The organism is Rhizobium sp. NPDC092011, assembly GCF_044756305.1.
In the GTDB taxonomy this organism is placed as follows: Bacteria; Pseudomonadota; Alphaproteobacteria; order Rhizobiales; family Rhizobiaceae; genus Rhizobium.
This window is the reverse complement of record NZ_JBIVSO010000001.1, coordinates 1,314,185-1,371,065: the sequence shown is the minus strand read 5'-3', so window position 1 is coordinate 1,371,065 and position 56,881 is coordinate 1,314,185. Positions and strand designations below refer to the sequence as shown.

Annotated in this window: 53 protein-coding genes and 1 riboswitch (2 of these 54 cut by a window edge); of the genes, 22 read left to right on the top strand and 31 right to left on the bottom strand. The window is 59.7% G+C overall.

The features are described from left to right. Both ACIQJ2_RS06280 and ACIQJ2_RS06275 read right to left on the bottom strand, forming a co-directional pair. A protein-coding gene (locus ACIQJ2_RS06280) for a Tim44 domain-containing protein (RefSeq protein ID WP_400667899.1) crosses the window boundary here: on the bottom strand, window positions 1–892 show its 5' portion. It extends 113 nt beyond the left edge of the window; only the first 892 of its 1,005 coding nucleotides appear in the window; the start codon lies at window positions 890–892; its stop codon lies beyond the left edge, outside the window. A 197-nt stretch (window positions 893–1,089) separates the two neighbouring features. Then, on the bottom strand, window positions 1,090–1,311 hold the full coding sequence (locus ACIQJ2_RS06275; RefSeq protein WP_184707721.1) for a hypothetical protein: 222 nt from the start codon (window positions 1,309–1,311) through the stop codon (window positions 1,090–1,092). Window positions 1,312–1,732: 421 nt separating this feature from the next. Here ACIQJ2_RS06275 and ACIQJ2_RS06270 point away from each other — a divergent pair, with 421 nt between their 5' ends. Then, window positions 1,733–2,011: an HU family DNA-binding protein gene (locus tag ACIQJ2_RS06270; RefSeq protein ID WP_199089721.1), complete on the top strand. Its 279-nt coding sequence runs from the start codon at window positions 1,733–1,735 to the stop codon at window positions 2,009–2,011. A gap of 118 nt (window positions 2,012–2,129) precedes the next feature. Here ACIQJ2_RS06270 and ACIQJ2_RS06265 read toward each other — a convergent pair whose 3' ends face one another. The 5 genes from ACIQJ2_RS06265 to nrdH all read right to left on the bottom strand — a co-directional run bounded on the left by ACIQJ2_RS06265 (window position 2,130) and on the right by nrdH (window position 6,924). Then, complete coding sequence (locus tag ACIQJ2_RS06265; RefSeq protein ID WP_400667896.1) at window positions 2,130–2,981, bottom strand: glycerophosphodiester phosphodiesterase family protein; 852 nt, start codon at window positions 2,979–2,981, stop codon at window positions 2,130–2,132. Window positions 2,982–3,154: 173 nt separating this feature from the next. Next, the gene (gene nrdF, locus ACIQJ2_RS06260) at window positions 3,155–4,129 is read right to left on the bottom strand and encodes a class 1b ribonucleoside-diphosphate reductase subunit beta (protein WP_199148837.1); all 975 of its coding nucleotides are present in this window, start codon (window positions 4,127–4,129) and stop codon (window positions 3,155–3,157) included. A 25-nt stretch (window positions 4,130–4,154) separates the two neighbouring features. Beyond that, a complete protein-coding gene (nrdE, locus tag ACIQJ2_RS06255) occupies window positions 4,155–6,308 on the bottom strand; it encodes a class 1b ribonucleoside-diphosphate reductase subunit alpha (RefSeq protein WP_400667894.1) in 2,154 nt (717 codons plus the stop codon). Then, the gene (nrdI, locus tag ACIQJ2_RS06250; protein WP_199148839.1) at window positions 6,296–6,691 is read right to left on the bottom strand and encodes a class Ib ribonucleoside-diphosphate reductase assembly flavoprotein NrdI; all 396 of its coding nucleotides are present in this window, start codon (window positions 6,689–6,691) and stop codon (window positions 6,296–6,298) included. The genes nrdE and nrdI overlap by 13 nt, the downstream gene beginning before the upstream one ends. Before the next feature lie 11 nt (window positions 6,692–6,702). Next, the gene (nrdH, locus tag ACIQJ2_RS06245; RefSeq protein WP_199148840.1) at window positions 6,703–6,924 is read right to left on the bottom strand and encodes a glutaredoxin-like protein NrdH; all 222 of its coding nucleotides are present in this window, start codon (window positions 6,922–6,924) and stop codon (window positions 6,703–6,705) included. 251 nt (window positions 6,925–7,175) lie between these two features. Continuing rightward, window positions 7,176–7,396, bottom strand: a riboswitch (cobalamin riboswitch). A gap of 162 nt (window positions 7,397–7,558) precedes the next feature. Between nrdH and ACIQJ2_RS06240 the strand changes: the two genes are divergently transcribed. Then, window positions 7,559–8,797: a hypothetical protein gene (locus ACIQJ2_RS06240; protein ID WP_400667891.1), complete on the top strand. Its 1,239-nt coding sequence runs from the start codon at window positions 7,559–7,561 to the stop codon at window positions 8,795–8,797. Between the two features lie 88 nt (window positions 8,798–8,885). On the opposite strand, the gene ACIQJ2_RS06235 is transcribed toward ACIQJ2_RS06240, so the two are convergent. The 5 genes from ACIQJ2_RS06235 to ACIQJ2_RS06215 form a co-directional block, all read right to left on the bottom strand. Continuing rightward, window positions 8,886–10,031: an acyltransferase family protein gene (locus ACIQJ2_RS06235; RefSeq protein ID WP_400667889.1), complete on the bottom strand. Its 1,146-nt coding sequence runs from the start codon at window positions 10,029–10,031 to the stop codon at window positions 8,886–8,888. Window positions 10,032–10,281: 250 nt separating this feature from the next. Continuing rightward, window positions 10,282–11,397 (bottom strand): FUSC family protein, encoded by a 1,116-nt coding sequence (locus ACIQJ2_RS06230; protein ID WP_400667887.1) that lies wholly within the window; start codon window positions 11,395–11,397, stop codon window positions 10,282–10,284. A gap of 248 nt (window positions 11,398–11,645) precedes the next feature. Next, on the bottom strand, window positions 11,646–12,191 hold the full coding sequence (locus tag ACIQJ2_RS06225) for a DUF1269 domain-containing protein (protein ID WP_199148843.1): 546 nt from the start codon (window positions 12,189–12,191) through the stop codon (window positions 11,646–11,648). 53 nt (window positions 12,192–12,244) lie between these two features. Beyond that, on the bottom strand, window positions 12,245–12,535 hold the full coding sequence (locus tag ACIQJ2_RS06220) for a hypothetical protein (RefSeq protein ID WP_400667885.1): 291 nt from the start codon (window positions 12,533–12,535) through the stop codon (window positions 12,245–12,247). Window positions 12,536–12,666: 131 nt separating this feature from the next. Continuing rightward, window positions 12,667–14,298 (bottom strand): Na+/H+ antiporter, encoded by a 1,632-nt coding sequence (locus ACIQJ2_RS06215; protein ID WP_400667883.1) that lies wholly within the window; start codon window positions 14,296–14,298, stop codon window positions 12,667–12,669. Window positions 14,299–14,961: 663 nt separating this feature from the next. On the opposite strand from ACIQJ2_RS06215, the gene ACIQJ2_RS06210 reads away from it, so the two are divergent. Next, window positions 14,962–15,726, top strand: coding sequence for a nucleotide-diphospho-sugar transferase (locus ACIQJ2_RS06210; RefSeq protein ID WP_400667881.1), 765 nt, complete (start codon window positions 14,962–14,964; stop codon window positions 15,724–15,726). Between the two features lie 56 nt (window positions 15,727–15,782). On the opposite strand, the gene ACIQJ2_RS06205 is transcribed toward ACIQJ2_RS06210, so the two are convergent. Next, the gene (locus ACIQJ2_RS06205; RefSeq protein WP_400667879.1) at window positions 15,783–16,712 is read right to left on the bottom strand and encodes a phytanoyl-CoA dioxygenase family protein; all 930 of its coding nucleotides are present in this window, start codon (window positions 16,710–16,712) and stop codon (window positions 15,783–15,785) included. Between the two features lie 97 nt (window positions 16,713–16,809). On the opposite strand from ACIQJ2_RS06205, the gene ACIQJ2_RS06200 reads away from it, so the two are divergent. Further along, window positions 16,810–17,634, top strand: a complete 825-nt coding sequence (locus ACIQJ2_RS06200) for a helix-turn-helix domain-containing protein (RefSeq protein WP_400667877.1) — start codon at window positions 16,810–16,812, stop codon at window positions 17,632–17,634. 12 nt (window positions 17,635–17,646) lie between these two features. Here ACIQJ2_RS06200 and ACIQJ2_RS06195 read toward each other — a convergent pair whose 3' ends face one another. Beyond that, the gene (locus ACIQJ2_RS06195; RefSeq protein WP_400667875.1) at window positions 17,647–18,543 is read right to left on the bottom strand and encodes a helix-turn-helix domain-containing protein; all 897 of its coding nucleotides are present in this window, start codon (window positions 18,541–18,543) and stop codon (window positions 17,647–17,649) included. A 95-nt stretch (window positions 18,544–18,638) separates the two neighbouring features. On the opposite strand from ACIQJ2_RS06195, the gene ACIQJ2_RS06190 reads away from it, so the two are divergent. Together ACIQJ2_RS06190 and ACIQJ2_RS06185 are read left to right on the top strand one after the other, a co-directional pair. Continuing rightward, window positions 18,639–20,201: a 4-hydroxyphenylacetate 3-hydroxylase N-terminal domain-containing protein gene (locus ACIQJ2_RS06190; RefSeq protein WP_400667873.1), complete on the top strand. Its 1,563-nt coding sequence runs from the start codon at window positions 18,639–18,641 to the stop codon at window positions 20,199–20,201. 10 nt (window positions 20,202–20,211) lie between these two features. Next, entirely contained in the window at window positions 20,212–20,724 is a 513-nt protein-coding gene (locus ACIQJ2_RS06185) for a flavin reductase (protein WP_184705558.1), read from the top strand. Window positions 20,725–21,101: 377 nt separating this feature from the next. On the opposite strand, the gene ACIQJ2_RS06180 is transcribed toward ACIQJ2_RS06185, so the two are convergent. The 9 genes from ACIQJ2_RS06180 to ACIQJ2_RS06140 all read right to left on the bottom strand — a co-directional run bounded on the left by ACIQJ2_RS06180 (window position 21,102) and on the right by ACIQJ2_RS06140 (window position 32,913). Further along, window positions 21,102–22,355, bottom strand: coding sequence for a hypothetical protein (locus tag ACIQJ2_RS06180; RefSeq protein ID WP_400667871.1), 1,254 nt, complete (start codon window positions 22,353–22,355; stop codon window positions 21,102–21,104). 4 nt (window positions 22,356–22,359) lie between these two features. Continuing rightward, window positions 22,360–23,079, bottom strand: coding sequence for a lysozyme (locus tag ACIQJ2_RS06175; RefSeq protein ID WP_400667869.1), 720 nt, complete (start codon window positions 23,077–23,079; stop codon window positions 22,360–22,362). 230 nt (window positions 23,080–23,309) lie between these two features. Next, window positions 23,310–24,011 (bottom strand): ABC transporter ATP-binding protein, encoded by a 702-nt coding sequence (locus tag ACIQJ2_RS06170; RefSeq protein ID WP_400667867.1) that lies wholly within the window; start codon window positions 24,009–24,011, stop codon window positions 23,310–23,312. Continuing rightward, window positions 24,008–25,723: an ATP-binding cassette domain-containing protein gene (locus tag ACIQJ2_RS06165; protein ID WP_400667865.1), complete on the bottom strand. Its 1,716-nt coding sequence runs from the start codon at window positions 25,721–25,723 to the stop codon at window positions 24,008–24,010. Before ACIQJ2_RS06165 ends, ACIQJ2_RS06170 begins: the two co-directional genes overlap by 4 nt. Continuing rightward, window positions 25,710–26,579: a branched-chain amino acid ABC transporter permease gene (locus ACIQJ2_RS06160; RefSeq protein WP_400667863.1), complete on the bottom strand. Its 870-nt coding sequence runs from the start codon at window positions 26,577–26,579 to the stop codon at window positions 25,710–25,712. Before ACIQJ2_RS06160 ends, ACIQJ2_RS06165 begins: the two co-directional genes overlap by 14 nt. 105 nt (window positions 26,580–26,684) lie before the next feature. Then, entirely contained in the window at window positions 26,685–27,866 is a 1,182-nt protein-coding gene (locus tag ACIQJ2_RS06155) for an ABC transporter substrate-binding protein (RefSeq protein ID WP_400667861.1), read from the bottom strand. Window positions 27,867–27,918: 52 nt separating this feature from the next. Then, on the bottom strand, window positions 27,919–29,580 hold the full coding sequence (locus ACIQJ2_RS06150; protein ID WP_400667859.1) for an amidohydrolase: 1,662 nt from the start codon (window positions 29,578–29,580) through the stop codon (window positions 27,919–27,921). A 341-nt stretch (window positions 29,581–29,921) separates the two neighbouring features. Continuing rightward, the gene (locus ACIQJ2_RS06145) at window positions 29,922–31,400 is read right to left on the bottom strand and encodes an aldehyde dehydrogenase (RefSeq protein ID WP_400667857.1); all 1,479 of its coding nucleotides are present in this window, start codon (window positions 31,398–31,400) and stop codon (window positions 29,922–29,924) included. Window positions 31,401–31,458: 58 nt separating this feature from the next. After that, window positions 31,459–32,913 (bottom strand): APC family permease, encoded by a 1,455-nt coding sequence (locus tag ACIQJ2_RS06140; RefSeq protein ID WP_400667855.1) that lies wholly within the window; start codon window positions 32,911–32,913, stop codon window positions 31,459–31,461. Window positions 32,914–33,228: 315 nt separating this feature from the next. Between ACIQJ2_RS06140 and ACIQJ2_RS06135 the strand changes: the two genes are divergently transcribed. From ACIQJ2_RS06135 to ACIQJ2_RS06060, 16 genes are all read left to right on the top strand, one after another. Continuing rightward, a complete protein-coding gene (locus tag ACIQJ2_RS06135; protein ID WP_400667853.1) occupies window positions 33,229–34,014 on the top strand; it encodes an IclR family transcriptional regulator in 786 nt (261 codons plus the stop codon). Beyond that, the gene (locus ACIQJ2_RS06130) at window positions 34,014–35,267 is read left to right on the top strand and encodes a Tm-1-like ATP-binding domain-containing protein (RefSeq protein ID WP_400667851.1); all 1,254 of its coding nucleotides are present in this window, start codon (window positions 34,014–34,016) and stop codon (window positions 35,265–35,267) included. The genes ACIQJ2_RS06135 and ACIQJ2_RS06130 overlap by 1 nt, the downstream gene beginning before the upstream one ends. Then, window positions 35,264–35,914, top strand: coding sequence for an HAD family hydrolase (locus ACIQJ2_RS06125; RefSeq protein ID WP_400667849.1), 651 nt, complete (start codon window positions 35,264–35,266; stop codon window positions 35,912–35,914). The genes ACIQJ2_RS06130 and ACIQJ2_RS06125 overlap by 4 nt, the downstream gene beginning before the upstream one ends. Window positions 35,915–35,931: 17 nt before the next feature. Continuing rightward, a complete protein-coding gene (locus ACIQJ2_RS06120) occupies window positions 35,932–37,287 on the top strand; it encodes an aspartate aminotransferase family protein (RefSeq protein ID WP_400667847.1) in 1,356 nt (451 codons plus the stop codon). Between the two features lie 2 nt (window positions 37,288–37,289). After that, the gene (locus ACIQJ2_RS06115) at window positions 37,290–38,573 is read left to right on the top strand and encodes an aspartate aminotransferase family protein (protein WP_400667845.1); all 1,284 of its coding nucleotides are present in this window, start codon (window positions 37,290–37,292) and stop codon (window positions 38,571–38,573) included. A gap of 7 nt (window positions 38,574–38,580) precedes the next feature. Further along, window positions 38,581–39,600 (top strand): homoserine kinase, encoded by a 1,020-nt coding sequence (locus tag ACIQJ2_RS06110; RefSeq protein ID WP_400667843.1) that lies wholly within the window; start codon window positions 38,581–38,583, stop codon window positions 39,598–39,600. A gap of 53 nt (window positions 39,601–39,653) precedes the next feature. Then, entirely contained in the window at window positions 39,654–40,040 is a 387-nt protein-coding gene (locus ACIQJ2_RS06105) for a 5-carboxymethyl-2-hydroxymuconate Delta-isomerase (protein WP_199151331.1), read from the top strand. Between the two features lie 44 nt (window positions 40,041–40,084). Further along, window positions 40,085–41,602, top strand: coding sequence for a 5-carboxymethyl-2-hydroxymuconate semialdehyde dehydrogenase (hpaE, locus tag ACIQJ2_RS06100; protein ID WP_400667841.1), 1,518 nt, complete (start codon window positions 40,085–40,087; stop codon window positions 41,600–41,602). Window positions 41,603–41,630: 28 nt separating this feature from the next. Next, window positions 41,631–42,611: a 3,4-dihydroxyphenylacetate 2,3-dioxygenase gene (gene hpaD / locus ACIQJ2_RS06095; RefSeq protein ID WP_184705525.1), complete on the top strand. Its 981-nt coding sequence runs from the start codon at window positions 41,631–41,633 to the stop codon at window positions 42,609–42,611. 66 nt (window positions 42,612–42,677) lie between these two features. Further along, complete coding sequence (gabD, locus tag ACIQJ2_RS06090; protein ID WP_184705524.1) at window positions 42,678–44,132, top strand: NADP-dependent succinate-semialdehyde dehydrogenase; 1,455 nt, start codon at window positions 42,678–42,680, stop codon at window positions 44,130–44,132. A gap of 23 nt (window positions 44,133–44,155) precedes the next feature. After that, window positions 44,156–45,028, top strand: a complete 873-nt coding sequence (locus ACIQJ2_RS06085; RefSeq protein ID WP_400667838.1) for a fumarylacetoacetate hydrolase family protein — start codon at window positions 44,156–44,158, stop codon at window positions 45,026–45,028. After that, a complete protein-coding gene (hpaH, locus tag ACIQJ2_RS06080; protein WP_400667836.1) occupies window positions 45,028–45,831 on the top strand; it encodes a 2-oxo-hept-4-ene-1,7-dioate hydratase in 804 nt (267 codons plus the stop codon). The genes ACIQJ2_RS06085 and hpaH overlap by 1 nt, the downstream gene beginning before the upstream one ends. A gap of 11 nt (window positions 45,832–45,842) precedes the next feature. Next, window positions 45,843–46,649, top strand: coding sequence for a 4-hydroxy-2-oxoheptanedioate aldolase (gene hpaI, locus ACIQJ2_RS06075; protein WP_400667834.1), 807 nt, complete (start codon window positions 45,843–45,845; stop codon window positions 46,647–46,649). 170 nt (window positions 46,650–46,819) lie between these two features. Next, complete coding sequence (locus ACIQJ2_RS06070) at window positions 46,820–47,608, top strand: SDR family NAD(P)-dependent oxidoreductase (protein WP_400667832.1); 789 nt, start codon at window positions 46,820–46,822, stop codon at window positions 47,606–47,608. A gap of 17 nt (window positions 47,609–47,625) precedes the next feature. Then, window positions 47,626–48,405 carry a MoaF C-terminal domain-containing protein gene (locus ACIQJ2_RS06065; RefSeq protein ID WP_199148281.1) on the top strand — a complete coding sequence of 260 codons (780 nt, stop codon included), beginning with the start codon at window positions 47,626–47,628 and terminating at the stop codon, window positions 48,403–48,405. Window positions 48,406–48,416: 11 nt separating this feature from the next. Continuing rightward, complete coding sequence (locus ACIQJ2_RS06060; protein ID WP_199148280.1) at window positions 48,417–48,806, top strand: nuclear transport factor 2 family protein; 390 nt, start codon at window positions 48,417–48,419, stop codon at window positions 48,804–48,806. A gap of 37 nt (window positions 48,807–48,843) precedes the next feature. Here ACIQJ2_RS06060 and ACIQJ2_RS06055 read toward each other — a convergent pair whose 3' ends face one another. The 8 genes from ACIQJ2_RS06055 to ACIQJ2_RS06020 form a co-directional block, all read right to left on the bottom strand. Beyond that, the gene (locus ACIQJ2_RS06055) at window positions 48,844–49,788 is read right to left on the bottom strand and encodes a helix-turn-helix domain-containing protein (protein ID WP_400667829.1); all 945 of its coding nucleotides are present in this window, start codon (window positions 49,786–49,788) and stop codon (window positions 48,844–48,846) included. 10 nt (window positions 49,789–49,798) lie between these two features. Next, window positions 49,799–50,515 (bottom strand): SDR family NAD(P)-dependent oxidoreductase, encoded by a 717-nt coding sequence (locus ACIQJ2_RS06050; RefSeq protein WP_400667827.1) that lies wholly within the window; start codon window positions 50,513–50,515, stop codon window positions 49,799–49,801. A 15-nt stretch (window positions 50,516–50,530) separates the two neighbouring features. Next, on the bottom strand, window positions 50,531–51,247 hold the full coding sequence (locus ACIQJ2_RS06045; protein WP_400667825.1) for an ABC transporter ATP-binding protein: 717 nt from the start codon (window positions 51,245–51,247) through the stop codon (window positions 50,531–50,533). A gap of 1 nt (window position 51,248) precedes the next feature. Beyond that, on the bottom strand, window positions 51,249–51,953 hold the full coding sequence (locus tag ACIQJ2_RS06040; protein WP_400667823.1) for an ABC transporter ATP-binding protein: 705 nt from the start codon (window positions 51,951–51,953) through the stop codon (window positions 51,249–51,251). Beyond that, window positions 51,950–52,987, bottom strand: coding sequence for a branched-chain amino acid ABC transporter permease (locus ACIQJ2_RS06035; RefSeq protein ID WP_400667821.1), 1,038 nt, complete (start codon window positions 52,985–52,987; stop codon window positions 51,950–51,952). Before ACIQJ2_RS06035 ends, ACIQJ2_RS06040 begins: the two co-directional genes overlap by 4 nt. After that, window positions 52,984–53,850: a branched-chain amino acid ABC transporter permease gene (locus ACIQJ2_RS06030; RefSeq protein ID WP_199148274.1), complete on the bottom strand. Its 867-nt coding sequence runs from the start codon at window positions 53,848–53,850 to the stop codon at window positions 52,984–52,986. Before ACIQJ2_RS06030 ends, ACIQJ2_RS06035 begins: the two co-directional genes overlap by 4 nt. Before the next feature lie 170 nt (window positions 53,851–54,020). Then, window positions 54,021–55,274: an ABC transporter substrate-binding protein gene (locus ACIQJ2_RS06025; RefSeq protein WP_400667818.1), complete on the bottom strand. Its 1,254-nt coding sequence runs from the start codon at window positions 55,272–55,274 to the stop codon at window positions 54,021–54,023. A 58-nt stretch (window positions 55,275–55,332) separates the two neighbouring features. Next, a protein-coding gene (locus ACIQJ2_RS06020; RefSeq protein WP_400667816.1) for a GMC family oxidoreductase crosses the window boundary here: on the bottom strand, window positions 55,333–56,881 show its 3' portion. It continues 47 nt past the right edge of the window; 1,549 of the gene's 1,596 nt are visible here — the last part of the coding sequence; its start codon lies beyond the right edge, outside the window; its stop codon occupies window positions 55,333–55,335.

Genomic DNA, 56,881 nt, shown 5'->3' with positions numbered 1-56,881 from the left:
CGACGAGCTTGCCTGTCGTGCGATCGAGCATGGCGTCGATGCTGGAATAGCGCATCGCGAGCGTCGCATATTCGGCATTGTCCTCGCGCCAGGATTCCGCAATATCGCCCTGCAGCAACCGAACGTCAGTGACGCTGTTGCGCACGCCGTTGGTGGCATTCTCGCCGAGTTCTTCGGCAAGATACGACATGGCCTCCGGCGTGGTCAGCCGACGCAGGGTCGCATAGTCTTCCTTGCCATAGGCCGACTGGACTTCGGTCAAAAGCTGCTCGAAGCGATCAAGATCGGCTTTCTGCAGCCCGATTTCATCCTCGGACTGCCGGGCCTTCTGCGTGGCGCCCGCCATTCCACCACCGATCGTCGGGATCGAGAAGGACGGACGCGGCGAAGCGCCGGCATTGTTCATTGCGTTCACGTTATAGGATGCTCCCGCTCCCGGCGCCGCATATTGCGTGCGCTGACGGTTTGCGAAAAAGCGCATGGCTAGGCTGATGGCGGCGACGATCAGGCCGATCTGCAGCAACATGCCGAGGAAACCGAAGCCGCCACCGAAACCATGGCCAAGCATCATACCGAGCAGGCCACCGGCGATCAGGCCGCCGATCATCGATCCGCCAAACCCGCCGAAGAAGCCTGGACGCTGCGGCGCGCCGACCGGCTGCTGTGCTGCGGGCTGCTGCGGTCTGGTTGTCATCGTCCGGTCAATCGGAGCGGCCTGAGTCGGCGCCGTTCGCGTGGTGGCGGGCGCGTCGAACGTCCGCGTTCCGCGGCTGCCGAACCCGCTAGAGCCGGCACGGCGTGCGTCGGCAACATCGAAGGTCGCTACGGTGGAAGCCGCAGCGAGCATGACGATGGCTGCGATCTTGGCAAAACGGGGAACTGCACTCAGCATTGGCTCTCCTATAGCGAGGCGGAAAAGAATTCCGGACACATATGGGGATGCCAAATTGCGATTGTAAGTTGGTATCCCATCAAATTTCAAACCGCAGCGCGTTTGAGCCGGAAAGTTCGGCGGATTTTGCTGCGAAAGCTCCGAAAATGTCGGGGCTTCCCGTGCTGGCGCCGATTGGCAATCCAACGGACAGATGCCTAGTTTTCCTCGGCGCCTTCGAGCAAGCCGTCATACACTTCCATCAGCGCGTTGGTGATCGCCTGTCCAAGCGCGTTGCCTGCAGCGCGGACATCGTCATCCGTGCCGTCACGTGCCGCCCTGGCCAACTCGAAGCCCTCGCCGCTGACGATCTGCTTTGCGACCTCGATGGCCCACAGACCGAAGTCGCCACGATTGTCGATCTTCATCGCCTCTTCCATGATCAGTCCTGTTCCTTTGTGTTCACTCGCTGCAATCAGGCTCTACACACTCATGCGGAGCAAGGCCAGTATGATGGCGCCATCGCCTGGGGACCGACCGCGCTGCCAATGACCTAGCCTTTCCTTTTGGGATACGCGGTATCATGGCAAGCCGATCGCTCAAAAGGCCGTCCCATCAGGGCGGCCGATCGCCGCAAAACGGCTTGAGACGGTAGAACCGCGAGGGAATCTGCGCCCTCCGGCCAGGGCAACGAAAACAGGCAATTTCTCGAAATTGGAGCGACAGAAGGCCGTGAGAAGCCTTGCGGACGCTGGAAATTGTGGAAATACGCCCTTTCTCGCCTCTAAAGGCCAACTGGCCTCGTGACAATGAACGGCTGCAATGGAAATGATTCCTCCGTAACCAATGCGGGGAAGTATCATGACCACCACCAATGAAATCGCAGACAAGATTGCCGCTGATCACAAGCTGACCAAGGCTCAGGGCAAGGCAATCGTCGAAGCCGTCTTTGCAGCCATTACCGGAGCAGCCTCCTCCGGCGCGGAGACCTCCATTCCGGGCTTCGGCAAGTTCAAGGTAAAGCATACGCCGGAGCGTGAAGCTCGCAATCCGGGAACTGGCGCGACCATTAAGGTTGCCGCAGCCAACAAGCTCACCTTCACGCCGGCGAAGGCGTTGAAGGACGCGCTCAACAAGTAATGCCAGCTTTGAGCCGTTGAGGCTCGATGCTTCAGACGGCCGGTCCTCGCGGAGTGGGCCGGCCGTCAGCAATTGCGAATTGACGCACCGGACGCGATCTCGCCGGCGCGCGACACAATCAGCTCGGCCTGCCGCGGCCCGACGCCCGGCGATATTCCAGATGGGCTTTCAGGGCTGCGGGCTCGTCGGTCTGTATCGCTGAAACACCGGCGTCGATCAAGCGACCCCAGACTGCGTGCGGATCTTGCAATGCAGCGGTGTCAGTGAAACCGGCACATGAAACCGCATCCAGCGTATTGACCCAGAGCGCAATCCCGGCCTCCTTGAAAATCGTCCCGCGCTCGGCGACCTGCTCCAACCCTTCAAAATAGATTTCGCACAGGAATGGATTGAGTTGAAACAGGAGGTCCAGCTGCCTTGCGGCATCCGGCGCCTCGAGGCGGGTTTTTGCCATGAAGGGAACAGCCTGCGACGACACATTCGCGCGGATCCATGCCAGATCCTCCTCAGTCTTCAGGTTACCCCAGAAATCGACTTGTTGATCCACGCCCATGGCGCGGGCGCATGCAATTACATCTGGGATCGTGTGCCTGTGCTTGACATCGAGATGGACGAAAATTCGGTCTCGGGTGAGATCGAAGACATCCCTCAGGCCCGGCAGCGTCTCCCTCGTCATCGGGTTCGCCTCGCCCCCATCGCGATCGCGCAAGGCAAGGCTCCGCAACTGCCGCCATGTTAGCGCCTCGGGCTGTTTGTTGAGGCCCGTCATTCGTTCGAGCGTATCGTCGTGCAGGAGAACAAGCTCTCCGTCGCTGCTGCGTCTTACGTCGATCTCGACCACATCATAGCCAGCGGAAATCGCCTGCTCTATCGCCAGCAAGCTGTTTTCCGGTGCCGCACGCCATAGCCCGCGATGAACGATGATCGCGCAGTCGCGCGCGGGGTCGGCTATATAATCGATGTAATTCATGACACGTCCTTGGCCTCACGGAAGCCGGGACGTAGCATAGGACTTTGTCAGTGCTGCAAAGCACGCGGCACATGATCGCGTCGTGACGGTGAGCCCAAAGCGACAATCGCAGCCTCACGGCTGCGATCGGAACTCATCTGGCATTCCATGTCCTTGAGCGGCTAGGCCGCCCCTCAGAAATCCCAGTCCTCATCCTCGGTCGCAACAGCCTTCCCGATGACGTAGGACGAACCGGAACCGGAGAAGAAGTCGTGGTTCTCGTCGGCATTCGGCGAGAGCGCCGAAAGGATCGCCGGATTGACCTTGCAGGCCTCGGCGGGGAACAGTGCCTCGTAGCCGAGGTTCATCAACGCCTTGTTGGCGTTGTAATGCAGGAACTTCTTGACGTCTTCGGTGAGGCCAACGCCGTCGTAGAGCGCTTCGGTATATTTCGCCTCGTTGTCGTAAAGTTCGAGCAGCAGGTCGAAGGCAAAATCCTTGATCTCCTGCTTGCGGTCTTCCGAAAGCCGCTCCAGCCCGCGCTGGAATTTGTAGCCGATATAGTAGCCGTGCACGGCTTCATCGCGAATGATAAGGCGGATCATGTCGGCGGTGTTGGTGAGCTTGGCGCGGCTCGACCAGAACATCGGCAGATAGAAGCCCGAATAGAACAGGAAGCTTTCGAGGAAGACGCTGGCGACCTTCTTCTTCAGCGGATCGCCGGATGCATATTGCTCCATGATCAGCGCCGACTTGCGCTGCAGAAACTCATTCTCCTCCGACCAGCGATAGGCGTCATCCACGTCAGGCGTCAGGCACAGCGTCGAAAAAATCGACGAGTAGGAGCGCGCATGTACCGCCTCCATGAAGGAGATGTTCGAAAGAACGGCCTCTTCATGTGGCGTAGCGGCATCGGCCATCAGCTTGACCGAGCCGACGCCGTTCTGGATCGTGTCGAGCAGGGTCAGACCGGTGAAGACGCGGATGGTGAGCTGCTGCTCCTCCGGTTTCAGCGTCGCCCAGGACGGGATGTCGTTCGACAACGGCACTTTTTCAGGCAGCCAGAAATTGCCGGTCAGGCGGTTCCAGACTTCGAGATCCTTGTCGTCGTCGATGCGGTTCCAGTTGATCGCACGGATACGGCTTGCCGGCTTGAATTGCATGTTCACGGGAATGTCCTTCTCAAACCGGAAATCAGAGGGCGCAGGAAACGCAGCCCTGCACCTCGGTGCCGGACAGCGCCATCTGGCGAAGACGGATGTAGTAGATGGTCTTGATACCCTTCTTCCAGGCGTAGATCTGCGCCTTGTTGATATCGCGGGTGGTCGCGGTATCACGGAAGAACAGCGTCAGCGACAGGCCCTGGTCGACATGCTGGGTGGCCGCCGCATAGGTATCGATGATCTTTTCCGGTCCGATCTCGTAGGCGTCCTGGTAGTAGTCAAGATTGTCGTTGGTCATGAAGGCGGCCGGATAATAGACGCGGCCGATCTTGCCTTCCTTGCGGATCTCGATCTTGGAAACGATCGGGTGGATCGAAGAGGTCGAGTGGTTGATGTAGGAGATCGAGCCCGTTGGGGGCACGGCCTGCAGGTTCTGGTTATAAAGGCCAGATGTCATGACCGACGTCTTCAGCTCAAGCCAGTCTTCTTGCGTCGGGATGTGGATACCGGCCTCTTCGAAGAGCTGCTTGACCCGTTCCGTCGCCGGCGCCCATTCCTGCTGCGTATATTTATCGAAGTATTCGCCGGAGGCGTATTTCGAATTCTCGAAGCCCTTGAAGCTCGTTCCCCGCTCGATCGCCAGGAGGTTCGAGGCGCGGACCGCGTGGTAAGTCACCGTATAGAAATACATATTGGTGAAATCGACACCCTCTTCAGAGCCGTAGAAGATGCGTTCGCGGGCGAGATAACCGTGCAGGTTCATCTGGCCAAGGCCGATAGCATGGCTGTCGTCATTGCCCTTTTCGATCGAAGGCACGGAGGAGATATGGCTCATGTCCGAGACGGCCGTCAGCGCCCGAATGGAGGTTTCGATGGTCTTGCCGAAATCGGCGGAATCCATCGCCGCGGCAATATTCAGCGAACCCAGGTTGCAGGAGATGTCCTTGCCCATGTGCTCGTAGGAAAGGTCATCATTATACTTGCTGGCTTCGCTCACCTGCAGAATTTCCGAGCAGAGATTGCTCATGGTGATGCGTCCGGCGATCGGATTGGCCTTGTTCACCGTGTCCTCGAACATGATGTACGGATAGCCGCTCTCGAACTGGATCTCGGCGATGACCTGGAAGAAATCGCGCGCCTTGATCTTCTTCTTCTTGATGCGGCTGTCGGCGACCATTTCGCGATATTTTTCGGTCACCGAAATTTCAGTGAAGGGGACGCCGTAAATGCGCTCCACATCGTAAGGCGAGAACAGGTACATATCGTCATTGTTCTTCGCGAGTTCGAAGGTGATATCCGGAACGACGACACCGAGCGACAGGGTCTTGATACGGATCTTCTCGTCGGCATTTTCGCGCTTGGTATCGAGGAAGCGCATGATGTCGGGATGGTGGGCATTGAGATAGACGGCACCAGCTCCCTGGCGGGCTCCAAGCTGGTTGGCGTAGGAGAAGGAATCCTCGAGCAGCTTCATCACAGGGATGATGCCGGAGGACTGGTTCTCGATCTGCTTGATCGGTGCACCGGCCTCGCGGATGTTGGTCAGCGATAGCGCCACGCCGCCGCCGCGCTTGGAAAGCTGCAGCGCGGAATTGATGCCGCGTGCGATCGATTCCATATTGTCCTCGACCCGCAGCAGGAAGCACGAGACGAGCTCGCCGCGCTGCTTTTTGCCGGCATTGAGGAAGGTCGGCGTCGCCGGCTGAAAGCGGCCAGAGATGATCTCGTCGACCATGTCCTTGGCCAGGGCTTCGTTGCCTTGTGCCAGCGCCAGCGCCACCATGCAGATGCGGTCTTCGTAGCGCTCCAGATAGCGCTTGCCGTCGAAGGTCTTCAGCGTGTAGCTGGTGTAATATTTGAAAGCACCGAGGAACGTCGGAAAACGGAACTTCTTCGCATAGGCGTGATCGAAGAGATCACGCACGAAATTGAACGAATACTGATCCAGCACCTCTTGCTCGTAGTACCCCTCAGTCACCAGGTAATCCAGCTTCTCCCGCAGATTATGGAAGAAGACGGTGTTCTGATTGACGTGCTGAAGGAAATACTGCTTGGCCGCCATGCGGTCCTTGTCGAGCTGGATCATCCCCTGCTCGTCATAGAGATTCAGCATGGCGTTGAGGGCGTGATAGTCCAATGCCGTTTCCGTGGCCTTCGCTGGCCGGTCAAGCGTTAGCGTGTCCAAAATCGTTCCAATCCGTGTCTGACATTGGCGACATCCTCCTCCGTTCCCAAAAGCTCGAACCGATACAGAAACGGCACTTTGCATTTGGTAGAGATAATGTCGCCGGCGATACCGTAGGTCGCCCCGAAGTTGCTGTTGCCCGCGGCGATGACCCCGCGGATGTTCGAACGGTTATCCGCATCGTTGAGGAAACGGATCACCTGCTTGGGCACGGCACCCTTGCCTCCTTCGCCGCAATAGGTCGGCACGATGAGGACATAAGGGCGGGTAGCTCGAAGCTCCTCCCCCGCTGACAGCGGGATACGAGCGGCCGGCAAGGCAAGCTTGGCAACAAAGCGATGAGTGTTCTCGGATCTGCTGGAAAAATAGACGAGCTCACCCACCGCCCAACTCCTCAGGCGAGGGCGCTGATCATGTCAGGACGAAAACCGGCCCAGTGCTGCTCACCGGCGATGACGACCGGTACCTGACGGTAGCCGAGGCCCTGCACCAGCTCGTAGGCGGCGTTATCGGTGGACACGTCAATGATGGTGTAATCGATACCCTGGCGGTCGAGCGCGCGGGTGGTCGCGGTGCATTGAACGCAGGCGGGCTTGCTGTAGACGGTAATGCTCATTGGATGTCCTCGTGTGTCTTATAGGCGTGCGAAAGTGTTCGGGCACCAGACGATGCCCGCATTGCAGGATGAAAATGAAGACGGATGCGGCGCGCGGTCGGTCGCTTAAACGACCGTCATTCACGTAGCCGAATATGGGTACTCAAAAACATGGACTTCACCCCGAAGTAATTCATGCGGGGCATTCGCGGGAGCGAAGACGCCGGCGGTCATGCCGCACAGTTCCCCGCTCGCCACCCGGACACCCCGCCCGTGGACGCTATGCTCGAGGCAGGTCTCCTGGCTCGCGGGTCGCAGCATCCGATCTTGCCTTCCCAAGACACATGTGTCCCAGTGGCCATGTCGAACGAACGCTCGCCGCTCACAGTTGCGGGGGCAGCTCCGGCTTGACGACCATCATGTCCGTCGACCGGATTCCCATCTTCGCCTCCAATCCTTGCGAATCGAAGGAACCTCGAACACTATATATAGTATATGAGGTTAAAATTGCGTCAACTGGTTCCGCGCGCCTGCTCCAATTTCAGTGTTGATAATATGTGGATAGCACCACCAATCCCTGCATCTGCGGGGCTGGACAACTCAGATGTTACTTTATAACAATAGGCATGTAATGTTATTACATAAAGGATCACCCATGTTTTGCTCCCGCTCTGCAACCCTCCTGGCCGCCTCCTCGCTGGCGTGCGCATTGCTATTTCCATTTCCCTCCCTCGCCGAAGAAGAGAACACGGCGGAAAGCTGGAGGTTATTTGTCGCCGATCATAGCCTGCCGATTGTTCGCGCATTCGATGTTCGGAGCGGCCGCGAAATAGGCCGCTTCGACATCGACGGATATGCCGCGCTTTCGCTCACCCAAACCGGCAAAACCGTCTTTGCCGTACAGGGCGACAAGAATGTGGTGCATGCCATCGACACAGGCATATCGCTTTCCGATCATGGCGATCATCGCGATATCAAGCTTTCCGACCCGAAACTGCTTGCAACCGTGGTGAAGGGAGAAAAACCTGGCCATGTGGTGAGCCATGCAAACGATGTAGCGATCTTCTATGATCGCGGCGGCAAGTTCGACCTCCTGTCGGAAACCGATCTTGCCGAGGGCAAAGCCGACATTCGGGCTTTCGGCACCACCGCGGCCCATCATGGTGTCGCCGTGCCAATGGGCAACCATCTGCTCGTGTCGGTGCCCAACATGGACTTAGCCGTGAAAGAAGGCGAGCTGCCGCCGCGTCTCGGTCTGCGGGTACTCGATCGCGCGGGCCAGCAGGTAGGACAAGTCGCGCCCTGCACCGGACTGCATGGCGAAGCGACATCTGCCCGGCTGGTCGCCTTCGGCTGCGAGGAAGGCGTCCTCATCGTACGCCCCGGCGGGATCGACGGTCCGAAGGTCGACATGCTCGCCTACGGCACGGCGATGCCGAAAGGCAAGGTCTCGACCTTGCTCGGCGGCACGTCCATGCAATTCTTCCTTGGCAACTACGGCGAACAGACTATCGTCCTGATCGACCCCGATGATAAAGCCAATCCCTATAGGCTGATCGAGCTACCGACGCGGCGCGTGGACTTCGTGCTGGATCCGGCGAAGCCACGGCATGCCTACGTCCTGACGGAAGAAGGAAAACTGCATCTCATCGACACGGTCGACGGCGTGATCGCAAAGTCCGAGAGCGTGACCGAGCCCTACAGCAAGGATGGCCATTGGCGCGATCCGCGGCCGCGTCTGGCCGTTGCCGGCAATCTCATCGCCATAACCGATCCCCGTCACAGCGAGGTGCGTCTGATCGATGCCGAAACCTTGAAGGAGGTCGGCAATATTCCCGTGGAAGGACAGCCCTTTGCCATTGTCGCCGCCGGAGGATCGGGCGCGACCCACTGAGATCGCGCAACCTCCCCAGCGCAACTGACATCGTCCCAGCCACATGAAGGAAACCGGCCGTCACGGCCGGTTCCATCGCTCGGCTAGCTCAGGCGAAGCGCGTGGAGAACACGGCTTTGCAGGAAGCTTCAAGATGACGCTTCAACTCGTAAAGCAGTGCACAGATCGCAAGGGTGGCAACGACAATGGGGACGAATAGCGAAGCAGACATCAGTCCGAGCTGATCCAATGCGTAGGCGATAAGCAGCATGACGGTCTGATGGAGCACGTAGTAGGTGAGAATGGCTCGATTGAGATAGCGGATTAAGGCATTTTCGACTTTGCACCAGATCTTGGCATAGCCGAGAACGGCGACGATAGCACACCATTGAAAGGTGCCTCCAAGTGCCCTTCCCAAAAGCAGGCGCCATTTTTCAGGCTCGGCGGCCGGCATAACGACAAAGAGCAACGCCAAGACCAATGCGCACGCCGACGCCACGCCCAAGGCCGGTTTCCGCATGTCGACCACGTCATCCCAATAGTCATCGCGCGTCGCCATCGCCGCTCCGATAAAGAAGCATACGATATAGACGGCGTGACTATACCAGTCCCCCAACATGTTGGGCGTCGGCGGGAATGCCGGCCTGAGCACGAGCCGCAACAGCACGAAGAGTATGACGGGCAGTATGAGAAGCCATTTTCCGGTCAGCCAGGAGGCAAGCCTATCGCCCGCATGAACCAAGAGTTGCGGCCGAACCGACACCGCAAGCGTCAGGATGGCTGTATAAATCCAGAGGTAGGCGAGATACCACAAATGCTGCATGCCGGCGAGCTGGGCCAGCTCACCATTCGGCAAGAGTATCGGCGTCCAGGTCGCATAGTGCCAGAACACGTCATAGAAGCTGACGTTCACGTCCAAACCTGCGTTCAACCACACATAGATCTGGGGAGGTATCAGAAATAGGAGCCCTAGCAGCAAAGGTATCAGCAATTGCCTTGTGCGAGCACTTCTTAGCGCATCCGGAGATTGCCGCGTCAGCAAGATACCCGTCACCGTTCCTGAAATAATAAAGAGCAGAGACATCCGCCAAGGATGCGTCCATAAATAAATGAGATCAAAGACGGCAGAGCTGTCCGGCGCCTTCAGCAGAAAGGTTCTTGAGTTGAACATCAAGCTGACATGATAGACGATCAGCAGCATGAAAGCTGCGACCCTGACATAGTCCAGATCATATCGACGCGACACCCTATCCATGATTTAGCATATCGAACTTCAACCTTTAATGGATGGTAAAAGCCGAATTGCCATAATTCACAACGCGCCGCTCCGGAGGCCCAAAACCAGCGGATGTGCCCAGCGGGCCAACGCTATTTCCCGAGCACGACGTCGATATCGACGCGGGAGTTGTCGAGAAAAACTCCCATCGGCGGGCTTATCTCTGCATGGCCCTGCTTTCGGATGGAACCCGATGAAAAGGGAGATTTTCCAAGACCAGCCGGAATGTTCAGGCCGGCCGATCGCCTTCATCGCCTCGGCTCTCGCGGATGCGGTCAGCGAGATCGAGAAAATTTTGTCGTATGCGGCGCACTGTAAAATCGAAACCGAACAAGCGCCCACTGTCACTGAACCCAACCGCTTGGGCAGCTTCTGAATGCTGAAATGCTTCGAAGGCCGCTTCGAAAGCGCCGTTCGCCTCGGACAGACGGCCTGGATCGATATCGCCTCCTTCCCTCAGAGCTTTGCCACAGGCCTCGGCAAAACCGGCCTGTGCACGCAGAACCTGCCCGGCCTGCAAGCCAAGCGCCTCTACGACCTCGGCGGGAAACGGCGCCTCAAACAGATGGCTGACATAGGTCATGTCATTGCGGATGCGCCACAACGAGCGCGGAATAGCATCGGAGATCCCCTGCTTTGCCAACCACAGCGATCGCTCGCGCTGCGCATCGGTCAACAGAGCTTCCGTGGCGACCAGCGATTGCCGCAACCCGATATTGGCCTCTGCCGCCGAGACCGCTTCGCCCTTTTCGGCGGCGGTCGCAAGCGTGCGCATGATCTGCGCCATGACGTCGAGTGCTGATGCGAAACGGTCGAGCACGACCGTTCGCGAACGGGTCGGCAGGATGAAGAGGCTAGCAAGGACGCCGATGACACCTCCCAGCGTGATTTCCGCAATGCGATCAAGCACGAAAATCCCCACCGGGACCGTTTGCGAATGGGTCAGCATCACGATCGCGGCCGTTAGTCCGGCGTTCTTCAGACGCGGCGCTCGCACGGAAACGAAACTGGCGAAGCCGACGACGCTGATCAGTGCAATTCCGATGGGAAGCGGCTCGTGCGGCGTCACGAACACTGCCGCACCGCCAAGCACCGCTCCCGCGACCGTCGCAACCAAGCGGTCAACGGCCATTCCGGCGGTTGCGCCCACCGATGCCTGCATAACGATCAATACGGTGAACACAGCCCAATAGCCCTGCTGAAGATTGAGCAGTTGGGAAAGCGCATAGGTTACTGTGCAGGCAATCATGACCCGCAGCGCCTGTATGGCAGCGCGCCTGGTCTGAAACGATGAGGTTTTCGGCGGGGGCGGAGGTCCGCTTTGACGAGATGCGGGCTCTGTCATTGCGCGACTTTCCAGATGGAAACGTGTGTTGACAATGGCCGTGTGGGTCTTGCCCCTCCCGTTCGAGCAAGGGTGGCGCCAGCGGCCACACCTTTCGTCAACAATGGCAGCAATTCTTCCAGTAGGAAAGAAGGACGGCCCGAGAGAGGGCCAATCTCTGCACGCCTCTATGGTCTCAAACGGAAAAGCCCGAACAACCGGTAATGTCGTTCGGGCTCCAACGCTCTATTGGTCTGGAGAATTTTGGGTCAGGCGGTTGCCGCAGCGGTAGAGGGCGGCGTCAACGTGTCATCGACAAGCGCCTGCCGCAACCGCGTTTCCTGCTCCGGCGAAAGCGAGGTACGAAGCAGCCGTGCGTGATCGCCCTTGAACTCGGCCAGCACTTTCTCGGGTTGGACCTTGCGGATCAACAGGAAAAGCGCGGAGCTTTTTGCGGGAATGGTGTCAGCCAGCTTCTTGATCAGATCGTCGTCGATACCGTAATCCGCCATCGATCCAGCCAGCGCACCGGATCCCGCGCCAAGCGCGCCACCGACAACCAGACCCGCCAAGGGATTGAGAAACAGCAATCCGACCAGGGATCCCCAAAGGGCGCCCGACAGGCCACCGCTCGCCGCGCCCGCGGCAGTCAGGTTGACGCTCTGCTTGAGACGAACCTTGCCGGTATCGTCTCTCACCGCAATGACGGCGTCTTCCAGATCGATCAGATATTCCTTCTCAAGCTGCACGAGACGATTGAGAACGGCATCCGCCTTATCGGCATCATCAAAACCAAGAACCACGAGTTCAGACATCAAAAATCCTCCGGGGTCGTGTCGACGTGACAACACATAGTGCGCCGCAGCAATTAGTGAACAGCCGTGCTGATCAATCTATGCGGATGATTGGCCTTAAAATGAGAAATGACTTCAGCTGCCTGCTGTAGCACCTTGTCGGCGTTCTCCGGATCGTCGCGAGCCAACTCATCCGCATTGATGCGGATAGCTTCAGCCATGTTGTTCGAAAACGCCGCGAACTGCTTGTCGCCTTCGACCAGGGCCTCAAGCGCTGCATCTTCTAATGTCAACGCGGCATCGATCAGTATTTCCTCGCGCTCTTCAACGCTCAATTCTTCGATTATCTTCGTTCTTTCTTCCATTTTGATCACTCCAGATAGACGTGATTGACATCGAGCTCATGAAGCCTCGAATACTAAACAGCTAAGAAGAGAGAAACTTGGTTTCAAGATCCAGGCTGCGTCGAGCCATGATCAAACGACGCTTGGACGGCCTAGCTGGCGTAGCGCGTTTCCAGCATATCCAGCTCGCGCACGAGCTTGGTTGCAATCTCGTTGCCAATCTGTTTGGCCCGCAGCTTACGAAAGATTTCGCTGCGTTCGGCCCGCACGGCTGCGAGCCGCAACTCCAGCTCGATACGGTTCATGCGCTTGGAAAGCTCCAGCTCCTCACCCTCGCCGGATTGATTGCGGATACGTTCGCGATAAAGCTCCATCACCCTCGACGCCACCTCTACATAGAGGTCAGCGTCATCATGGTCCTTGGATAGTGAATGCTGAAGGCGCGCGACTTCCGTGATCGCTGCTCTCGCGGCATCGACCCTGGCGGCGGCTTCATCCTCCTCATGCTTGGTGTCCTTCGGAAGCTCCAGATTCCGGAGCAGCGGCGGCAGGAAGAGCGCTGCCATTATCAACGACACGATGATGACACCCATGGCAAGGCAGATAGCAAGATCGCGCGCCGGGAAAGGCGAACCGTCGTTCATTGCGAGCGGCAAGGTCAACACACCGGCAAGCGTGATCGCACCGCGAACGCCCGCAAACGAGAAAGCTGCCAGGATACGCCAATTCGGCGAAGTCTGGCGCTGGCGCCGCTGCCGAAACAGGGTCAGGTGAAGCGACAGCCAGACCCAGATAAACCGCAGCGCGACGAGACCGAAAGTGAGCCCGACGACATAGGCAGCAAGCCACCAGAACTCGTGATGCCCCGTCACCTGCACCGTCGCCGACGCTCTGGCCGCAATCGAGGGAAGCTGTTCGCCGAGAAGCACGAAGATCGTGCCGTTGGCGGCGAACTGGATCATGTCCCACACGGCACTGCGGCGCACGCGGGTGGTGGCCATCGCGCGCCCCGAACTTTCCGCGACACTCATCGTCGTGCCGGCCGAGACTGCCGCCAGGATGCCGGAGCAATGGGCATGTTCCGCGATCAAATATGCCGCAAACGGGATCAATATGCTGACCAGAATTTGCGAGCCGCTCTCTTCGCCATAGCGCAGCGAAATTCTGGTGCTGAGCCAAGTGATCGTCCACGTGACGCCGACACCGATCGCCAGGCCACCGATCGCCGTCCAAAGAAAAGTCAGCGTCGCGTCATAGAGCGAAAAACTGCCCGTCAGAGCCGCGGCGATTGCAAAACGAAGGCAAACGAGGCCCGACGCATCGTTCAAAAGGGATTCGCCTTCGAGGATATGCATCATCCGGGGCGGGATCGGCACCCTTTGGGCGATTGCCGACACAGCTATGGGATCGGTCGGCGAGATGACCGCAGCAAGCGCAAACGCGACTGGTAGCGGCATGGCCGGGATCATCCAGTGCACGAGCAGGCCGGCACCGAGAACGGTGAAAACCACCAGCCCCAGCGCCAGTTCGACGACGATGTTCATATCCTTCCGCAGCTCGTCGGCCGGGATCCGCCAACCGTCGAGAAAAAGAAGTGGCGGCAGAAACAATAGGAAGAAAATCTCGGGATCCAGCTGCACGCTCAGATTGGCGGACAGACCGATAATGGCCCCGAGCGCGATCTGGATGAGCGGCAGCGGCAGGACGAGCGGTATCGCTCGGGAAATGGCGCCACTCACGACGATTGCCAGCAGAAGGACGAGGGTTGTGGTAATTGTCTCCATTATCCCAACCTTTGCCTGGATTTTCCGATTACGACCGCCGAGCCTGAACTATAGAGGCGCGGCAGCAAAATTCCACCGCCGAAGGCAGGTTTGGCATCCATGTTCCGCATATTGAGAACGTCATCGTGTCGCGACACAGCGATCAGACGCCAAGGCGGATAGTTCAGACAAGGCCGCCCAATTTGCCGTTGCGCGCGAGAAAGCGTCGGCCCGTAACACCCCGGATCATGTGAGAAACGCCTTCGTGGCGTCAGAAAGCCGGCCCCGCCGTCCCGCCTTTCAGCGAGAAGTAAGCAAAGGCCGCTAGGAAGAACGCTATGACGGCGGCGGCGACCAACAGGCGCTTCAACCACGGCGGCGTTTGCCTCGGTGGCTTCGGCTTGGGACGGCGCTCAAATTTGACAATATTATCGGACATGCACACCGATTAGCGAAGATCAAACGGTTTGCCAATCCGATATCAGCACAAGCGAGGTTACGTTCCGACCAACCATCAGCCAAAACCGCTCGAGCGAAGCGAACTCTCGCTCTGACCTGCGACACACCCGGGGGCGTGCAAGCAGGCCGACTGTCAATATCAACAGAAAACCAGATGGGCCTACTCAGATCGCAAATTGCGGACAGCCCATTGAACGAAATAGACACAGCCCGAAAGGTGCCCCCTTGAAACTACTCAATATGGTCCGCCCCTGGACAGCTCAGCAGCGTGCGCTCATCATCCCGTTCCCCGCCCAGCACGACATCGAGAGGCGCAAGTCTGCAGCAACGGATGCCGACGGCTTGGTGGTGGCTTTCTTCACCCCCTGCAGTTTCTACGAACAGGAAAAGGAACGCATGGTCCGCTCGGCCGAGAGGATCGGCCTGACAGTCCACGCGACAGCATTGCCTAGCGCCGGAAGCTGGGTGCTGAATGCAGGCCTGAAACCCGGCTTTCTTGTGCAAGAACGGGCAAGACTGCGTGGGCCGCTGCTTTACGTCGACGTCGACGCCGTCTTCCATCACAATCCCTGGCCGGAACTTGGCAAGCTCGATTGCGATATCGCCGCCTATTACGATGGCGAAGGACGCCTGCTCAGCGGAACAATTTTCATCAACGATACCTCTGCGGCGGCGTGTATCCTGGAGCTCTGGCGGCAAGCCTGTTTGGCAGCTCCGGAGATGTGGGATCAGCTTGTTCTCGAAGAGATTATTGCCAAGGACGAACAGAGCGCCCTTCCAAAATTTCGCATCGCCAAACTGCCTGTCTCCTTCTGCTGGATCTTCGATCGCACCGAAAACGAAGCGGTTGGCGAAATCTTCATCGAGCAATTGCAGGCCAGCCGGGAGGCACGGAAACCCAAACGCTGGTTCGGCCGTATAGGCAAGCGCCTGAAGCGCCGCCGCGACCGGATCGGCGAGATAGAGCGCATTCTACACAGCAACCGATAGCCGCCGGACTGCCTGTCGCTTTTGGTGGACGCCGGCGTCTGACGCCGGCGCCCAGATCAAAGCATGTCGCCAAGAGACCAGTGGTTGTTCCAGCGGGCGTCAATCTCGTCCTCGACATTCTGATAGCGGATGTCCGTGGACAACCGCAGCCGCTGGTGAGCGTCCTGATTGGTCGTCGAGGCATGAATCATGAAGGGTGAGTGGAGCATCACGTCTCCGGCTTCGTAATCGGCAACCAGCCAGCGCGTGTCGAAGCGCTGCGCCATGTCAGGCAGATCCTTCGAGACCCATCCGCCCTCTGTCATGTTGCGATTATAGGCGCTCACGCGCTCCTCGGGGGTGAGGTCACTGTTCTGTTTTGCGAAGTCGCGCTCCATTCGGGCGCCGATTGCGTGCGAGCCTTCGAGATAGGTGAGCCCGCCCATTTCGATCGGAATGTCTCCGATCGGAATCCATGCGGTCACGACCCGGCTTGTGCCCCCACGAAGATAGACGAGATCATAATGCGCGGGCGTTGCCGTCGTCGTTCCAGGACGGACGTGGCGCATGATCTTGCGCTTATGCAGATAGGAAATGCCCGCCAGGAATTCATCCATGAAACGCGCCAAGCGCGGTTGTGCGCAAAAGCCCTCGTAGGCGACCGAACGGACCAACGCCATTAGGCAACGGTCCACCGCTTTGCTATCCGGCGCAACCGCGGATGCGATCCCATCGCGCGGATCCGTGCCCGAGGCGATGAGGCCGGTTGCTGCCAGATGGCCGAACACCCAACCGCGGAACTCGATCACCTCGTTTCGCGGCAGAAAACCCTTCAACCAGACATAACCGTTTTCTTCGTAGAGACGGCGGATCGCCGCAACACCGATATCCGGATCGGTGGGCGTCAGAGAACCCAGCCGATTTGGCGCCGTTGACAGCACCTTCTCATTGGCAACAAGTCTGAGCTGTTCCTCGCCACGCTGCGTCATCTTAGTGGGAATCGACATTTCATTCGCCCGACATCTGAGTTGAAGACCCGTTGAATCTAGCGAAATAAGCTGCTTTCCTACATGGAGGAAAATCATACTGGACTTTTCGCTCATCATGAAAACGACGGAAGCCATCTATCGATCACCGCTTGCGGCCATGGGAGGCCTAGCCGTTATCGGCAGCGGCAAACAGCACGTCGCGCATTGGGTAAAAGCTCGAAAACTGCCGAGCTATGCCGCCGTTCTGGTGGAGCACGGCAGCGGGTTTCTGGAAACCGATGTCGTTGGTCGAAAGAGCATCAAGGGTCCTGCCCTTTTCTGGCTTTTCCCGAACCGGCAGCATTCATATGGCCCGGATGTAGATGGCTGGAGCGAGCGGTGGGTACTTTTCGAAGGCTCGCTCCTGCGCGACTTCCTGCGGCTGCGACTGATAAGCGAGCAGAATCCGATCATGCCGCTTCGCAGCCTCGACCGCGTGCAACGTCTCTTCAACACTCTGCACGCCGATCTGATCGAAGATACGCCGCTTGCCAGTGCTTCGGCCGCTTTAGCCCTCCATCAGGTCGTCATTCTCGCTGCCCAACAGGTGGGGCGGATCAGACCTGTGCCAACTGTGGGTGCTGATATTGCAGAGATCATCGAGGCATTTCGCAAAAGAGCGATGCAGCCTCTCGACATGGCGGCTTTTGCGGCTGAGCACGGCATGTCGCCGGCAACCTTTCGCAGGAAGGTATTGGCGGAAATCGGCCTGCCACCGAAAGGCTTTCAACTTCGGCTGCGCTTGGATCACGCCAAGGAGCTTCTGGCAACGACAGACGACAAGGTCGAAATTGTCGCCTCCAAGGTGGGGATCGACGACGCGTTTTACTTTTCGCGGCTGTTTCATGAACGGGAAAACTGTACCCCGCGCGAGTTCCGCGACCGCTACAGGAGAAGCTGAAGCAGCCTTGGTTTAGACATCGATATCACGGCCAATTGAGCTTCTCTCCAAGTTTCGCCGCCGCCAGGCTGCAGGCGCCTCTCCCATCCGCTTGCGGAAGAAGCGCGAAAAATAGGCCGGATCTTCGAAACCCACTTCCCGACCGACATCTTCGACAGAGCGTATTGTGAACATCAAAAGCCGCTTGGCTTCGAGCAAGCGCCGCTCGAGCAGCAGTTCCTTGATGGTAAGTCCGAAAACCTCTCGTGCAGCCTTGTCGAGCAGATGCGGCGTCGTAGCGAGCAGCTCGACATAGCGGCCGACCGGCCAGTCGCTTCGGTAGTGACGATCGATAGCGCTTCGCAACGCCAGGGCAAGAGCGACGGTCGGTGAAGCTTGCGGCAATGCCGCGCTGCCACCGAGCCTGGCCATCAGCGAGAGCACGACACCGATCAATCCCAGCATGACCTTTTCGCTTTGCCCGCCGCGCTCCCCATATTCGCCGCTCACCATCTCCAGAAGCGGGCCAAGCTTCTGCCAAGCCGGATCCTCGGGACGGCCCGTCAAAAAAGTTGGGGTTTCGAGGCCCAAATCCACCTGCGATGCGAGTGCCTTCAGCGTGTCGTCCGACACCGACACGACGATGGCGTCAGACTGGTCGTCGACTTCGAACCCGTGGATGATGTTGCTCGGCACGAAACTGATGGTGGGGGCGGAAAAATTCCAAGTTTCATCCTCGATACGATAGCGACCGCCGCCCTTAAACCAATAGGTGATCTGCCCCATCGACGGATGCTTATGCGACGCCACGTGCCCGAAATGCAGCGTTTTCCGGTCCATGACCGTCTCCACATGCAGGAACCCAACATCGAGTACGCGGCTTGGCTCGCCATAGACAAAGAAATTTGGAACTTCACTCTTCTGGGACATGCCGGAAAAAGTACCAGCGAATTGCCTCCTTTGTCCATGGCCGAGACCCCGGCGACGGCATAGCATCGGCCATGATCTCAAGGGAGGAATACGAGATGCGAGCTGAAGACTACCGCAGCGACAAGACCCGTCCTTTCACTGGCGCCGAATATCTGGAAAGCCTGCGCGACGGGCGCGAAGTCTATATCAATGGCGAGCGCATCGCCGACGTGACCACCCATCCCTCCATGCGCAACTCCGCCCGCTCGATTGCGCGGATGTATGACGCGCTGCACGACGAAAAATCTAAGGAGCGGCTGACGTCGCCGACCGACACTGGATCAGGTGGCTACACCCACAAATACTTCCGGGTAGCGAAATCCTCTGCTGAGCTTGTCGCCCAGCAGGGCGCCATCGCCGATTGGGCGCGCATGTCCTATGGCTGGATGGGGCGCACCGCCGACTACAAGGCAGCCCTCATGAACACGCTCGGCGCCAATGCCGATTGGTATGGGCCATTCAAGGACAATGCGCTTGCCTGGCACAAGCGCGCGCAGGAGTCCGTGCTCTTCATGAACCACGCGATCGTCAATCCGCCGATCGACCGTCATAAGCCTGCAGATGCCGTCAAGGATGTCTTCGTTCATATCACCAAGGAAACCGACGCCGGTATCTACGTGTCCGGTGCCAAGGTGGTCGCGACCTCTTCGGCGCTGACCCACTACAACTTCCTTGCCCAGAGTTCGGCGACCGTCACTGAAGATCCGTCGCTATCGGTCATGTTCATCGTTCCGATGAACGCTCCTGGGATCAAGATGTTCTGCCGGGTTTCCTATGAGCAGACCGCCAATACGGTGGGGCAACCCTTCGACTATCCGCTGTCGTCGCGCTTCGACGAAAACGACGCGATCCTGGTGCTCGACAATGTCTTCGTGCCCTGGGAAGACGTGCTTGTCTTGCGCGATGCGGCCAAGATCCTGTCCTTCCACCCGGCCTCCGGCTTCATGCATGGCTATTGCTTCCAGGGCTGCACGCGCTTCGCCGTAAAACTCGATTTCATCGCCGGACTACTGGCCAAGGCGCTGCGTGCCACTGGCGGCGACGCCTTCCGCGGCAATCAGGCGGCACTCGGCGAAGTCATCGCACTGCGCCACATGTTCTGGTCCTTCTCCAACGCCATGGCCTACAATCCGCAGCCCTGGGCGAATGGTGCAGTGCTGCCGAACATGGAAGCCGCACTTTCCTACCGCACCTTCATGTCCGAAGCCTATCCGCGCGTCATCGAAACGGTGCGCAAGGTCGTCGCCTCGGGCCTCATCTACCTACCCTCCTCCGCCAAGGATTTTGGCAATCCGGAGATCGATCGCTACCTCGCCCAATATGTGCGCGGGTCCAACGACATGGGCCATATCGAGCGCATCAAGATCATGAAACTTTTGTGGGATGCGACCGGCACCGAGTTCGGCGGGCGTCACGCTCTTTACGAGCTCAACTATGCCGGCGCGCCCGAGGAAGTCCGTCTGCAGGTTCTGAAAGGCGCCGAGCGTGGCGGCCGGCTGAAGGAAATGGAAGCCCTGGTCGACCGCTGCATGAGCGACTACGACGAAAACGGCTGGACCGGAGACACCTGGCTTCCACCGCTTGGGCAAACCTCCCCTATCCGCAACGCCGCCGAGTGAGGTCGTTGCTATGGAGGAGCAACTTTCGAAAACCGAATTTCGCAACGCGATGGCCCGGGTCTGCGCCCCGGTCAACGTGATCACCACCAACGGCCCTGCCGGCCGCGGCGGCTTTACCGCTACGGCCATGTGCAGCGTCACCGACGAGCCGCCAACGCTTTTGGTCTGCATGAACAGCCGCTCGACGCAGACCGCACTCTTCTTCGAAAACCGCCGCTTTTGCGTCAACGTCCTGACGCAGGAGCATAAGGAGCTGGCCGGCTACTTCGCCGGTCAACGCGCCGAGATGGAAGAACGTTATGCCGCGGCAGAATGGGTGGATTTCCGCTCCGGCAGCCAGGCGCTTTCCGACGCGATCGTTTCCTTTGATTGCCGTTTGACAGAAGCACGCCTCGTCGGCACGCATCACATCTTCATAGGCGAGGTGATGGATATCCGCAGCCGCAGGGATGGGCACGCCCTACTCTACTTCGACCGCAACTATGTCCATGTCCCGACCCAGGCCGGCAGCTTCGGCGGCTAAACACTGATATTGTAAGCTCGAGCTTATGCGAAAACGTTGCCCAGTAATCGTTCTACAGCGAAAGTCCGCTTTCTTTTCTTCGATGTGCAAAGCTGCTCAGGATCCCGCCTTAGAAGAAGCAGGCTCGATGAATAATCTGGTCTCGCCGATGTTTGATTGGGTTTCTTAGATGCCGTGCGATCATGCGCGACCAGCACCTCCATTGAACGCCAGCAAAGTTCGAACTTTGTCCACAAAAGCCAAGACGTCCCGTTTGGCCGTCGGGATGCTGAACATTCAGCACATCGGTCCTTCTGCCAAACGCCGTAGCTGACCAATCTCTGAGTTCGTAGCCAGGCGTCCGAATGAATATTTGCCGCGCTGACGAAATAGATCCCTCACTTTCCTGTCGAGTTGGCAAAATCTCGCAGCGAATACGCGTTACCGATCTTGACCGTGACCGCACATTTATCGGTACTCCAATCGCGCCATGTGTTTTCCCAGTTGTATCCTTGAAAAGAGTCTTTTTCATATAGCGACGCTCTATATGATTGTTTCTCGACATGAACCTTTGCGCCGTTTTGGAAGTCGACACCCTCCCTTGAATATTCAGCGTCTTTCGAGCACTCGGTATATTTTTTCTTGTTCCGACAGAAGGATTTATAATAAGACAAAGAAGAAGCTTGGTCCTTTGTTGACGAAAATGGATCTCCGCGCTCTCGAAGAGCTGACTGGAGTGATGAAAGCAGCTTCGGATAGTATTGCCCACATACGGCAACAACCTCTCTTGCATCTCCTTCCAGCTCCTTACCCTTTACAGTTTCTGTGGTGGTAGCTGATGCCGAAGCCTGTAAGGTGACCTCTCCAATTTCATTATCTTGATCCAAGATAAATCTAAGGGTATTGGGTTGATTAGCAACTCTAACCTGGTACTCGTAATACTGCCTCTTGGTATCCGTGAATACCAGAATCTTGCTTGGAAAATTTTGAACGAGATCCGCTTTCGTGCTGCTGATGTCGGGGCCGTCATAGGTCAATAGCAATTTTTTGAGTGTCTGCTCGTCAATATTTCCACCGCACTTTTCAAAGCCGGATCGTGCCAACTCGATACTCTCAGAAGCAGTGGGGTAATCCGGATCGTTACCAAATCTGATGCGGCGAAGCAGCGCTTCCAGATCTCGCCATTTTCCCTTCATCTTGGCAACGGCGCATCCGGCAAACTGGTCGGCCTCGCCTTCTTGCCTTCGCTTTTCGGTATTTACCTGACTCGTAAAGTGACGATTGAAAAGATGACCCAATTCATGTCCAAGTATCGCAACGACTTGCGTCTTATCATCACCGGTGACCTGCCGGACCCAAGTTGGATTAAAGATCAAATAATCGCCTTGAGGAATTTTATCGAGGCCATCCCGCGCATACCACGCACTTGCATTCCTCTCACTTGTGCATGGCACTACAGTCAGGCCGCCGCTTAGACCAATTGATTGAGCGACAGAATAAACTAAATTCTCTGCATCACTTCTGGTGATAGCCTTTGCATCCAGCTTGGCACGATCTTTCAGATAGACGACAACACAGCTTTTTGCGTCTGCTTTCGCCAGGCTTGGGGACAATATTGCTAGTAGCAAAACGAAAAAGAGAGCAACTCGCACTGGCTTACTCTCCAACGAGTATGTCGATAGGCTCACCCTCTTCCGGGGTGAGGTTCAGTGACTTGCACTGAGACACGTCAAATCGTCCCTTTATTAATTGAATACCACCAGAAAAAAGTTCTCTTTCGCAGGCCCGACGTTGGACGAGACCTGGCAGGACAACGCCATTCGCTTTCCGCCAACGGCCAAATTGTGCCGCTGCCGCTTCCAAATCTCCAGAATTTAGCAATACCAGCATCGTTGAAGTTGCAAACTTGGATTTTCCAACGTTGAAGACAAAAGCCGCGACCGCACTAAATTGGTTTTCATCGAGAGATACCGTGACGAGATCTTCAACTACGGAGCGAGCCGAGCGAGTGTCCTGTTCTAGAAGCTCTATACCTCCCTTCATGGTTAAGGGGGCTTTTTTGAAATCGGATTCGACGAGTTCACATTTCTTTAACGCGATCAGATGCCCAAAGCCAATTGTGCAATATCCTGCCGGATCGTCGTAATGTTTCGGCTCCCATCCTTCAAAATATTGAATTAAGGCCATTCCAAGTTCGTTGATGAGCTGCGGTACTTCTGAATTGGTAAGTCCCGCAGCCCGATCGAATTCCTCCAACAAGCTAGCTGCGGGTACCCTGTCACTCCTTGGCAGATCTGCTACCGCGATATTGAAAGTTACGAGAAATATTCCGACAGTTACTAAAAGCGACTTTGCAATGCATCTTAATATGGCCATGTAAATCCCCCTGTTATTGAGGCGAATGCTAACACAGCGGATGCAGATTACAACTATAACGCTACATTTCTTCAGCGGCGAACGCCTCAATCGGAGCGACTGATGTGACGGACTCGCGAGATTACATCACGTACGCCCTCGACTACTCCTCACTCGCCAAGACACACGCGGACCACTTGACAGCCTTCCTCGGTCGGAGGGAGCGCCAGACGTTGATGACGGAATGATTGTCAGGCCGCGGCATCGCCGAGATAAAGACGATGCAGATGCGCCGGATCGCCGGCGAGCGTCGAGCAATCGCCGTCATAGACGATTGCTCCGCGGCGCAGGACGTAAGCGCGATCGCCGATCGCAAGCGCAAGCGCCGCGAACTGCTCGACAAGAATAACCGCCATGCCGGAATCGGCCAGTTGCCTGACCGCTCGCATCAGGCGGCTGACGATGACAGGCGCAAGACCGGAGGACATTTCGTCGATCATGATCACCTTCGGCCGGGTCAGCAGCGAACGGGCGATGACGACCATCTGCTGCTCACCACCCGACAGCATGCCGGCCTTGATATCACGACGCTGACGCAGCTCCGGAAAGAGGCCGTAAGCCTCCTGGAGATCGGCGGCAGGATCGAGTGCGACTTTGAGATTTTCCTCGGTGGTCATTTCCGGAAAAACTGTTCGCCCCTGCTCGACGTGGCTTATGCCGGCGCGAGCACGCAAACCCGCGCGCAGCTTCAAAAGCTCGACTCCGTCCATCGTCACAGAGCCGGACGCAGCCGGGATAATGCCCGACAGGCTTTCGAGCAGCGTTGTCTTGCCCGCGCCGTTGGAACCGAGGAGCACGCTGATCTCGCCGCTGGACACGCTGAGATCCACGCCGCGAATGACGGGAATTCCGGACCGATTGACGACGAGGCCGTTAATGGAAAGTGCGGTCATTCGGCAGCCTCTTCGAGTTCGATGCCCATATAGGCCTTCTGGACGATCGGCAGGGCGAGCACGGTTTGCGGGGCGCCGTTGGCGATCACGCGCCCGAAATCGAACACCGTGATCGCCGAGCAGGCCCGCCGTACGAGATCCATGTCGTGCTCGATCAGAAGCACGGCACTGCCGAAGGTCTCGGGGATAGCTGCAATGCGCTCACCCAGCTTGACCGCGTCAGCATAGGACTGGCCAGCCGCAGGTTCGTCCAGGAGGATTACGGGCGGGCGCGAAGCGACCACGCCTGCCACATCGAGAAGACGCCGTGTCCCTGCGTCGATCGAGGAGATCGGCGTGTCGGCAGGCGGGCAATCGAACCATTGCAGAATGGCGGAAAGTTCGTCATCTCTGATGGCGCCTGCGGCGAGCCGCACATAGCCGCCGACGCTGAGTTCAGGTGCGATACGAGTCGTCTGCCAGGTCCGGTGAATACCCAACCGGGCGCGACTGGTGGCCGAGAGACCTTCCAGCGGCTTGCCATTCAGCTTCACCGAGCCGTCATAGCGGGCCAAAAAGCCGGCGATCGCGTCGACCATGGTCGACTTGCCGGCGCCGTTCGGCCCGACAAGGCCGACGACGGTTCGCGCAGGCACTTTGAGGTTGACCTTGTCGAGTGCCACGACCGCACCATAGCGGACGGTGAGATCGCTGACCTCGAGCGCCAGTCCCGGTTCATGGGCAGCGCTTGGCGGCAGGCGGCCAGCCTTCTGATGGATGGAAGCTTCCCGGCGGCGGGGCATTAGCTTGCGCCCGAGCCGCATCCAAGTCTCGCTAATCGTTTCGCCGGAGGAGAGCGCATGCACGGCACCGATGGCAAAGAAGACATTCCCGACATCCTGCGGCAGATTGAGCCTGCGCAGTAGTTCCGGAAACAACGTGATCAGGATGCCGCCGATGACGGCGCCGAGCGTAAAATGCGCACCAACCATGGTCGCGACGGCAAAGAGCGCCAGCGATTGCATCATCGAGAAGTTTTCGGACACCAGCGTTCCGAGATAGCCGGCAAGCAGCCCGCCCGACACGCCGGAGATGAAGGCGCTGATGGCGAAGGCGCTTAGCTTTGCGCGCGGTATCGAAACGCCATGCGCCGCCGCCGCACGCTCCGAATGTCGCACTGCAAGCCAGGAAGCACCAAGCCGCGAGCGGCTGACGAATTCGAGACTGACAGCGATCACCCCATAGACGATCAGCACGAAGATAAAGAAGCCATAATCACTCTCGAAAAGCGATGGGCGCACGACCTGGGTGAAGGTGGTCTGCCCCGGAAAAGTGATCGTCGCCAACACCGTATCGAACGCTGCCGCGAAGCCGAGAGTAACGATCGCAAGGTTGATGCCGCGCAGGCGCAGCGCCGGTAGGCCGATAGCGATGCCGACCGGCACTGCGGCAAGACCGCCGACGATCATCCAGACGACAAGGCCGCCGGGTGCTTCAATGACGTTCAGGTATCCCGTCACCCAGGCGCCGACACCGGCAAAAGACATCTGGCAGAGCGAGATCATGCCGGTGCGGCCGGCGACGAGGCCGAGGCTTTGCAAGGCGATGCCGGTGATAAAGACTGCGGTCAGCAGGAATACCCAGTACTTCGGCAACAACAGAAGAATGAGGGCGCCGACTGCGGCAAGCGATAGAGCCGTGACGACGGCGGCGCGGAAACTAGCGTGCTTCATCCCAACGGGCTCCTCTTTGCGACCACAGGAGGACGGCAAGAATGACGATGAATGGAACGGTGCTGCGATACTGGCTGACGAGATCGATGGTGCTGACGGCACCCTCCAGAATACCGATCGTCAGTCCACCCAGAAGAGCGGCGCGGAAGCTGGCGAATGCACCGATCAACGCGGCGGCCAAAGCCGGCACGACGAGGAGACTCAGCGACGAAAAATCGGGAGAGCGCAGCGGTGCGATGATCATCAGCGCGAAGGAGGTCACGCCGCCGGTCACGGCCCAGACTCCAAGCGCCAGCAATCTTACCCGAATGCCGATCAGCTCGGCTGCCATCGGCCGCTGCGACAGGGCACGCAATTGCAGCCCTATCCGTGTGCGCGCCAAAAACTGCTCCGTCACCAAGGTAAAGACCACGGAGAGAAGCAGTGTCGTGACAGCCGCCCAGGTGACTTCGACGCCGGCTAAACGAAAGGCCGATCCGGGGATCAACTCGGGAAAATAGTGGGGATGCTGGCCGCCGGTCAGCCGCAAGCCGATGGCGATGATGCCGACCAAAAGCGCGGCCGTGACCGCCGCCTTGGTCGAGGCGTTGACGTTGGCAAACCAGGTCGTCATCACGAGCCCTATCAGGATGCCCGCGAAGGCGCCGGCGACGATGCCCAATAGCGCTGCCGGGATCAGCGGAACGCCGGCCTCGTGTAGCGCGACCATGATGAAGGTACCCGTGGCGCCGATCGCGGCACCGGTAAAATTCACCACGGCCACCAGGCGATAGGTGAATATCGCGCAAACGCCGAGAATGGCATAGGCACCGCCTGCGGAAAGACCAGCCACGGCGGCTGTAAAAAGAGCGTTCATTCAGAGACTCCGGAAGCGGGCACACCGCCTCACCAGATCAGATCCTTGTCAGGGCTCATCACCCGGCCTTGTCTTGATGTCGACAAGGCCGGGCGTTCAGCCTTCTTACTTGGCCTTGGCCAACGTATACCAATCCGGCGTTTTGACCGTCCACTTGCCATCGACAAGCTGCATGACCTTGGTCGCCTTCATGGGCGAATGCGCCCTGGCTTCGCCAAAGACGTAGGGGCTGCCGGCGAGCGAATACTGCATTTCCTTGCCTGCCTTCAGCGCCGAAGTGACGGATTCGCGGGTGACGTCACCGTCGATGCCCGAGATCGTGTCGATCATCACCTTGGCGGCGAGATAGCCACCCTGCGAAAACGCTGTTTTTGCAAGGCCAGCCTTCTCCATGGTCTTGGCCCAATCGGCATTGGCAGCGGTATCTTCAGTATAGGGCTCCCATTCAGTGCCGACGTAGACGGGTTGCTTGCTATCGGCCAGCGCCTTGGCAACGCCCTCGGTATAGCCGGGCGCCAGGAACAGCCAGTTGATGCCCGAGATCTTCTGCGCATCCGCAGTCTTCACCCATTGCACCACGCCCGGCTCGACCTGATTGGTGAGCACGGCATCGCAGCCGGCATCGCGCGCCTTGATGACGTAAGGCGTGAGGTCACCCTGCGGCGGCAGGGTCATGTCAACGAGACCGACCTTGTTGCCGGTCAGCTTCTGCCAGGCGGCAACTGCGTTGCCATAGGCTTCCTGCGTACCGCCGAGGATCAGGAAGAAGGCGCAGACCTTCTTTGCTCCAAGGTTCTTTGTCGCATAGTCAAGCATGACCGTGGTCAGCGTGAAGGGGCCGACATTGACAGGCGAAATGCTCGGCGCATTGAAGCAGAGCGGGTCGACGCCCACGCCCTGAACCGCGAGCACATCGTTGCGATTGTAGGTGCCGGCATTGACCGCGCAGTCGAGCAAGCTTGCGCCACCGGCCAGAGCCACGACACCCTTGTTGTCGATCAAGTCACGCGCCGCCTGGGCTGCCACTTGCGGGTCGCCCTTATCGTCGGCAAGCGAATAATCGATCTTGCAGCCATTGATGCCGCCCGCATCGTTCAGTTGCTCGAAAACAGCCTTGGTGGCCTTCGGCGCGTCGGAAAAATCGACGACGCCGGTGACGGTCGAGACGGCGCCGATCTTGATCGGCCCTTCCTTGCAGGTCGGTCCCGCCGCAAAGGCAGACGACCCGGTAAAGGCCAAGCCGGCAACCGCCAGGCCAATGGCCGCGAGTGTGGATGTCAATTTCATTCTCTTCCCTTCCCTCCTTGTAATTTGCGGCGTTTCCTCTTCGCCGCACCAGCTAGCGCTGGTAGACGGGCTCACCCGCGAAATATGTGGTCAGCACCTTGGTGTCGGCGATTTGATCGGCCGGCACGTCGAAGACATTCTGGTCAAGCACGATGATGTCGGCGGATTTGCCGGTGGCAAGCGAGCCGGTTTCCTTGTCCAGCCGCATCGCCTTTGCCGAATTGAGCGTGTAGATCTCGATTGCCGACGCAAGGTCGATCGCCTGCTCGGCCCACAGAGAAATACCAGGAAAGGCGCCGGATGGGTTCTGGCGCGTCACCATGCCTTCAATCCCGTTCCAGGGATCGGGGATCGGGATGACGGGCCAATCGGAACCGCCCGCCAGCAACGCGCCGGTCGCTTTCATGCTGGCGATCGGCCAGAAGCGGGTTGCCCGCTCTTCACCCATGACTTCCTTGTGACCTTCCAGGAAAGTGGTCGGATACCAGATCATCGGGCACAGATCGGCAACGACGCCGAGCGTGACGAAACGGCCGATATCCTCCTCCCGGAGGTAACTCGCATGGGCGATGTGATGCTTGATATCGGTCGGACCGTTGAAATGTCTGACTGCCTCGACCGCATCGAGCATCTCGGTGACGGAATAGTCGCCGGCGCAGTGGATCTTCAATCCCATGCCGAGCTTTTCGGACTTGTCGATATGGCGAACGAGATCGGGATAGCTCACCAGCACTTCGCCACGATAGCCATGGGGATGCGCGGCGTCTGCGACATAAGCGTCGTGGAATGCGGCAGTGCGCGCGCCCGGAACGCCATCGAGGAAGATTTTGGTGAAGTTCGGCTTGACATGCTCGGTGCGATATTCGTCCCGAAGCGCCAGCAGCGCGTCACCCGAAAGGCCGAACATGAAGCTCGGCTCGATGAGCGGCAGCGACGTAACCGCCCATGCGGTCAGCTTGCCCTTTACATCCAGATTCTTGAGGGCTTTGAGGATCGGCAATACCGACGCCGCATCCTGGAAGGCAGTCACGCCGTAGGAGTTGACGACCTCGATGGCGCGGGCCACGGCAGCCTCGCCCATTTCCTCGGTGAAGGCCTCGGCAGCCGTCCGCTCGACAATGCCCGCAGCGGATTCGACCAGCAGACCGGTTAGACGGCCAGTGACCGGATCGCGGCCAAAGGAGCCCTGCGGCGGGTCGGGCTGATTGTCGGAAATGCCAGCAAGCCGCATCGCCTCGCTGTTGACCCAGCGGTTGTGCATGGTTTCGTCGCGCAGAAGGACGGGATGCCCCAGCCCCGCTTCATCCAGCTTCTTGAGGGCGGCTTCGCTGTTGATCGCCGTAATCATGTCGGCGCCCCACTGATTGGCGACGATCCATTGTCCGTGCGGCACAATCTCAGCCTGCTTGCGCACATGGGCGCAGATCGCCTCGACAGAAGCGCCGGCCGGGATCTGGGTTTCGAACAGCTCGGCCTGGCCACCCATCATGATGTGATTGTGAACATCGATGAAACCCGGCATGGCCATCTTGCCGACGAGATCGACGACCTGTGTTTCCGGTCCCTTCAGCGCTTCGATTTCAGCACTGTCGCCGACCGCCAGAATGCGGCCGTCCTTGATGGCGAGAGCCTCGACCCAAGGCTGGCTCGGCTCAACAGTATAGATTCGTCCATTGATAAGAATGAGGTCGGCAAAGCCGAGCAAAGCAGTCATGTTCAGTTCCCACTTAGATTCATTATTTGAACCATTTATTCAAATATTGAGAGTGATGCAGGGCTCGGCATTTGTCAATATAGTTCACACGTTAAATATATTGATGTGTGTACCACCAGCGCGAGCAGGGCCCGAATTTCAGGCACGACATATCGATCGCTCGCGAAAGATTTGCTCGCGAGACGGCTCGACCGGCGCGTTTTCGCGCCGGGCTTTTACCGGGGATTGGAGCGCTTCCAGGAGAAGCACGCAGCGGCTTTCCGTCTGGAATGCTCGGAGAAACAAGGATGGGGCTTTGTCGCGTTTCAATGGAACATGAAAAGCGAAAGCGCCCTATCGTGTCAGAGCTGGATCCAGGCGGTTTTCAGGTCGACATATTTGTCGAGCGCGTGCAGCGATTTGTCATGGCCATTGCCCGATTGCTTGACGCCACCCAACGGCACGCTGTTGTCGGCACCGCCATAGGTATTGACATGCACGACGCCCGCCTGGATCCCGCGAACCATGCGATGGGCACGCGACAAGTTCGACGTCCAGACGGCAGAAGCGAGGCCATATTCGGTGGCATTGGCAATCTGCAAGGCTTCCGCCTCGGTCTCGAACGGAATGATCGACAGAATCGGTCCGAAGACCTCTTCGCGTGCCAAGGTCATCGACGGCGTGACGTCAAACACGGCTGGCCGCATGTAGTAACCGCCGGTTTCCTCAAGAATGCGCGAACCACCGGTGCGCAAGGAGGCGCCTTCGGATAGAGCTTGCCCGACATAGCCGAGATCTTTCTTCAGCTGTACCTCGCTGGAGATCGCGCCGGCTTCCGTTGCCAAATGCAGGGGATCACCGACCTTCATGGCATCGGCAATGCGAGCGACCTTTTCGGAAAAGGCCTCATGGATCGATTTTTCGACGAGCAGGCGGGAGCCTGCGACGCAAACCTGGCCCGAGTTGCGGAAGATGCCGTAGGCAGAGACCTTCGCAGCTTGATCCAGATCCGGCGCATCGGCAAAGACGACGTTTGGAGACTTGCCACCAAGCTCGAGATAGACGCGCTTCAGGTTCGAACGCGCTGAATATTCCAGAAGTCGGCGCCCGACCGGACCGGAGCCGGTAAAGGCAAGGACATCCACCCCCATGTGCAGGCCGAGCGCCTCGCCGCTGACCGCGCCGCGGCCGGTGATGACATTGAAAACTCCCTCGGGCAATCCCGCTTCCGCGCAAAGCTCTGCAAGCCGCAGCAGCGTCAGCGACGCGCCTTCGGCCGGCTTCAGCACGACGGAATTGCCGGCGGCAAGCGCCGGCGCAATCTTCCAGGCGCCGATCATCATCGGAAAATTCCACGGCACGATGGCCGCAACCACGCCAATGGGTTCGCGGTGGACGAGGCCGAGGATATTGTGCGCGGTCGGCGCGATTTCGCCGTAGACCTTGTCGATCGCCTCGGCATAATAGCGGAAAGTACCGGCGGCACTGCCCGGCTCCGCCTTCAGGGCCATCGAAATTTCCGTGCCGTTGTCGCGCACGCCGAGCACGGCAAGCTCCAGCGCATTCTTCTCGATCAGGTCGGCGATCTTCAGCAGTACTTTTTTGCGTTCGGCGGGAGCGGCTTTCGCCCAGCTGCCCTTTTCGAAGGCGTGGCGCGCAGCCTTGACGGCCAGATCGACATCTTCCGCACCCGCATCGGCGATTGTGGTCAACCTGGTGCCGTCGATCGGCGAAATCACGTCCATGACAGCACCGCCAACCGCCGGCCGCCATGCGCCGCCGATGAACAGCGATTGCGGGGAAACGGACGCTGTCCGAAGCTGATCGATCTTATCCTGCATCTCATTCTCTCGATTGGAAGGGTGGCGGGCAGTCCCCGCCACCGCGATTGGAATTGTATCAGGCTTCCTGACCGGCGCCGAGGCGGGCAAAGCCATCAGCATCCGCCGACCGCAAGCGCGCGGCAGCGATAATTCCGATAACACCCGCAATCAGAACGAGGCAGGGCAGCAGCACGGCAAGCACACCGTTCGCTCCGGCAATCGCGCCGAAATTCGCCGAGATATAATAGACGAGCGCCGCAAGAATAAGTCCCGTCAACGTCGGCAGCACCTTGACCGCCAGCACATTCTTCTCAAGTCCCGGATTGCGGCTGAAGAACACGACGATCGAAAAGGCGGTAAAGGCCATCAATAGGATGATTGCCAGAGTGCCTACGTTCGTCAGCCAGGAGAAGAGCCCCAGCACCGGATCCTGGCCGGTCGCGGCGAACAATGCGACGACGAGCACGGCGATGACGGTCTGGATGATCGAGCCGACATGCGGGCTCTGGAAGACCGGATGCGTCACGCCGACCGACTTCGGGAGCAGACCTTCACGACCGGCGACATACATGTAGCGCGCAACGCCATTGTGGAAGGCGAGAACGCCGGCAAAAAGGCTGGTGATGAAGAGGACGCTCATCACGACAGTGATCCAATGGCCGACATAGCGCTCGGCGAGGCCAAAGAGGAAGGTCGTCGGATCGGCAAGACCCTGCAAGGTCGGCACGAGCTTGTCGACACCGGCGCCTGTTACCATCAGCCAGGAGGTCAGCATATAAAAGAGGCCGATGATCAGCACCGAGATGTAAGTCGCGCGCGGTACGGTCTTGTGCGGCTCGCGTGCTTCTTCACTGTAGATCGTCGTTGCCTCGAAGCCGATGAAAGCGGCGAAGCAGAAGAGAAGGCCCACAGCCGGCGTTCCGCTCCAGAAGGCTGTTGGCGTAAAGGGTGCGGCAGAGAGACCGGCATCACCACCTTTTACGAAAATCGCGCCGTCGATCACGAGAACGACGAGATATTCGAGGATGACGAGAACCGTCAGCACCTTGGCCGAGAGGTCGACTCGGCGGTAGCCGAAGACGGCAACGAAGGCGATGCCGATAAAGGTCCAAACCCACCAGGGCAAATCAAGGCCAAATTGCTCGGCGAAAAAGCCCTTGGTCGCTGCGCCGAAAAGCCCGAAAACGCCGACTTGCATGCAATTGTAAGCGAGAATGGCAATGAGAGCGGCCGCGCCACCCATGAGCCCGCCGAGACCCCGAGCTGTGTAGGCATAGAAAGCGCCGGCATTGCGAATGTGCCGCGCCATGGCCACGTAGCCGATCGCGAACAACAGCAGAATGCCGGTCACAAGCAGGAAGGTCAAAGGAATGCCCGGCCCGTTGCCGAGCATCATCGATAGCGGCACGCCGCCGGCAACCGCCGTCAGCGGCGCTGCCGCCGAGACGACCAGGAAGGTCACGGCACCAACGCCAAGACTGTTTTTGCGCAGCTGATTCTCAGCAGCGCCTTGCGAATTTTGCGTGTTCATCTGCGTTGTTCCCCTTGTTGAGAGCATCCGATCGTCGCTGCGATTTCCCACAAACGACCTCCACCAGAACCGGACTGACGAGCGGGGGCTTGAGCTTTTGTTGATTATGCCGCCATCAGCGCTTATGGTTCATTATTTGAACCACAGCTTCAAATATAGACTTGCAAACATTCCTGGGCTCTGTCAAGTTATTTCGCATGTTAAGTATCTTGGGTCGCTGCTATCGTGCCGCGGCGCATGGTCAGCGAGCTGATTTGACGGAAGCCACGGCTGGACGCACAAAAACAGACGCTGACCAACCCAAGAGGAGGAACGATGAGCACGATCGGGAAGGCGCTTTCATTGCTGGATACGCTGTCACGGCTGGACAAGGAGGCGGGTCTGACTGACATCGCCAATCTGTGCGCACTCGACAAGGCGACGGCACGACGTTTTCTGGTCGAGCTGGAGAAGCACGGTTTCGTCGAACAGGACCCGGATACGCGGCGATACAGGGTCGGTTCAGCACCCGTTCGCCTTGCCCGCGTTCGCGAAGCACGTTTCCCGTTTCTGCGAATCGCAATGCCGTTTCTACAGGCGCTCGCGGGATCATCGACCGAGACAGTGCACCTTTCCGAACTCTCCGGCGGACAGCTTTCCACCATTCATGTGGAGGATTCGTCCTGGGCACATCGGATCATCGTCGAAGTCGGCAGTCTCCTGCCCTTTCATGCCACGGCATCCGGCCTCGCCTTCCTTGCCTTTTGCCCGAAGGCCGAGATCGAGGCTTTTCTTGCGAAACCGCTCGAAAAATTCACCGACCATACCATTGTCGATCCGGATCTTCTCCGCGGCATGCTCGAGGAAACGGCCGCGCGCGGCTTCTCGATCAGCCATCAGGGACTTGAAGCCGGCGTGATCAGCACGGCCGCACCCGTGTGCGCCCCAGATGGGCGGCCAATCGGCTGCGTCGCGATCGCAGCCCCGCTTTCGCGGACGACGAAGACGGCCATTCACGAGTTCGGCGTGCAGGCCGTCGCGACGGCCAACGCGATCTCAGAAAAATACTACGGGTCGGAAAAACCCATGGGAACCAGTACAAAAAGCAGGAGGACAGATTGATGAGCCCAACGGCTCCCTCGCCCAGAATTCTCGTCATCGGAACCGGTGACACCAAGAGCGACGAACTGCAATTCATGGCATCCGTCATCGCGGAAGCAGGCGGCCGACCTGTTATGGTGGATGTCAGCATTCTCGGCGATCCGCCCTACGTTCCCGATTATTCAAGGCATGACATCGCGAAGGCGGTCGACACCACGATCGAGGCGATTGCCGAGAGCGGCGATGAAAACAGCGCCATGGCCGGCATGGCCGCGGGCGCAACGGCGCTGACGAAACGTCTCTACGACGACGGCCTGGTCGACGGCATCATCGTCCTTGGCGGCACCATGGGCACCGATCTGGCGCTCGACGTTGCTGCGGTCCTGCCACTCGGCGTGCCGAAATTCGTGGTTTCGACGATTGCCTACTCCCATCTGATCCCGCCCGAGCGCATTGCCCCCGATCTCATGATGATCTTGTGGGCCGGCGGCCTTTACGGGCTGAACGATATCTGCCGTTCGGTTCTGTCGCAGGCATGCGGCGCCGTCGTCGGAGCGGCAAAACACGGAACCAGGACAGATCGCCAGCGCCCGCTCATCGGCATGACATCGCTCGGCTCCAGCTGCCTCAAATACATGAAGTACCTGCGACCGGAACTCGAAAAGCGCGGCTATGAAGTCGCTATCTTTCATGCCACCGGCATGGGCGGACGCGCCTATGAAGCCATCGCTTCGCAGGGAGGTTTTGCCGCCGTTTTCGACTTCTGCATTCAGGAAGTCAGCAATCATCACTACGACACCGTGGTCACCTCCGGCCCGGACAGGCTGGAGAACGCCGGCCGCACCGGCATTCCGCAGATCGTCGCGCCCGGCGCCGTCGACATGGTCGATCTTCAGGCATGGCGGCCATTGCCTGATATCCTCGCCGAGCGGCCCTATCATGCTCACAACCGGCTGATCGCCTCTGTAACGACATCGCCGGAGGGCCGGCGTGAAGTTGCCCAATTGATCGGACGCAAGCTTGCACGCGCCGATGCGAAGGTGGCCTTCCTGCTCCCGACCGGAGGTATTCAGGAATGGGACAAGCCGAACGAGCCGTTGCATGATCCGGACGGGCTTGCCGCCTTCGTGGAAGAGATGCGCCGCGCCATACCTTCGTCCGTCGCCCTGGAAGAGGTCGACGCTCACATCAATTCTCCCGCCTTTTCAACAGCAGCCCTCGCCGTTTTCGACAGGTGGGTCGCAGAAGGCGTCATTCCGGAGGGAAGACCATGACATCGCAACGCGCGCTCATCCTTGATTTCGGCGGCGTGGTTACCCGCACGCTGTTCGAAACACACGACGTTACCGAACGCACTCTCGGTCTACCGAAGGGATCGCTAACCTGGCTCGGACCGTTCGACACCACCACGGATCCGCTCTGGGTGTCGATGCAGAAACGCGAAATCACCGAACGCGACTACTGGCTGACGCGCGCAGGGGAAGTCGGCAAAATGGTCGGCGAAACCTGGACCGACATGCAGACTTTCGTTCGTCGCGCCCGCGGTGCCGAGCCTGAGCTCGTCCTGCGTCCGGAGGCACGCGAGGCCATCCTGCGGGCCAAGGAAGCCGGCCTCAAGCTGGCGATCCTGTCGAACGAACTCGACCTTTTCTACGGCGTCGAGTTCCGCAAGCGCTTCCCGCTGATCGACCTTTTCGACGTCATCGTCGATGCCACCTATACGAAGATCCTCAAGCCCGATCCGCAAGCCTACGAGCTAGTTCTCGCTGAGCTCGATCTGCCGCGCGAGGCCTGCGTCTTCGTTGACGACCAGAAGAAGAACATCGAGGGCGCCGAAGCCGTGAAACTGCCTCACGTGCATTTCGACGTTACCCGCCCCGCCGAAAGCTATGCCCAAGCACTTGCGATGCTGGGACTCTGAACAAAGAGGAATTTGACATGCGCGAAACCAATTTCATCATTGAAAACAACGCTCGCCACCTCTGGCACCCGATGGCTCACCCGGCCGAAATGCAGGCGCATCCGCCGCGCATCGTCAATTCGGGCGAGGGCGTCGAAATCGTCGACATCCAGGGCAAGAAGGTGCTCGATGCCGTCGGTGGCCTTTGGAACGTCAACCTTGGCTACTCCTGCGAACCGGTGAAGAAGGCGATCCGCGACCAGCTCGACGAACTGCCCTATTACTCGACCTTCCGCGGCACGACGAACTCGCCGCTGATCGAGCTCTCATACGAACTCGCCGAATGGTTCAAGCCAGACGGTCTGAGCCGTTCCTTCTTCACCTCCGGCGGCTCGGATTCGGTAGAAACCTGCCTGCGGCTGGCGCGCCAATACCATAAGGTCAACGGCCAGCCCGAGCGCACCAAGTTCGTCGCGTTGAAGAAGGGCTATCACGGCACGCATTTCGGCGGCGCTTCGGTTAACGGCAACCAGAATTTCCGCCGCAACTACGAGCCGCTGCTCCCCGGCGTGATCCATCTGCCTGCGCCCTTTCCCTATCGCAACCCATTCAACATGACCGATGGCGCAGAGATCGCGGCAGCGATCGGCAGGCTGTTTGAAGACGAAATTGCCTTCCAGGGCGCTGACACCATCGCAGCCCTGATCGTCGAGCCGGTGCTCGGCGCAGGTGGCGTGATCGTCCCGCACGAGACATTCCTGCCGCTGATGCGCGAGATCTGCGACCGCCATGGTATCCTGCTGATCGCCGATGAGGTCATCACGGCATTCGGCCGTACCGGCGCCTGGACCGGATCGCGTCTCTGGGGTGTCAAGCCGGACATGATGTCGACGGCAAAAGCGATCACCAACGGCTATTTCCCCTTCGGTGCCGTCATGATCTCCGACAAGGTCGCCGAGGCCTTCGAAAGCAACAGGAATTCGATCGGCAATATCGGCCACGGCTACACCTATTCCGGCCATCCGGTCGGTGCCGCAGCAGCACTTGCAACGCTGAAGGAAACCAAGCGTCTCGACGTGGCTGCCAATGCCGCCGCCCGCGGCGAGGAACTCATGGCCGGCCTGAAGGCATTGCAGAACAAGCATGAATTGATCGGCGATGTCCGTGGCAAGGGGCTGATGTGCGCCCTCGAACTCGTCAGCGACCGTGCGAAGAAGAGCGCGGCGGCCAAGGACGTCGTTCAGAAGGTTCATGACGCAACCTACGATGCCGGCGTGATGGTTCGCACCTCCGGCGCCAACGTCATCATGTCGCCGCCGCTGATCGTAACAGCCGCAGATGTCCAGACCATCCTGACCGCGCTTGACGCAGGTCTTACCGCCGCGAGGTCCTGATCATGTCGGACAATGCAGCCCTTATCGCGCGGCGCGAGCGGCTCCTCGGCCACAACATGTCGCTTTTTTACGAAGATCCGGTTCATCTGGTGCGCGGCGAAGGCGTCTGGCTATGGGACGCCGGCGGGAAGAAGTACCTCGACTGCTACAACAATGTGCCGCATGTCGGCCATTGCCATCCGCGCGTGGTCGAGGCGATCACGCGCCAGGCCTCGACGCTGAACACCCATACGCGCTACCTGCATGAGGGCATCCTCGACTATGTCGAGCGGCTGACGTCGACTTTCGATAGGAGTCTCGACGCGGCGATCCTGACCTGCACGGGCAGCGAAGCAAACGACGTGGCGCTGCGCATGGCGCAGGCCGTTACCGGCAAGACCGGCGTCATCGCCACCAACCACACCTATCACGGCAACACGACCGCCGTGTCACAACTGTCGACGCGCATGCCGCCGGTCGGCGGCTTCGGTGGCCATGTCCGGCATGTGCCCGCGCCGGACAGCTATCGGCCGCTCGGCGGCGAAGGCGGAGACGCCTTTGCCACGGCTTTTGCAGCAGAAGTCGAGAAGGCGATTGCCTCTTTGCAGGACAGCCCGCACGGCTTCTCGGCCATCATCATCGACCCGTTCTTTGCCAATGAAGGTTTTCCCGATCTGCCGCCGGGTTTCCTGGACAAGACGGTCGCCGCCGTCCGCAAGGCTGGCGGTCTCGTTATCACTGATGAGGTACAGCCCGGCTTCGGCCGCACCGGCACACATATGTGGGGGCATCAGCACGCCGGCATCGTTCCCGACATCGTCACCCTCGGCAAGCCGATGGCCAACGGCCATCCGGTCGGCGGCGTCGTTGCCAACATCGATACGGTGAATGCCTTCCGCAAGGCGTTCCGCTATTTCAATACCTTCGGCGGCAATCCGGTCTCCTGCGCGGCCGCGATGGCGGTTCTTGACGTCATCGACGACGAAAACCTCATCGAAAATGCCCGCAAGGTTGGCGAATACACGCGCACTGCCTTCCAGAAACTCGCGCAAAAACACTCGATCATCGGCGACGTGCGCGGAAGCGGCCTCTTCATGGGCACGGAATTCGTGCTCGACCGTGCAACCAAGGAACCCGCGGCGGCACAGGCAACCCGGATCGTCAATCAAATGCGCGAACGGGGCGTGCTGATGGGTAAGATCGGCATTCATCAATGCGCGACCAAAATCCGGCCGCCCATGCCCTTCACCACAGAGAATGCCGATTTCATGTTGTCGATTTTCGACGACGTGCTGTCGGGCTTGTGAGGCTGATATGGCTGACGAGTTGCCACAGGCCGTCCGGGACGCGCTACAGAAGCGCGCACTGGAGGCGCTCGACCATTGGTCGGTTCAGGCCGATGAACCAGTGCTGATGAAATATCGAGAGAATGCTGTCTTTCGCATCACTCTCGACGACGGACAATATGCGGCTCTTCGGCTGCATCGTCCGGGTTATCATGACGAGATGAGCCTGCGCTCGGAACTGCACCTGATGGCTGCACTCCGGCTCGGAGAACTCAACGTGCCGACCCCTGTTCCTACAAGCGACAGGCAAAGCCTCGTTCGGCTGCCGGCCAACCGGCAATTTTCCGAACAGCATGCCGACGTTGTCAGCTGGATCGACGGCACGCCGCTCGGCCAGAGCGGCACACCTCTGGCGCAATCGGCCGAAAAACAGGCGGAAATCTTCTCCCGCGTTGGAAGCTCGATGGCGATCATGCACAATCTCGCCGATGCCTGGGCGCCGCCGGAGCGGTTTCGTCGTCCGGCATGGGATGCAGATGGCCTGGTGGGCGAAAAGCCGCTATGGGGACGATTCTGGGATTGCCTTGGCCTCTCGCAAGGCGACGCCGCAGCGCTGACGGCATTGCGGGACCAACTGCGCCAAGCGCTCGCCAAGGTGCAGGAGAACGGCCTCGACTATGGCCTGATCCATGCCGATCTCGTCCGCGAGAACATCTTCCTCACAGACAACGACCGCGACGTCGCCTTCATCGATTTCGACGACGCGGGATATGGCTTCCGCCTCTTCGATCTTGCGACAGCCCTGCTGAAGAACCGTAACGAAGCTGCTTATCCGGAAATCGAAAAAGCGCTGATTTCAGGCTATCGGAGCCAGCGCATGCTATCCGACGCAACGCTGGAATTCCTTCCGCTCTTCATGGTTCTGCGCAGCCTCACCTACATCGGATGGCTCGCCGAGCGGCCCGAGATTCCGAACTCTGCCCCGCGCCTTGCCCGCTACGTCAACGAAAGTCTGGAGATGGCAAGAAAGCTGAACACCATCGCTTGACTTCTCTCGGAAATTTATTAACGTGTTAAGTAAATGAGGGATCGGGAGGACGTATGCCACATCTCGCCATCGAGTATTCGGCCAATCTGGAAGGCCGCGCCGATATCGACGCGCTTTGCGAACGACTGCTGAAGACCGTGCTGGAAACCGGTCTTTTCGAGATCGGGGCCGTGCGCGTGCGCGCCTTTCGCGCGGATCACTACGCTATCGCCGACAAGCTGCCGGAGAACGCCTTTGTCGATCTGAATTTCCGCATCGGCAAGGGACGCACGGCTGAGGAAAAGAAGCATACCGGCGAAGCGATCTTTGCTGCGGCAACGGAGGTTCTGAGCCCCCTCTTTGCGACTCCGCATTTCGCTCTGTCGCTGGAGATTCGCGAGATCGATGCGGAGCTCAGCTGGAAGAAGAATGCCATCCATCCGCGGCTTCGCGGCAAGTGACCACGCCCGCCCGACGGGACGAGACAACATCAAGGAAATAGACGATGTCCAAATTGCAGGAAAACATCGCAAAGGCCGAAAGCTTTCTGGCCCGGTTCAAGGAACGCGGTGTTCTCAACCGCATCAACGGCGAGGATGTCTCTGCCGCTGACGGTTCGACCTTCGAAACCATTTCGCCGGTCGATCTGAAGCCGCTTGCCACCGTCGCCCGCGGCAAGGCTGCCGATATCGACCGCGCCGCCAAAGCCGCAAAGGCTGCCTTTGCCGATTGGGCTGCCATGCCGGGTGACGCCCGCAAGAAGCTTCTGCATAAGATCGCCGATGCAATCGTGGCCCGCGCGGAAGAGATCGCCTTCGTCGAATGCATGGACACCGGACAGTCGCTGAAATTCATGGCCAAGGCCGCCCTGCGCGGCGCCGAGAATTTCCGCTTCTTCGCCGATCGCGCACCGGAAGCGCGCGATGGCAAGTCGATCCGCGCCGAAGGCCAGGTCAACCTGACGACGCGCGTGCCGATCGGCCCGGTCGGGATCATCACGCCCTGGAACACGCCCTTCATGCTGTCGACCTGGAAGATCGCGCCGGCACTGGCCGCCGGCTGCACCATCGTCCACAAACCAGCCGAATTCTCACCTCTGACCGCCCGCCTGCTGGTGGAGATCGCCGAGGAAGCCGGCCTGCCGAAGGGTGTTTGGAACCTGGTCAACGGTCTGGGCGAAGATGCCGGCCGCGCTCTGACGGAACATCCCCTGATCAAGGCCATCGGCTTCGTCGGCGAAAGCCGCACCGGTTCGATGATCATGAAGCAGGGGGCCGATACGCTGAAGCGGGTGCATTTCGAGCTTGGCGGCAAGAACCCGGTCGTGGTCTTTGCCGATGCCGATCTTGAGCGCGCCGCCGATGCCGCCGTCTTCATGATCTACTCGCTGAATGGCGAACGCTGCACCTCGTCCTCGCGCCTGCTGGTCGAGGAGAGCGTCTACGACAAGTTCACCGCAATCGTCGCCGAGAAGGCCAAGCGCATCAAGGTCGGCCATCCGCTGGACCCGGAAACGGTCGTCGGCCCACTCGTCCATCCCGTGCACGAAAAGAAGGTGCTGGAATATATCCAGATCGGCAAATCCGAGGGTGCAACGGTTGCAGCCGGCGGCGAGAAGTTCGATGGCCCGGGCGGCGGTTGCTACGTCTCCCCGACCCTATTCACGGGCGCCAACAACCAGATGCGCATCGCACAAGAAGAGATCTTCGGGCCTGTGCTGACCGCCATCCCCTTCAAGGACGAAGCCGATGCGCTCGCGCTCGCCAACGACGTCCAGTATGGCCTGACCGGCTATCTCTGGACCTCGGACGTCACCCGCGCGTTCCGTTTCACCGAGCATCTCGAGGCCGGCATGATCTGGGTGAATTCGGAAAACGTTCGCCATCTGCCCACCCCCTTCGGTGGGGTCAAGAATTCCGGCATCGGCCGAGACGGCGGCGACTGGTCGTTCGATTTCTACATGGAAACCAAGAACGTCGCCTTCGCCACCAAGCCACACGCAATCCAGAAACTCGGCGGCTGAGCCGACAATACGCATAAAGGAGGAACAAATGCCCCTGCCGAAACCAAATCTCTATCCGCCCTTCAACATCGTGCGCCTCAGCCATGTCGAATTCGGCGTCACTGACCTTGCCAAGTCGCGCTCCTTCTATGTCGACACACTCGGCCTGCAGGTGACGGATGAGACGGCGGACACCATCTACCTGCGGGCGCTCGAAGAGCGCGGCCATCACTGCATCGTCCTGCGCAAGTCCGACAAGGCGGAAGCCCGCGACCTCGGCTTCAAGGTCTTCGGCGACGAGGATCTCGACAAGGCCGCTCACTTCTTCAAGGGCAAAGGCTTGCCGGTGGAATGGGTCGAGCGCCCTTACCAGGCGCGGACCTTCCGCACCCGCGACCCGCATGGCATTCCGCTTGAGTTCTACTCGAAGATGGATCGCCTGCCGCCGATCCATCAGAAATATGCGCTCTACAAGGGCGTCAAGCCGCTGCGCATCGACCACTTCAACTGCTACTCGACCAATGTCGATGAAAGCGTGGCTTTCTATAACGAACTCGGCTTCCGCGTCACGGAATATACCGAGGATGCCGAAACCGGTCGTCTCTGGGCTGCCTGGACGCACCGCAAGGGCGGCGTCCACGACATCGCCTTCACCAATGGTCGCGGCCCGCGCCTGCACCACACCGCCTTCTGGGTTCCGACGCCGCTCAACATCATCGACCTTCTCGACCTGATGGCAACCACCGGCTGGGTCAGCAATATCGAGCGCGGCCCGGGACGCCACGGCATCTCGAATGCCTTCTTCCTCTACGTCCTCGATCCGGATGGCCACCGCATCGAAATCTACTGCTCTGACTATCAGACCGTCGATCCCGATCTGGAGCCGATCAAGTGGGACCTCAAGGATCCGCAGCGCCAGACACTTTGGGGCGCACCCGCTCCCAAATCCTGGTTCGAACATGGTAGCCTGTTCGCCGGCGCAGAAGTCGCGGAACCGGAACTGAAGGCACAGCCGATTATCGCGCCTTAAGCGTTACCCTCAAGAGCGGGCGAAAACGCCCGCTCTTTTCAACGTTATCCAGGCGAGGAGATAGTCATGAAATTGAAGGACGCAACGTTGTTCCGGCAGGCGGCATTGGTCGGCGGCGAGTGGATCGAAGCCGATCCCGCAAACGCGATCAAGGTCGACAATCCGGCAACAGGCGAGATCATCGGCCTGGTTCCCAATCTGGGTGCTGCCGAGACGAAGAAAGCGATTGCTGCAGCCGAGGTGACCCAGAAGGAATGGGCCGCCCGCACCGCCAAGGAGCGTTCCGGCATTCTGCGGCGCTGGTTCGAGCTGATGATGGAAAACCAGGATGATCTCGGACGCATCCTGACCGCCGAACAGGGTAAGCCACTGCCCGAGGCCAAGGGCGAAATTGCCTATGGCGCAAGCTTCATCGAATGGTTTGCCGAAGAAGGCCGTCGCGTCTATGGCGACATCATCCCCGGCCATCAGAAGGACAAGCGCATCCTTGTCATGAAGCAGCCGATCGGCGTCGTCGCGGCCATCACTCCCTGGAATTTCCCGAATGCGATGATCACCCGCAAGGCCGGCCCGGCTTTTGCCGCTGGCTGCGCCATGGTCCTGAAACCCGCATCCCAGACGCCATTCTCGGCAATCGCCCTTGCGATCCTCGCCGAGCGTGCCGGCCTGCCCAAGGGGCTGTTCAGCGTCATCACCGGATCGGCCCGCGCCATCGGCGCCGAAATGACCGCAAGCCCAGTCGTGCGCAAGCTCACCTTCACCGGCTCGACGGAAGTCGGCGCCGAACTCTACAAACAGAGCGCGCCGACCATCAAGAAACTCGGCCTCGAGCTTGGAGGCAATGCGCCCTTCATCGTATTTGATGACGCCGATCTCGATGCGGCTGTCGAAGGTGCGCTGATCGCCAAGTTCCGCAACAACGGTCAGACCTGCGTCTGCGCCAACCGTCTCTATGTGCAGGACGGCGTCTATGATGCCTTCGCCGAAAAGCTTGCCAAGGCTGTGGGTTCGCTGAAGACCGGCAACGGTTTCGACGAGGGCATCAACCTCGGACCGCTGATCGATGAAGCGGCTCTCAACAAGGTCGAGGAGCATGTCGCCGACGCTCTTTCCAAGGGTGGTCGCATCGTTGCCGGCGGTCATCGCCATCAGCTCGGCGGACGCTTCTATGAAGCGACGGTGCTAGCCGACGTCACGCCTGCCATGGCTGTGGCGAAAGAAGAGACCTTCGGGCCGGTGGCTCCCCTCTTCCGCTTCAAGGATGAGGCCGATGTCATCGTTCAGGCCAATGACACCGAATTCGGTCTTGCCTCCTACTTTTATGCCAAGGATCTCGCCCGCGTATTCCGCGTTGCCGAAGCCCTGGAATACGGCATGGTCGGCGTCAATACCGGCCTGATCTCGACGGCCGAAGCGCCCTTCGGTGGCGTCAAGCTCTCCGGCCTTGGCCGCGAGGGTTCGCGCTACGGCATCGAGGAATTCACCGAAATCAAATATGTCTGCCTCGGCGGCGTCGTCTGAGGTCAAAACAAGGCCATGAAAGCATGACCCATCCAAGATTCCTGTCCTTTTCGAGAAACGGCCGTCATGGTTACGGGCTTGCGGTCGACGGCGGTGTCGTCGACCTCTCCGCTCGCCACGGCGCGTCATGGCCGACACTGCGTGAGGTGATCGAGGCCGGTCGCCTCGTTCAGCTCGCAGAGGAAGCCAAGACGTTGAAGCCGGATTTCGCACTGGACGACATCCGCTTCGAAATTCCCATTCCGTCGCCGGAAAAGATCATTTGCGTCGGGGTCAATTTCCCCGACCGCAACGAGGAGTACAAGGATGGGCAGGCTGCCCCTTCCAACCCCTCTCTCTTCATCCGCTTTCCGCGCTCGTTCACCGGCAACGGGCAGCCGCTGATCCGTCCGCCGGAAAGCCCCCAGCTCGACTACGAAGGCGAGATCGTTATCGTCATCGGCAAGAGTGGCCGGCGGATTGCCGAGGCCGATGCCTTCTCGCATATCGCGGCTCTTTCGCTTTGCAACGAAGGCACGATCCGCGATTGGGTGCGGCACGCGAAGTTCAACGTCACCCAGGGCAAGAACTTCGACAATACAGGCTCGATCGGCCCCTGGCTGATCCCCTTCACCGATGCCGCCCAGCTCGACGATATTGAACTCAAGACCCGCGTCAACGGAGAAGTGCGCCAGATCGACCGCACCAGCCGGATGATCTTCTCCTTCCGCAAGATCATCAACTACATCTCCACCTTCACCACGCTCGTTCCCGGCGACGTCATCGTGACAGGCACGCCGACCGGCGCCGGCGCCCGCTTCGACCCGCCGATCTGGCTGAAGCCGGGAGATGTCGTCGAAGTCGAGGCAGATGGCCTCGGCATCCTCAAAAACACCATCGCCGACGAGGTGCTCTGATGCTATCGCAAGATGAAATCCAGGCCGCGGCAGAAAGCCTCGACCAGGCCGAGCGGACGCGCGTCCAGACCGGGCTCCTGTCGCTGAAGCACCCGCAGATGACCATGGACGACTCTTATGCCGTCCAGAGCGCCTGGGTGAAAAAGAAGATCGCCGCTGGCCGCAAGCCGATCGGCTGGAAGATCGGGCTGACGTCGAAGGCAATGCAGTATGCCCTCAACATCAACATTCCGGATTCCGGCGTGCTCTTCGACGACATGATCTTCGAGGACGGCGCGACCGTGCCGGCCGACCGCTTTATCCAGCCGCGCATCGAGGCCGAGATCGCCTTCGTCATGAAGGCGCCGCTCAAGGGTCCGAACGTCTCGATCTTCGATGTGCTGAACGCCACCGACTACGTGACCCCTGCCCTTGAGATCCTGGATACCCGTATCCTTCGGGTCGATCCGGAGACGAAGAAGGCGCGTACGATCGTCGACACCATCTCCGACAACGCCGCCAATGCCGGCATTGTCACCGGCGGCCGCGCGGTGCGGCCCGATCAGATCGACATGCGCTGGATGGGCGCGATCGTCAGCCGCAACGCCGAGGTCGAGGAAACCGGCCTTGGTGCCGGCGTCTTGAACCAGCCTGCGCGTGGCATCGCCTGGCTTGCCAACCGCCTGTCGCAATATGGAGACGGTATCGAAGCCGGTCAGATCGTTCTTGCCGGTTCGTTCATCCGCCCGATCGAGGCGCGGCACGGCGATACGATCACTGCCGATTTCGGTCCTTACGGATCGGTCAGCCTGTTCTTTGCATGAAGGAGTAAGACATGCCTGCGCCCAGGAACCTTTTTAAACAGGCATTGAAGGAAGGGCGGGCGCAGATCGGCCTCTGGCAGGCCCTCGCCAATGCCTACACGGTCGAAATCTCAGCGGGCGCCGGTTACGATTGGCTCCTGCTGGACGCCGAGCATGCGCCGAACGACGTGCCGCTCCTCGTCTCGCAACTGCAGGCGATGAAGGGCACGGCGAGCCACGCGATCATCCGCCCGCCGATCGGCGAGACCTGGATCATCAAGCAGATGCTCGATATCGGCGCCCAGACCCTGCTCATCCCGATGGTCGACAGCAGGGAAATGACCGAAACCATGGTGAAGGCTGTCAGATATCCGCCGCATGGCGTGCGCGGCGTCGGTGCGGCCCTTGCCCGCGCCTCCGCCTTCAATCGCATCCCCGACTATCTGCCGACGGCCAATGACGAGATTTGTCTGCTCCTGCAGGTGGAAAGCCGTGCGGGACTCGAAGCGCTCGATGCCATTGCCTCGACGGAAGGCGTCGATGGCGTCTTTATCGGCCCCGCCGATCTCGCTGCCGACATGGGCTATCTCGGCAAGCCGGGCGCACCGGAAGTGCAGGCGGAGGTCGAAAAGGCGCTTGCGAAAATTCAGGCGCATGGCAAGGCCGCCGGCATTCTGATCGGCGACCTTTCACTGGCCAAGCGCTATCTCGAACTTGGGGCGACCTTCGTGGCGATCGGCAATGACGTGACGCTTCTCGCCAATGCCACCACCAAGCTTCTGGATGATTTCAAGAAGGCTGAAGCAGCAAAGCCGCCTGCTGACGCGAAGGTTTACTGATCTCCGCAGACGCCTCTCACAGACCAGCGAGGGGCGTTTGCCAATCATGCGGTGGAGGAGCCGCGTGATCGGGCCCGTTGTGCACGCTCAGTCAAAACGGACTGCACAGCTGGACGCGACGCCAGCGAATGCATCGGCCATGATGCTCAAGAAATCCAAGAGGAGGAAACATGCGTTTCAAGAACAAGACGGCCCTGATTACGGGTGGCGGCACGGGTATCGGTGCAGCGGTCGCGCGCCGCATCCGCCAGGAAGGCGGCAATGTCGCGCTCGTCGGGCGCCGTCCCGAGCCGCTTAGAAGCGTTGCCGAAGAGATCGGCGCAACTGTCGTTGCAGCCGATGCTGCCGATGGCGCCGCGATGAAGGCTGCAGTGGAGAAAGTCGTCGAGACCTATGGCGGGCTCAACATCCTGATCGCCAATGCCGGCGGCCACGGTGTTGGACCGACAGTCAGCATGTCGGACGAGACATGGGATCTTGCCGTTCGTCTGAACCTCAACACCGCATTCGTCAGCGCACGCGAATCCCTGCCCCACCTCATCAAGAACAAGGGCAATATCGTCGTTCTTGCCTCGATCGCCGGGCTCTTTGCCGGACCGGATGCCGCGGGCTACGTCACCATGAAGCACGGCTGCATCGGTCTTGCGAAGTCGCTGGCGCGCGACTACGGCCGCAAGGGCGTTCGCACCAATACCGTTTGCCCCGGCTGGGTCACGACCGCCATGGCCGACGAGCAGATGGAATTCATCGTCGAGAAGTACAAGCTGAACAGCATCGAGGAAGCCTATGCGCTCGTCACCAAGGACGTGCCGCTCGGGCAGCCGGCGACTGCCGAGGACGTCGCCAATGCCGTCTGCTTCCTCGCTTCGGGTGAAGCTTCGATGATCAACGGCGCGGTCCTGACCGTCGACGGCGGCGCCGGCACAGTCGACCTGCCGACACTGGCATTTGTGGATTAAAGGGGGAGGAAATACACATGAACCAGAATCCAAAGGATTGGAAAACCTACGATCAGTTCGCCTATGGCATCGACACGAACCGCCTGCCGGCGACGGATGCCCTTGCCGGCTCGTCGCACAAGGTCGCCTTCGACGATGGCCGCAAGCTCGAGCTTGCCTTTGGCAAGGAAGACGTCAAATGGTCCGACGGCAAGGACAGCGCCACGGATAAGGCCGAAGTTATCGAAGTCGCGCCGAACACCTATTTCGTCGAAATCGTCTTTGCCGGACGCGCCAAGGAGGCGGAAACGCTGATCCTGAACGTTGAGACGCGTCGCGCCCTGTCGATCTACTCGATCGTTCGCGAGCTGAAAGATTCGGTCGGCGAGCCGCAGGTGGCACAGATTTTCCGTCCCGGCATCATTGAGGGCGGTGTTGTCAGCGGACAGGCTCCGGCTGAGAGCCGCGACCTGATCGGCCTCCGGGCACACTTCACCTACAGCCCCAACCATGTCTACGAGCACACGTACCTGTCGTCGCAGCGCTATGCCTGGCAATGCCTCGTCGGCGTTCAGCGCGGCCATGGCGACGTCGATCTGACCACCACCTACAAGTTCGACGAAAACCAGTACATCTTCACCTTCCGCGAATTCAAGATCGCAGTCGCATCGACATTCTTCTACAATTTCAATGACATGCGCTCCACAGGCAAGTTCCTCGGCATCACTGGCGACGGACGTATCCAGAACAGCCCGGCCGGTGCGTTCATCCGCAAGGCTTCGATGACCTACTACCTGCCCGGCCAGGAACCAGTGTGAAGGACAGCACGATGCGAACAGCTTTCGAAATTGTGAAGGCGCATTACGACGCCAATCTCCGCCGCGATATGGATGGCATGCTGGCCGACATCGCTCCGGATTGCCACTGGACCGAGATGGACGGTTTTCCCTGCGTCGGCACCTATGTCGGCCCGCAGGAGATCTTCAAGAACGTCTTTCAGGCGCTTGGCCAACTGTTTGACGGATACACGTTCACGCTCGAACGGCTCCTCGACGCCGGCAACGACGTGGTCGCCATCGGCGAGTACACGGGCACCAGCAAGCAGACGGGCAAGCCATTCAAGGCTCGCGTCGTGCATGTCTGGGGCGTGGCACAGGATAAGATCCGTCGGTTCGAACAGTTCACCGATACGCTTCGGGTGGTAGAATCGATGCGTTGATCGGTTGAGGCGGCCGGACCCGAGGTCGGGCCGCCTTTTATACGGCCGAGGCCCGCCGCCATTGCGACGGAGAAACACCGAAGCGGTTGCGGAAGGCTCGGGAAAAATGTGCGCTTGATGAAAAGCCGAGCGCAAACGCAATTTCGGATATTTCGCCCGCATAGCCTCCGGCATCCCGCAACTGTGCGGCAGCCCTCTCCAGGCGTAAATTCCAGATATAGTCCGAAGGCGTCAGGCACTCGACCTCGAATGCCCGATAGACATAGCGCACAGAGCAGCCCATACGGCGCGCGATCATTGTAATGGTCAGGTCCGGCCGCTCGACATTGCCCTCGATAAACTCCTTGATCCGCTGCAACAGCAGAGCCAACGGATTGGCAACCGGCCTTGCCGGCTGCGTATCTGCGCCGATCACGGTGCGAACGAGATCAATCATGGTCTGGCCGATGCCAGCGCGCCTGGCTTCATCGAGATGGCCGATCTCATGCATGGTTGATTCCATCAACGACAGCAGGATGCGGCACATGCCGTCCTGCTCTGCATGGGCTGTAAAAGGTGTCGACAGCCGCTCAATGGCGCTATGGGAGAGTGCATGCCGTGGCAACTGCAGCAGAAGTTGGCGCACGGGCGTGCTGTTGGTCAGCACGTAGGGCCGACGTGGGTCATAGATGACCAGAGCATCGGATTGCACCGGGGCACGCTGTCCGCCCTGCATCAGCGAGGCAGTTCCCTCCGTTTGCAAGATCAGCTTGATCGCGTCCGGATCATCGGGGCCCGCCGTGACGCGCTCACCGAAAACGACATGCCGTTCGGCCTCCAACCGGGTCAGCCGGCATGCACCGAGCATTGCCGACACCATGCGGCTTTTATTCTGATCGGCGGCGCCGAAATCAAGGCGGACATTGCCGAAGAGATTGCGGGCCAGACCGGCGAACTCACGCCCACCGGCGATGTCGACATGACGTTGAAGCGCTGCAGCCATGATAGAACCCTCAAGAGGTAAGATATCCGCCATCGACCGGCAGGCACGCGCCCGTAACATAGCGTGCCGCTTCCGAGGCAAGGAATATGATCGCATCGGCGATTTCCTCGGCAACACCCCACCGGCCGGCGGGGATGCGCTGGAGAATAGGTCCTGAAGCGGCCTCATCGGCGAAAAGCGCTCGACTGAGGGGCGTGACGATCCAGCCCGGTGCGACGGCGTTGACGCGAATACCGGCTTGCGCATATTCCTGCGCCAGCGATTTCGTCAGCTGCACGATCGCTCCCTTGCTCGCGGCATAGGCCGGTCGGTCTGCAGCGCCGAAGGTCGAGTACATCGACGCGATATTGACCATCGCCGAGCCGGCGCTCATATGCGAGCGCGCCAGCCTGCAGCAATCCATAACCGAGGTCAGGTTGATCGCCATGACCTCGTCGAACACGGCTTTCGACCATTCGCCACGATCGCGGCTGACCCCGGTGCAATTGACCAGAACATCGATCGTCCCGACAGATGCGAAGAAAGCGTCCAGCGCCCCCGGCACGAGCACATCTACCTCATGATTTTCGATCCGAGGCCCGGCGGGCGCCTTCGATGCGCCGAGACCGCAACTCACGACACGGGCGCCAAGCCCGGCAAAGCGCTGCACGCTGGCGGCACCTATGCCTGATGTGCCTCCCGTGACGACGACCGTTCGCCCGGCAAAAAGATCGGAGGAAAACGTCATGGCAGCTCCTTCCTGTCAGCTGGCAAGGTAAGCGCCGTGGAGAATATCCGGTTGCGCCTTCAAAGTGGCGGCGGAGCCGTTAAAGACGAGACGTCCGCGCTCCAGAACAAGTGCCTGATCGGCAAGGTCGAGGGCGAGGTTGGCGAACTGCTCGATCAGGAGAACGCCGATGCCGCCCGCCGCGGCGATCTTGAGCGCCTCGGCCAGCCGCTTCACGACGGCAGGCGCCAGTCCGAGAGAAAGCTCGTCTACGATCATGAAGCGAGGCTTGGCAACAAAAGCCTGGGCCATCGCCACCATCTGCTTCTGCCCTCCGGACAAATCCGACGCCGATTGCCGGCGGCGCTCGGCAAGCTCGGGAAATATTTCGTAGGCGCGCTCGAGCCCTTGCTTGCGGCCATTGGCCGACGGATCGAGGGCGGCCACGAGGATATTATCCTCCACGGAGAGCTGTCCCAGCACGCGATGGCCCTCCGGAACGAGTGCAAGACCCGCGCGGCGGATACGATCGGGCGCAAATCCATCGAGCGTGGCGCCATCGAGGCGCACCGAACCGCCACGCGGCAAAGCGCCTGCCATGGCCATGACGGTGCTCGACTTACCCGCGCCGTTGGCGCCAAGCAGCGTCGTAACCTTGCCGGCGGTCACCGAGAAGGAAACACCATGAATAACGCGCTTGCCGCCACGCTCGACGACAAGGTTTTCCACATGGACTTGTGATGTGTCGGTCATCTCAGAACTCCCCCAGATAGGCGCGACGCACATTGGGATCGGCCAGCACGGCATGGGTCGGCCCGAGCGCCAGCAGCTTGCCGTAGTCGAGCACCATAGTCTCACTGCACATGGAACGGATCAGATCGACATCGTGGTCGATGATCAGCACCTGTGCTCTGAATTCTGCCGGGATGCGGAGAACCAGTTCGCGAAATGCCTTGCCCTCCTCCTCGGTCAGACCGGCTGCCGGCTCGTCGAGCAAGATGAGTTTCGGGTTGCCGACCAAGCATTTGGCGAGCTCGACGAGGCGGCGCTGAAACAGATTGAGCGATTGCCCCAGCCGATCGGCAGCCGACATCAGACCGACGAAGGTCAAAGCCTGGTCCACGGCACCGGACCGATGCCCAACCGGCACGACATGGTCGGCGATCGCGGCGATGTTGCCGGCGACCGTCAGATCCTCGACAACCTGCTCCGTCTGGAACGAACGTCTCAGGCCGGCGCGTACGCGCTGAAGCGGCGACATCGACAACAGCGGCTGTTCGCCTAGCGACACCGTGCCCTGGATCGGCCGGACGAAGCCGGAGAGCACGTTTAGCAATGTGGTTTTGCCGGCGCCGTTCGGGCCGATAAGCCCGGCCACCGGAGCCGTCAGCACGGCGCTCAGCTCATTGATCGGCTTGACGCCGCCGAATTGCACGACGAGATTGTCGATCTTGATCATCGATCCCTCCCTCGGGAAAGCTTATCGCCGAGCCAGGCGATCAGACCGGATATCTGGCCGGCGATGCCGGTCGGGGCGGTCGCCAAGGCATGGAACAGCGCCATGCCGAAAATCCCGATCGTCACATAGCCGTCGATGCCAAGATCGGTCAGCAGCGCCGGCACTGCGCGCAGCAGAAGCCCGGCAATCAATGCGCCGTACCAGTTGAAGACCCCACCGACGATGGCGAGCGCGAAGAGATTGAGACTATCGAATGCGCCAAAGGCGCGGCCGTCGAGCTGGCCAACATTGCCGGCAAGCAGCCCGCCGGCGAGACCGGCCAGAAGGCCGCTGAGCGCAAAGGCCCATGCCTTGTAGATCAGGACATTGACGCCACTCGCAACGGCCACCGTCTCGCTCTTGCGGATGAGCGCCCAGGCGCGGCCTGGACGGGCAAGCTTATGCCACTGCGCAATCAACAACCCGATTGCCGCCGCCGCGCAGACATAAAGGAAGTAGGCAACCTCGCCATCGGCTATAACGGGTCTTGCCAGCATTGCGCGTCCGGAACCATCTGCCCGTCCAAGGAAGCCCGGACCACCGTCCGGAAAACCCCAGGCGCTAATGACGATCTGGAAGGCACCGGCCAGCATCAGCGTGACGAGTGCCAGATACAGGCCGCGCAGCCGCAAGGCAGGCACGCCGAATGCCAGCCCCACCACCGAGGCGACGATGCCGCCCGCGAGCAGGCTGACCTCGAAAGGCGGATGAAAGGCGTGGCCGATACGGAGCGTCACCCAGCCACCGACACCGACAAGCGCAAACTGGCAGAGCGAGACGAGGCCAAGCTGGCCGTAAAGAATGGCGAGTCCGGCGACGGAGAGCGACAAGGCAACGGCTGAGGTAGCGGCCGATAGCCAGAAAGAATTGGCAAGGAGAGCGACGACGAGCGAGAAGATGAGCATCGTCACCGGGACATGCAGTAGCTGCTTGGGCAGGCGCACCATCGTTGGGCCTTCGGCGTTGGAAGCGATTGTCTGATCCTGAACGGTCATCGGTCTTTCAACGCGGCTCTCGCCGTGCCTCCCAGGATGGTGACTGCAACGAGCGCGATGACGAAGGGAGCCGCCGCACGATAGGGCGATATCCAGGCGATCGGCGTCAGCACGGCCTCGGCTATACCGATGAGAATGCCAGCGATGGCCGTTTCCCAGAGCGAGCGCAGCTGGCCAAGGATTGCGGCTGCAATCGCCGGGATGACCAGCAAGGTCAGGAACGTTCCCTGCAACCGCACGAGATCGGCAAGCAGCAGGCCGGCAAGCCCTGAGAATATACCGGTGATGATCCAGGCGGCGGTTTCGGTATAGAGAATGCGTACACCCAGGATAGCGCTGAGATCGCGATCGTTGGCCAGGGCGCGCATATCGAGGCCGAGCCGTGTGCGGTTCAGCAACAGCGTGATCGCGACCACCATGACGACGGCGAGGATGATGGCGATGATGCGCGTATAGGTCAGACGCACGGCAAACAGGGTGACGAACATCTGGTCGGTCGGAAACTGCAGACGACGCGGCAGTTCACCCCAGATCACACCCATAATCGCAATTAGCAGGAGGGCGGGTGCCAGCGTTCCCACGGCGCGCACGACAATGTCGCGATGCGACAGCAGAGGCGCGAAGATGCGGCCGTACAGAAAGCTGATTGTTGTAGAGACGACGACCGCCGCCAGAATGGCAACCGCGAGCGGCATTTTCCACTCAAGCAGCTGCCAGGCACAATGGGCGCCAATGGCACCGAACGCACCGAACGCAAAATTGAGAACGCCTGTCGCACGAAACAGAACGACAAGGCCGACGCCGGACAATGCGTAGACGGCACCGATTCCCAGGCCGGAAATGACGAAGGGTAGAAGGTTCATGGATCGATCCTCTACGGCGCAGCGTGTCCTTCGGACACGCAAGGGACGCCGTAACATTCTAGATCAACGCATCGAGCTTTCCGAAAATCGGTCCCGGTTTTCGGGCCGATGCGTGTGGTCGCTCGGCTCCGCGGCGTCAGCGCCGCGGAGCCGATGGCAAGGGTCTGGGCTTAGTTGAGGCCGGCCGACTTTTCGAAGGCGCGGATATCCTTCAGTTCCGGATCCGGCGACGGGGCGCAATCGGAGACGACCTTCCACTTGCCGCCTTCGGCAACCGCCATGCGTGTCGTCGAATTGGCATTGTGACGTGTCTGGCCATCGCCGTAGTACCAGGGAGCGCAGAAGATATCGCTCTTGAAGTCCTTGATCTGCTTCACGGCGGCAGAGGCGGTCTCGCGATTGATGTTGGCCGGATCGAGCGTCATCAGCGCCTTTTCTGCAATGCGTGCGGCGAGATAGCCGGCCTGGGCGAAGGTATCGCGCGGGTCGGATTTCTGGCCGTACTGATCCATGACAGCCAGCCAGTTCTGATTGTCCGGCGTAGTGGCTTCGAGATCATTGAACTCCATGTTGACGTAGAACTTGCCGTCCCAGCCCGAACCGATGGTCGACGGAACCGAGAGATCGTAAGCCGAAGCAGCGCTGAGGAAGGTGATCGACTGGTTCAGGCCCTGCTCTTCGGCTGCGGTCAGAAGCGGCACGGCGACGCCCTTGGAGAGGCCGAGAACGATAATGTCAGGCTTGCTGGCCGCTGCCTGCAGGATGATGGAGGTGGCATCGGCAGAACCGGGGTCCATCAGGATCGTCTGTGCCGCAAAACCCTTTTCCTTGGCGAGCAAGGCGACGCCATCGCAGGACCATGTGCCGACATTGGGGATATTCGGAGCGATGCAGACAACCGACTTGGCATGAAGCTTGTCGAGCGCATAGCCCATCGCACCCAGCATGGAGACGCGCGGCCCGGCATTGGTCGGCGCGATGTTACCGGCGAAGAAGCATTCGCGCGGTACGCCGACACCCGCCAGCACCAGAATGCCGGCCTTTCTGTAAAGCTCGGCATTGGCACCGCATTCGACGTAGCTCGAATTGCCGACCATCAGCACTGCCTTCTGGTCATTGACGAGCTTGGCGGCCAGCTGCGCGGCGATCTCCGGATTCCACTGATCGTCCTCGATCATGTATTTGACCGGTCGGCCCTTGATGCCGCCATTGGCGTTGAGGCAATCGAAATAGGCCTTTGCCGCCTTGGTCGAGTTCGAGAAGTCGTCGGGGCCGGTCTTGCCGGTGATGGCGCCGATGATGATCGGTTCGCCGGTCGCGGGCTTGCCGCTATTGTCGCCGCAGGATGCGGCCGCATGCGCACTGAACGCCGAAACGAGCGTCAGGAAAAGGCTGATCGCCAGCCCTCTGAGATTGATAGGCATTCTCTCCTCCAGTTGTTGTCCCCGCTCCCCAGGGATCTTGATGCCGGCGATTGCAGGCTCAACCCGAAATCGCCTTTCCTGTCATGAAGGCGGCAGCCTTTGCCGCAATCATCATCGTCGGTGCGTTGGTATTGCCCGAAACCAGGGTCGGCATGATCGAGGCGTCGCAGACCCGCAGCCCCTCTATGCCGCGCACCTTCAGGTCCGGCCCCACCACAGCATTCGGATCGTCTGCCCGGCCCATGCGGGCCGTCCCGGCCGGATGGAATACGGTCTTGCACGATTGGCGGATGTAGTCCCGCAGTGCGTCCGGGTCCTTCTCGACGCCCGGCTTCGGCAGCACGCGACGCTTGACCAGCTTGGCAAGCGCCGGCGCATCGAGAATCCGGATCGCAGTTTCGACGCCGCGCACCAAAGTCTCGATATCTGACGGATCGGAAAGCAGATTGGCGTTGAAATCCGTCTGCTCGGTCGGGTTGGCGCTCTTTAACTTGATCCAGCCGCGAGAACGCGGCCGCAGATAGCAAGGCCCGATGCTGAGGCCGTGCCCAGGCTCCGGGTCGCGATCGATGAAGCCGATCAGCACCGGTAGCACGTGGAACTGCACGTCCGGCTGCCCCGTCCCTGACGTATCGACAAAACCGCCGCACTCGACAACGTTCGATGACAACAGGCCTCTATGCGAGGTCAGATAGCGCAGCATGTGGCCCACCGCCCTCAGCCCCTTGTCCTGGCCAAGGATCGAGATGGGCTCGTATGTTTCCCCCTGCACGGGCACTTCCAGGTGGTCCTGATAGTTCGCTCCAACGCCAGGCAGATCGGCGACGACCTCGATGCCGAGCGATGAAAGATGCTCCGCATCGCCGATACCGGATAGCTGCAGGATCTTTGGTGTGGCAATCGCACCGGCGGTCAGCGCAATCTCGCGCTCTGCCTTGAAGGTCGCGCCATCGAGCAGTTCGACCCCAACGGCCTTTCTTCCTTCGAACAGGATGCGAGCGACCTTGCGTTGCGTCAGCACGGTCAGATTTGGCCGTTTCTCCGCTTCGCGCAGAAAGGCCTGCGCGGAACTCCAGCGACGGCCGCCATGCGTCGTGCTTTGATAGAAGCCGACACCAGCCTGATCCGCGCCGTTGAAATCGTCATTGTGCGGAATGCCGATTTCGGTCGCAGCCTTGATGAAGGCCTCGCTCAGCGGATGGCGATGACGCGGATCCGAAACGTGCAGGCCACCCTTGTTGCCGTGATACTGGCCGTTCAATCGCTCATTGTTCTCCAGCGAACGGAAGGCCGGCAGCACGTCGTCATAGGACCAGCCCTGACAACCCATCTGGGACCACGTGTCGTAATCATTGCGATGACCACGAACATAGATCATCGCGTTGACCGAACTGCCGCCGCCAAGCACGTTGCCCTGCGGCGTAATGCTCGGACGCCCGTTCAAGCCCTTATCGGGGTTCGAGGCATAGGGATGGATATCGATGCCCTTGCCCAGCACCTTGAAGAAGGTCGCGGGGATGTGGATCCAGGGATCAACATCCCGCCGGCCCGACTCGATCAGCAGAACCTTATTCGCCGGATTTTCCGACAGCCGGTTCGCCAGAACG

Bases quoted from the DNA above. Each gene is read 5' to 3' on its own strand.
- ACIQJ2_RS06165 (WP_400667865.1), bottom strand. From the start codon at position 25,723: ATGAAGCACGCTAGTTTCCGCGCCGCCGTCGTCACGGCTCTATCGCTT.
- hpaI (WP_400667834.1), top strand. From the start codon at position 45,843: ATGCCTGCGCCCAGGAACCTTTTTAAACAGGCATTGAAGGAAGGGCGG.
- ACIQJ2_RS06230 (WP_400667887.1), bottom strand. From the start codon at position 11,397: ATGACAGAGCCCGCATCTCGTCAAAGCGGACCTCCGCCCCCGCCGAAA.
- ACIQJ2_RS06120 (WP_400667847.1), top strand. From the start codon at position 35,932: ATGCGCGAAACCAATTTCATCATTGAAAACAACGCTCGCCACCTCTGG.
- ACIQJ2_RS06235 (WP_400667889.1), bottom strand. From the start codon at position 10,031: ATGGATAGGGTGTCGCGTCGATATGATCTGGACTATGTCAGGGTCGCA.
- hpaE (WP_400667841.1), top strand. From the start codon at position 40,085: ATGTCCAAATTGCAGGAAAACATCGCAAAGGCCGAAAGCTTTCTGGCC.
- ACIQJ2_RS06105 (WP_199151331.1), top strand. From the start codon at position 39,654: ATGCCACATCTCGCCATCGAGTATTCGGCCAATCTGGAAGGCCGCGCC.
- nrdH (WP_199148840.1), bottom strand. From the start codon at position 6,924: ATGAGCATTACCGTCTACAGCAAGCCCGCCTGCGTTCAATGCACCGCG.
- ACIQJ2_RS06175 (WP_400667869.1), bottom strand. From the start codon at position 23,079: ATGGCCATATTAAGATGCATTGCAAAGTCGCTTTTAGTAACTGTCGGA.
- ACIQJ2_RS06265 (WP_400667896.1), bottom strand. From the start codon at position 2,981: ATGAATTACATCGATTATATAGCCGACCCCGCGCGCGACTGCGCGATC.
- ACIQJ2_RS06115 (WP_400667845.1), top strand. From the start codon at position 37,290: ATGTCGGACAATGCAGCCCTTATCGCGCGGCGCGAGCGGCTCCTCGGC.
- ACIQJ2_RS06035 (WP_400667821.1), bottom strand. From the start codon at position 52,987: ATGACCGTTCAGGATCAGACAATCGCTTCCAACGCCGAAGGCCCAACG.
- ACIQJ2_RS06225 (WP_199148843.1), bottom strand. From the start codon at position 12,191: ATGTCTGAACTCGTGGTTCTTGGTTTTGATGATGCCGATAAGGCGGAT.
- ACIQJ2_RS06125 (WP_400667849.1), top strand. From the start codon at position 35,264: ATGACATCGCAACGCGCGCTCATCCTTGATTTCGGCGGCGTGGTTACC.
- ACIQJ2_RS06055 (WP_400667829.1), bottom strand. From the start codon at position 49,788: ATGGCTGCAGCGCTTCAACGTCATGTCGACATCGCCGGTGGGCGTGAG.
- ACIQJ2_RS06195 (WP_400667875.1), bottom strand. From the start codon at position 18,543: ATGTCCCAGAAGAGTGAAGTTCCAAATTTCTTTGTCTATGGCGAGCCA.
- ACIQJ2_RS06160 (WP_400667863.1), bottom strand. From the start codon at position 26,579: ATGAACGCTCTTTTTACAGCCGCCGTGGCTGGTCTTTCCGCAGGCGGT.
- ACIQJ2_RS06150 (WP_400667859.1), bottom strand. From the start codon at position 29,580: ATGACTGCTTTGCTCGGCTTTGCCGACCTCATTCTTATCAATGGACGA.
- hpaD (WP_184705525.1), top strand. From the start codon at position 41,631: ATGCCCCTGCCGAAACCAAATCTCTATCCGCCCTTCAACATCGTGCGC.
- ACIQJ2_RS06110 (WP_400667843.1), top strand. From the start codon at position 38,581: ATGGCTGACGAGTTGCCACAGGCCGTCCGGGACGCGCTACAGAAGCGC.
- ACIQJ2_RS06145 (WP_400667857.1), bottom strand. From the start codon at position 31,400: ATGCAGGATAAGATCGATCAGCTTCGGACAGCGTCCGTTTCCCCGCAA.
- ACIQJ2_RS06040 (WP_400667823.1), bottom strand. From the start codon at position 51,953: ATGATCAAGATCGACAATCTCGTCGTGCAATTCGGCGGCGTCAAGCCG.
- ACIQJ2_RS06065 (WP_199148281.1), top strand. From the start codon at position 47,626: ATGAACCAGAATCCAAAGGATTGGAAAACCTACGATCAGTTCGCCTAT.
- ACIQJ2_RS06275 (WP_184707721.1), bottom strand. From the start codon at position 1,311: ATGGAAGAGGCGATGAAGATCGACAATCGTGGCGACTTCGGTCTGTGG.
- ACIQJ2_RS06205 (WP_400667879.1), bottom strand. From the start codon at position 16,712: ATGTCGATTCCCACTAAGATGACGCAGCGTGGCGAGGAACAGCTCAGA.
- ACIQJ2_RS06025 (WP_400667818.1), bottom strand. From the start codon at position 55,274: ATGCCTATCAATCTCAGAGGGCTGGCGATCAGCCTTTTCCTGACGCTC.
- ACIQJ2_RS06240 (WP_400667891.1), top strand. From the start codon at position 7,559: ATGTTTTGCTCCCGCTCTGCAACCCTCCTGGCCGCCTCCTCGCTGGCG.
- ACIQJ2_RS06200 (WP_400667877.1), top strand. From the start codon at position 16,810: ATGAAAACGACGGAAGCCATCTATCGATCACCGCTTGCGGCCATGGGA.
- ACIQJ2_RS06190 (WP_400667873.1), top strand. From the start codon at position 18,639: ATGCGAGCTGAAGACTACCGCAGCGACAAGACCCGTCCTTTCACTGGC.
- ACIQJ2_RS06050 (WP_400667827.1), bottom strand. From the start codon at position 50,515: ATGACGTTTTCCTCCGATCTTTTTGCCGGGCGAACGGTCGTCGTCACG.
- ACIQJ2_RS06185 (WP_184705558.1), top strand. From the start codon at position 20,212: ATGGAGGAGCAACTTTCGAAAACCGAATTTCGCAACGCGATGGCCCGG.
- gabD (WP_184705524.1), top strand. From the start codon at position 42,678: ATGAAATTGAAGGACGCAACGTTGTTCCGGCAGGCGGCATTGGTCGGC.
- ACIQJ2_RS06135 (WP_400667853.1), top strand. From the start codon at position 33,229: ATGAGCACGATCGGGAAGGCGCTTTCATTGCTGGATACGCTGTCACGG.
- ACIQJ2_RS06030 (WP_199148274.1), bottom strand. From the start codon at position 53,850: ATGAACCTTCTACCCTTCGTCATTTCCGGCCTGGGAATCGGTGCCGTC.
- hpaH (WP_400667836.1), top strand. From the start codon at position 45,028: ATGCTATCGCAAGATGAAATCCAGGCCGCGGCAGAAAGCCTCGACCAG.
- ACIQJ2_RS06070 (WP_400667832.1), top strand. From the start codon at position 46,820: ATGCGTTTCAAGAACAAGACGGCCCTGATTACGGGTGGCGGCACGGGT.
- ACIQJ2_RS06155 (WP_400667861.1), bottom strand. From the start codon at position 27,866: ATGAAATTGACATCCACACTCGCGGCCATTGGCCTGGCGGTTGCCGGC.
- ACIQJ2_RS06220 (WP_400667885.1), bottom strand. From the start codon at position 12,535: ATGGAAGAAAGAACGAAGATAATCGAAGAATTGAGCGTTGAAGAGCGC.
- ACIQJ2_RS06215 (WP_400667883.1), bottom strand. From the start codon at position 14,298: ATGGAGACAATTACCACAACCCTCGTCCTTCTGCTGGCAATCGTCGTG.
- ACIQJ2_RS06130 (WP_400667851.1), top strand. From the start codon at position 34,014: ATGAGCCCAACGGCTCCCTCGCCCAGAATTCTCGTCATCGGAACCGGT.
- ACIQJ2_RS06140 (WP_400667855.1), bottom strand. From the start codon at position 32,913: ATGAACACGCAAAATTCGCAAGGCGCTGCTGAGAATCAGCTGCGCAAA.
- ACIQJ2_RS06060 (WP_199148280.1), top strand. From the start codon at position 48,417: ATGCGAACAGCTTTCGAAATTGTGAAGGCGCATTACGACGCCAATCTC.
- ACIQJ2_RS06170 (WP_400667867.1), bottom strand. From the start codon at position 24,011: ATGACCGCACTTTCCATTAACGGCCTCGTCGTCAATCGGTCCGGAATT.
- ACIQJ2_RS06270 (WP_199089721.1), top strand. From the start codon at position 1,733: ATGACCACCACCAATGAAATCGCAGACAAGATTGCCGCTGATCACAAG.
- ACIQJ2_RS06045 (WP_400667825.1), bottom strand. From the start codon at position 51,247: ATGACCGACACATCACAAGTCCATGTGGAAAACCTTGTCGTCGAGCGT.
- ACIQJ2_RS06085 (WP_400667838.1), top strand. From the start codon at position 44,156: ATGACCCATCCAAGATTCCTGTCCTTTTCGAGAAACGGCCGTCATGGT.